General features: G+C 38.0%; 53 protein-coding genes and 1 riboswitch (1 of these 54 running past the window's edge). Of the genes, 41 read left to right on the top strand and 12 right to left on the bottom strand.

Features of this window, described 5'->3' with window-relative positions:
* Positions 1–76 carry the 5' portion of a manganese-dependent inorganic pyrophosphatase gene (locus ASU02_RS20190; protein ID WP_057767007.1) on the bottom strand. 857 nt of this gene lie to the left of the window's left edge, so the window shows 76 of its 933 coding nt (coding positions 1–76); the start codon lies at positions 74–76; its stop codon lies beyond the left edge, outside the window.
* Between the two features lie 175 nt (positions 77–251).
* Here ASU02_RS20190 and ASU02_RS20185 point away from each other — a divergent pair, with 175 nt between their 5' ends.
* Together ASU02_RS20185 and ASU02_RS20175 are read left to right on the top strand one after the other, a co-directional pair.
* Entirely contained in the window at positions 252–782 is a 531-nt protein-coding gene (locus ASU02_RS20185) for a DUF402 domain-containing protein (RefSeq protein WP_082631874.1), read from the top strand.
* A gap of 472 nt (positions 783–1,254) precedes the next feature.
* A complete protein-coding gene (locus tag ASU02_RS20175; protein WP_057767001.1) occupies positions 1,255–2,010 on the top strand; it encodes a metallophosphoesterase family protein in 756 nt (251 codons plus the stop codon).
* Positions 2,011–2,054: 44 nt separating this feature from the next.
* Here the strand turns inward: ASU02_RS20175 and plsY are convergent, their stop codons facing one another.
* Complete coding sequence (gene plsY, locus ASU02_RS20170) at positions 2,055–2,675, bottom strand: glycerol-3-phosphate 1-O-acyltransferase PlsY (RefSeq protein WP_057766998.1); 621 nt, start codon at positions 2,673–2,675, stop codon at positions 2,055–2,057.
* A gap of 127 nt (positions 2,676–2,802) precedes the next feature.
* Here plsY and ASU02_RS20165 point away from each other — a divergent pair, with 127 nt between their 5' ends.
* The 7 genes from ASU02_RS20165 to rlmD all read left to right on the top strand — a co-directional run bounded on the left by ASU02_RS20165 (position 2,803) and on the right by rlmD (position 9,276).
* Positions 2,803–2,994, top strand: coding sequence for a hypothetical protein (locus tag ASU02_RS20165; protein ID WP_057766996.1), 192 nt, complete (start codon positions 2,803–2,805; stop codon positions 2,992–2,994).
* A 155-nt stretch (positions 2,995–3,149) separates the two neighbouring features.
* Positions 3,150–3,725, top strand: coding sequence for an RNA polymerase sigma factor (locus ASU02_RS20160; protein WP_057766994.1), 576 nt, complete (start codon positions 3,150–3,152; stop codon positions 3,723–3,725).
* Complete coding sequence (locus tag ASU02_RS20155; RefSeq protein ID WP_057766990.1) at positions 3,722–4,192, top strand: anti-sigma factor; 471 nt, start codon at positions 3,722–3,724, stop codon at positions 4,190–4,192. The genes ASU02_RS20160 and ASU02_RS20155 overlap by 4 nt, the downstream gene beginning before the upstream one ends.
* Positions 4,189–5,271, top strand: a complete 1,083-nt coding sequence (locus ASU02_RS20150) for a hypothetical protein (RefSeq protein WP_057766988.1) — start codon at positions 4,189–4,191, stop codon at positions 5,269–5,271. Before ASU02_RS20155 ends, ASU02_RS20150 begins: the two co-directional genes overlap by 4 nt.
* A 48-nt stretch (positions 5,272–5,319) precedes the next feature.
* The gene (locus ASU02_RS20145; protein ID WP_057766986.1) at positions 5,320–6,252 is read left to right on the top strand and encodes a hypothetical protein; all 933 of its coding nucleotides are present in this window, start codon (positions 5,320–5,322) and stop codon (positions 6,250–6,252) included.
* A gap of 406 nt (positions 6,253–6,658) precedes the next feature.
* On the top strand, positions 6,659–7,603 hold the full coding sequence (locus ASU02_RS20140) for a diacylglycerol kinase (protein WP_057766984.1): 945 nt from the start codon (positions 6,659–6,661) through the stop codon (positions 7,601–7,603).
* A gap of 293 nt (positions 7,604–7,896) precedes the next feature.
* On the top strand, positions 7,897–9,276 hold the full coding sequence (gene rlmD / locus ASU02_RS20135) for a 23S rRNA (uracil(1939)-C(5))-methyltransferase RlmD (RefSeq protein ID WP_057766981.1): 1,380 nt from the start codon (positions 7,897–7,899) through the stop codon (positions 9,274–9,276).
* 406 nt (positions 9,277–9,682) lie between these two features.
* Here the strand turns inward: rlmD and ASU02_RS20130 are convergent, their stop codons facing one another.
* Positions 9,683–10,351, bottom strand: coding sequence for a hypothetical protein (locus ASU02_RS20130; protein ID WP_057766980.1), 669 nt, complete (start codon positions 10,349–10,351; stop codon positions 9,683–9,685).
* 729 nt (positions 10,352–11,080) lie between these two features.
* On the opposite strand from ASU02_RS20130, the gene ASU02_RS20125 reads away from it, so the two are divergent.
* Complete coding sequence (locus ASU02_RS20125; RefSeq protein ID WP_456297729.1) at positions 11,081–15,028, top strand: S8 family serine peptidase; 3,948 nt, start codon at positions 11,081–11,083, stop codon at positions 15,026–15,028.
* Between the two features lie 562 nt (positions 15,029–15,590).
* On the top strand, positions 15,591–16,112 hold the full coding sequence (locus ASU02_RS20120) for an ECF transporter S component (RefSeq protein WP_057766976.1): 522 nt from the start codon (positions 15,591–15,593) through the stop codon (positions 16,110–16,112).
* Positions 16,113–16,179: 67 nt separating this feature from the next.
* Here the strand turns inward: ASU02_RS20120 and phnE (ASU02_RS20115) are convergent, their stop codons facing one another.
* The 4 genes from phnE (ASU02_RS20115) to ASU02_RS20100 all read right to left on the bottom strand — a co-directional run bounded on the left by phnE (ASU02_RS20115) (position 16,180) and on the right by ASU02_RS20100 (position 19,691).
* Positions 16,180–16,989: a phosphonate ABC transporter, permease protein PhnE gene (gene phnE / locus ASU02_RS20115; RefSeq protein WP_057766974.1), complete on the bottom strand. Its 810-nt coding sequence runs from the start codon at positions 16,987–16,989 to the stop codon at positions 16,180–16,182.
* Between the two features lie 12 nt (positions 16,990–17,001).
* Positions 17,002–17,811 carry a phosphonate ABC transporter, permease protein PhnE gene (phnE, locus tag ASU02_RS20110; RefSeq protein WP_057766972.1) on the bottom strand — a complete coding sequence of 270 codons (810 nt, stop codon included), beginning with the start codon at positions 17,809–17,811 and terminating at the stop codon, positions 17,002–17,004.
* Positions 17,808–18,569 (bottom strand): phosphonate ABC transporter ATP-binding protein, encoded by a 762-nt coding sequence (phnC, locus tag ASU02_RS20105; protein ID WP_057766970.1) that lies wholly within the window; start codon positions 18,567–18,569, stop codon positions 17,808–17,810. The genes phnE (ASU02_RS20110) and phnC overlap by 4 nt, the downstream gene beginning before the upstream one ends.
* Positions 18,570–18,635: 66 nt before the next feature.
* Positions 18,636–19,691 carry a PhnD/SsuA/transferrin family substrate-binding protein gene (locus ASU02_RS20100; RefSeq protein WP_057766967.1) on the bottom strand — a complete coding sequence of 352 codons (1,056 nt, stop codon included), beginning with the start codon at positions 19,689–19,691 and terminating at the stop codon, positions 18,636–18,638.
* A gap of 130 nt (positions 19,692–19,821) precedes the next feature.
* Between ASU02_RS20100 and ASU02_RS20095 the strand changes: the two genes are divergently transcribed.
* The 9 genes from ASU02_RS20095 to ASU02_RS20055 all read left to right on the top strand — a co-directional run bounded on the left by ASU02_RS20095 (position 19,822) and on the right by ASU02_RS20055 (position 30,467).
* Entirely contained in the window at positions 19,822–21,360 is a 1,539-nt protein-coding gene (locus ASU02_RS20095; protein ID WP_057766966.1) for a bifunctional metallophosphatase/5'-nucleotidase, read from the top strand.
* A 228-nt stretch (positions 21,361–21,588) separates the two neighbouring features.
* Positions 21,589–22,959: an MATE family efflux transporter gene (locus ASU02_RS20090; RefSeq protein ID WP_057766965.1), complete on the top strand. Its 1,371-nt coding sequence runs from the start codon at positions 21,589–21,591 to the stop codon at positions 22,957–22,959.
* Positions 22,960–23,329: 370 nt separating this feature from the next.
* Entirely contained in the window at positions 23,330–23,764 is a 435-nt protein-coding gene (locus ASU02_RS20085; RefSeq protein ID WP_057766963.1) for an SRPBCC family protein, read from the top strand.
* Between the two features lie 310 nt (positions 23,765–24,074).
* Positions 24,075–24,263: riboswitch (cobalamin riboswitch) on the top strand.
* 468 nt (positions 24,264–24,731) lie between these two features.
* On the top strand, positions 24,732–25,736 hold the full coding sequence (locus tag ASU02_RS20080) for an ABC transporter substrate-binding protein (protein ID WP_057766961.1): 1,005 nt from the start codon (positions 24,732–24,734) through the stop codon (positions 25,734–25,736).
* The gene (locus ASU02_RS20075) at positions 25,733–26,773 is read left to right on the top strand and encodes a FecCD family ABC transporter permease (RefSeq protein WP_057766959.1); all 1,041 of its coding nucleotides are present in this window, start codon (positions 25,733–25,735) and stop codon (positions 26,771–26,773) included. The genes ASU02_RS20080 and ASU02_RS20075 overlap by 4 nt, the downstream gene beginning before the upstream one ends.
* 3 nt (positions 26,774–26,776) lie before the next feature.
* Positions 26,777–27,613 (top strand): heme ABC transporter ATP-binding protein, encoded by an 837-nt coding sequence (locus ASU02_RS20070; protein ID WP_057766957.1) that lies wholly within the window; start codon positions 26,777–26,779, stop codon positions 27,611–27,613.
* 58 nt (positions 27,614–27,671) lie between these two features.
* Entirely contained in the window at positions 27,672–28,220 is a 549-nt protein-coding gene (locus ASU02_RS20065) for a cob(I)yrinic acid a,c-diamide adenosyltransferase (protein WP_057766955.1), read from the top strand.
* 52 nt (positions 28,221–28,272) lie between these two features.
* Positions 28,273–29,103 (top strand): cobalamin-binding protein, encoded by an 831-nt coding sequence (locus ASU02_RS20060; RefSeq protein WP_057766953.1) that lies wholly within the window; start codon positions 28,273–28,275, stop codon positions 29,101–29,103.
* Positions 29,082–30,467, top strand: coding sequence for a cobyrinate a,c-diamide synthase (locus tag ASU02_RS20055; protein ID WP_057766951.1), 1,386 nt, complete (start codon positions 29,082–29,084; stop codon positions 30,465–30,467). Before ASU02_RS20060 ends, ASU02_RS20055 begins: the two co-directional genes overlap by 22 nt.
* Before the next feature lie 62 nt (positions 30,468–30,529).
* On the opposite strand, the gene ASU02_RS20050 is transcribed toward ASU02_RS20055, so the two are convergent.
* Positions 30,530–32,080, bottom strand: coding sequence for a histidine kinase N-terminal 7TM domain-containing diguanylate cyclase (locus ASU02_RS20050; RefSeq protein WP_057766949.1), 1,551 nt, complete (start codon positions 32,078–32,080; stop codon positions 30,530–30,532).
* Positions 32,081–32,225: 145 nt separating this feature from the next.
* Here ASU02_RS20050 and ASU02_RS20045 point away from each other — a divergent pair, with 145 nt between their 5' ends.
* The 3 genes from ASU02_RS20045 to ASU02_RS20035 all read left to right on the top strand — a co-directional run bounded on the left by ASU02_RS20045 (position 32,226) and on the right by ASU02_RS20035 (position 34,028).
* On the top strand, positions 32,226–32,483 hold the full coding sequence (locus ASU02_RS20045) for a hypothetical protein (protein ID WP_057766947.1): 258 nt from the start codon (positions 32,226–32,228) through the stop codon (positions 32,481–32,483).
* Positions 32,484–32,792: 309 nt separating this feature from the next.
* Positions 32,793–33,293 (top strand): YehS family protein, encoded by a 501-nt coding sequence (locus ASU02_RS20040; RefSeq protein WP_057766945.1) that lies wholly within the window; start codon positions 32,793–32,795, stop codon positions 33,291–33,293.
* 27 nt (positions 33,294–33,320) lie between these two features.
* Positions 33,321–34,028 (top strand): M48 family metallopeptidase, encoded by a 708-nt coding sequence (locus ASU02_RS20035; RefSeq protein ID WP_057766943.1) that lies wholly within the window; start codon positions 33,321–33,323, stop codon positions 34,026–34,028.
* 230 nt (positions 34,029–34,258) lie between these two features.
* Here the strand turns inward: ASU02_RS20035 and ASU02_RS20030 are convergent, their stop codons facing one another.
* Positions 34,259–34,975, bottom strand: a complete 717-nt coding sequence (locus tag ASU02_RS20030; RefSeq protein ID WP_057766941.1) for a MerR family DNA-binding transcriptional regulator — start codon at positions 34,973–34,975, stop codon at positions 34,259–34,261.
* 151 nt (positions 34,976–35,126) lie between these two features.
* Between ASU02_RS20030 and ASU02_RS20025 the strand changes: the two genes are divergently transcribed.
* Positions 35,127–35,999: an alpha/beta fold hydrolase gene (locus tag ASU02_RS20025; RefSeq protein ID WP_057766939.1), complete on the top strand. Its 873-nt coding sequence runs from the start codon at positions 35,127–35,129 to the stop codon at positions 35,997–35,999.
* A 55-nt stretch (positions 36,000–36,054) separates the two neighbouring features.
* Here the strand turns inward: ASU02_RS20025 and ASU02_RS20020 are convergent, their stop codons facing one another.
* A complete protein-coding gene (locus tag ASU02_RS20020) occupies positions 36,055–36,834 on the bottom strand; it encodes an alpha/beta fold hydrolase (RefSeq protein WP_057766937.1) in 780 nt (259 codons plus the stop codon).
* A gap of 206 nt (positions 36,835–37,040) precedes the next feature.
* On the opposite strand from ASU02_RS20020, the gene ASU02_RS20015 reads away from it, so the two are divergent.
* The 17 genes from ASU02_RS20015 (at position 37,041) to nagB (ending at position 54,694) form a co-directional block, all read left to right on the top strand.
* The gene (locus ASU02_RS20015) at positions 37,041–39,413 is read left to right on the top strand and encodes a polyprenyl synthetase family protein (protein WP_057766934.1); all 2,373 of its coding nucleotides are present in this window, start codon (positions 37,041–37,043) and stop codon (positions 39,411–39,413) included.
* A 128-nt stretch (positions 39,414–39,541) separates the two neighbouring features.
* The gene (locus ASU02_RS20010) at positions 39,542–40,603 is read left to right on the top strand and encodes a hypothetical protein (RefSeq protein ID WP_057766932.1); all 1,062 of its coding nucleotides are present in this window, start codon (positions 39,542–39,544) and stop codon (positions 40,601–40,603) included.
* A gap of 191 nt (positions 40,604–40,794) precedes the next feature.
* Positions 40,795–41,046 (top strand): hypothetical protein, encoded by a 252-nt coding sequence (locus ASU02_RS20005; protein ID WP_057766931.1) that lies wholly within the window; start codon positions 40,795–40,797, stop codon positions 41,044–41,046.
* A gap of 192 nt (positions 41,047–41,238) precedes the next feature.
* Entirely contained in the window at positions 41,239–42,156 is a 918-nt protein-coding gene (locus ASU02_RS26060; protein ID WP_082631873.1) for an AraC family transcriptional regulator, read from the top strand.
* Between the two features lie 34 nt (positions 42,157–42,190).
* Positions 42,191–42,751: a GNAT family N-acetyltransferase gene (locus ASU02_RS19995; protein WP_057766929.1), complete on the top strand. Its 561-nt coding sequence runs from the start codon at positions 42,191–42,193 to the stop codon at positions 42,749–42,751.
* A 254-nt stretch (positions 42,752–43,005) separates the two neighbouring features.
* On the top strand, positions 43,006–43,620 hold the full coding sequence (locus ASU02_RS19990) for a TetR/AcrR family transcriptional regulator (RefSeq protein WP_057766927.1): 615 nt from the start codon (positions 43,006–43,008) through the stop codon (positions 43,618–43,620).
* Positions 43,621–43,714: 94 nt separating this feature from the next.
* Positions 43,715–44,977 carry a GNAT family N-acetyltransferase gene (locus ASU02_RS19985; protein ID WP_057766925.1) on the top strand — a complete coding sequence of 421 codons (1,263 nt, stop codon included), beginning with the start codon at positions 43,715–43,717 and terminating at the stop codon, positions 44,975–44,977.
* Between the two features lie 29 nt (positions 44,978–45,006).
* Positions 45,007–45,894 carry a GNAT family N-acetyltransferase gene (locus tag ASU02_RS19980; RefSeq protein ID WP_057766923.1) on the top strand — a complete coding sequence of 296 codons (888 nt, stop codon included), beginning with the start codon at positions 45,007–45,009 and terminating at the stop codon, positions 45,892–45,894.
* Between the two features lie 213 nt (positions 45,895–46,107).
* The gene (locus ASU02_RS26745) at positions 46,108–46,281 is read left to right on the top strand and encodes a hypothetical protein (protein WP_165571561.1); all 174 of its coding nucleotides are present in this window, start codon (positions 46,108–46,110) and stop codon (positions 46,279–46,281) included.
* Positions 46,282–46,951: 670 nt separating this feature from the next.
* Positions 46,952–47,434, top strand: a complete 483-nt coding sequence (locus tag ASU02_RS19975; RefSeq protein WP_057766921.1) for a PTS sugar transporter subunit IIA — start codon at positions 46,952–46,954, stop codon at positions 47,432–47,434.
* Between the two features lie 38 nt (positions 47,435–47,472).
* On the top strand, positions 47,473–48,291 hold the full coding sequence (locus ASU02_RS19970; protein WP_057766920.1) for a PRD domain-containing protein: 819 nt from the start codon (positions 47,473–47,475) through the stop codon (positions 48,289–48,291).
* Positions 48,292–48,355: 64 nt separating this feature from the next.
* The gene (nagE, locus tag ASU02_RS19965) at positions 48,356–49,807 is read left to right on the top strand and encodes an N-acetylglucosamine-specific PTS transporter subunit IIBC (protein WP_057766918.1); all 1,452 of its coding nucleotides are present in this window, start codon (positions 48,356–48,358) and stop codon (positions 49,805–49,807) included.
* Between the two features lie 127 nt (positions 49,808–49,934).
* A complete protein-coding gene (locus ASU02_RS19960; RefSeq protein WP_057766916.1) occupies positions 49,935–50,204 on the top strand; it encodes a phosphocarrier protein HPr in 270 nt (89 codons plus the stop codon).
* Positions 50,198–51,907, top strand: a complete 1,710-nt coding sequence (ptsP, locus tag ASU02_RS19955) for a phosphoenolpyruvate--protein phosphotransferase (protein WP_057766914.1) — start codon at positions 50,198–50,200, stop codon at positions 51,905–51,907. Before ASU02_RS19960 ends, ptsP begins: the two co-directional genes overlap by 7 nt.
* A gap of 155 nt (positions 51,908–52,062) precedes the next feature.
* Positions 52,063–52,698 carry a copper homeostasis protein CutC gene (locus ASU02_RS19950; RefSeq protein WP_332307653.1) on the top strand — a complete coding sequence of 212 codons (636 nt, stop codon included), beginning with the start codon at positions 52,063–52,065 and terminating at the stop codon, positions 52,696–52,698.
* A gap of 66 nt (positions 52,699–52,764) precedes the next feature.
* Positions 52,765–53,979, top strand: a complete 1,215-nt coding sequence (gene nagA, locus ASU02_RS19945) for an N-acetylglucosamine-6-phosphate deacetylase (RefSeq protein WP_057766910.1) — start codon at positions 52,765–52,767, stop codon at positions 53,977–53,979.
* On the top strand, positions 53,966–54,694 hold the full coding sequence (gene nagB, locus ASU02_RS19940; RefSeq protein WP_057766908.1) for a glucosamine-6-phosphate deaminase: 729 nt from the start codon (positions 53,966–53,968) through the stop codon (positions 54,692–54,694). The genes nagA and nagB overlap by 14 nt, the downstream gene beginning before the upstream one ends.
* Positions 54,695–54,781: 87 nt before the next feature.
* Here the strand turns inward: nagB and ASU02_RS19935 are convergent, their stop codons facing one another.
* Positions 54,782–55,417 carry a DUF4352 domain-containing protein gene (locus tag ASU02_RS19935; RefSeq protein WP_057766907.1) on the bottom strand — a complete coding sequence of 212 codons (636 nt, stop codon included), beginning with the start codon at positions 55,415–55,417 and terminating at the stop codon, positions 54,782–54,784.
* Positions 55,418–55,492: 75 nt separating this feature from the next.
* Positions 55,493–56,878 carry an alkaline phosphatase gene (locus ASU02_RS19930; protein WP_057766905.1) on the bottom strand — a complete coding sequence of 462 codons (1,386 nt, stop codon included), beginning with the start codon at positions 56,876–56,878 and terminating at the stop codon, positions 55,493–55,495.
* Positions 56,879–57,671 lie beyond the last annotated feature (793 nt).

The raw sequence follows: 57,671 nt of genomic DNA, 5'->3' as shown, positions 1-57,671 counted from the left end.
ATTCTGCATAAGCAATAGCTGAACAGATGGAATCTGTGTCAGGGTTTTTATGACCGAATACAAATACTTTTGACATAATCCGTCTCCTTGATTAAATAGAATAGGGCAAAAAAGCCTGTAGTTATTTTACCATATATACAGGATTAGAAAAAATCAACTTTATTTATTTCTTCTTAAAAAAACTTAATGGGCTTGAAAACCTTCACTTAGATTTGTTGTTTAATAAACAAAAGGTCAGTAAAGGAGAGTATATGTTGAAAAGACGTTTTTTGCATAGGGAAGATTGGAGTAGAATTATTAAAAGAACCTACAAAGAAAAAGAAATCAATAATAATAATTTTGTGGGTTATATTTCACTTATTCAAATGCATGAGGTATCTAAGCCACTTATAACTAAACATTTAGAACAAGAGATTTGTATTGTTGACAATAATTATTCCTGGTTACAACAATTGCCGTTGAATGAACATTATGCAATTACAACCATGTTTAATGGGGCTGAAGAAATTATTCAATGGTATATTGATATCACGAATGAAAATGGTGTAGAAAATAATATGCCTTATATGGATGATTTATTTTTAGATCTAATTGTATTTCCTACAGGAGAAGTGATTCAAAAAGATATAGACGAATTAGAAGAGGCACTTAACAATAAATGGATTACACAACAACAATATGATCTTGCTTACAAGGCTGTTAATAAAGTATTAGAAGAAATTCAGGAAGGGAGATTTAAATATTTTTCTATGAGTTCTATACACCGAAAATGCCTTTTATAAGATGCAGATTATTAATTATTTGTTATTCTTTAATGAAACTTTAAAACCACCTAATAGATTAGGTTGTAGGTGGTTTCAGATTTTGAGAACTAGGCTTTTTTCAAAAGGAGTGTTTTTTTATCAACTGTATGATGAAAACTATTTTCAAAAATACTTAGTTGATTGGAGCGTAAGGTGCGAGACTCCTGTGGGAGTAGTGGGACAGGTGAGACCCCGCAGGAGCGCCAGCGACGAGGAGGCTCACCGCCCACCCCACGGAAAGCGAGCACCTGGAGCGAAAATTAACCTCTACGAATAATAGTTTTTAAATATCATCATTGTTTGCAAAAAAGGTAAAATAAAACAAATTTATTAAGCCTGCCTTAAAAAGGCTAGTTCAGTATGCCGACTGATACTACTTTTTATCAATAAAATAAAGGGGAAGCACAAGCGGTTGGAGAAAGAAGAGATAATTAGTTAAGGAGGAGAAGAAATGGGAAGCATCGCTGTTATTTCAGATATTCATGGAAACTTAACTGCATTAGAAGCAGTATTAGAAAATATTAAAAATCGGGGAATACATACTATCTTTTGTTTAGGTGATTTGATTGGAAAGGGTCCGAATTCACAACGGTCAGTAGAGCGGATTCGTGAAGTTTGTGAAGTAGTAATATTGGGGAATTGGGATGACTTTATTCAAAAGCCAGTTGAGTTTGAAGAGGTTAAGTGGCATCAGGATCAGTTAAGTGAGGATTCCCTCGCCTATTTAGGAACACTGCCCTTTCACTATGATTTTTATATGAGCGGCAAATATGTTCGACTCTATCATGCCTCTGCAAAAAGTATTTATCACCGGGTCGTTCCGATGAGGGATTCGTATGAGGAAAAACTAGCTATGTTTGAAAATACAGAGTGGATCGCCGGAAATGAAGAAGGGAAAGTCCCTGATGTCGTTGGGTATGGGGACATTCATGCTGCGTTAATTGAACCTGTTCATCCATATAAAACATTATTCAATTGTGGAAGTGTCGGGAACTCTCTTGATATCCCGCAAGCAACATATGCCATCCTGCATGGGGAATATTTATCAGCCGACCCAGCTCCCTTTTCAATTGAAATTGTTCGTGTCCCTTATGATGTCGAAAAGGAATTAGCGATAGCAGAAGAAATGGGTTTACCGAATTGGGAAGCCTATGCATTTGAGCTGCGCGAAGCCAAATACCGTGGGGCATATAAGTCCAAGAAATAAGAAAACCCGAGTATTGGCTGTCCAATATTCGGGAACATAAGCACCTACACTCGATTAATTTTCGGCGGAATACGGTCATCCTTAAGGCTCTTGTCATTAATTTTCGGCTCCATATGATGGATGAAATTATTAATATTGGAGCGGTGGAGAAAAATTAGCAATAAAAGAAAGATAGAAAATATGAGTTCATATTCGAGACCTGGTGTGAAAAAAGAGTAAAACAGCAGGGTTAGTCCAACAGTAAGAGAACCGTAGAAAACATACTTAGTAACAAATATGACAAAAACAAAAGCAAGATAAGCAGCTAAAAACATCCAGATGTTCGTTACAAGCAAGACACCTGCAGTTGTCGCGATGGCTTTCCCGCCGCGAAAGCCTGCGAAAATCGGAAAGCAATGGCCAATGACAGCGATAAGGCCTGGCAATAGCGGATCAACATCTGCTTCCAGCAATGCAGGCAATGAGGCAGCAAGTGCTCCTTTACTAACGTCAACTAACAGCACGACAATGGCGGCTTTTTTTCCAAGTACCCGTAGCGTGTTAGTTGCCCCCGGATTATTGCTTCCATGCTCTCGGATATCAATATTAAATGCAAACTTGCCTACAAGAAGAGCTGTTGGAATGGAACCGACTAAATAAGCAATTAGAAAAAGTAATAAAGTCATCCTATCATCCTTTTTTTAAATTCAGTAAAAAGATTAGCTTCATTTTACCATGTAATGGGTAGAGTGGGTGCAATTAATAAAATTGGAAGTATAATAGAAAGTAAATATAAGTATTTGAGGTGTACCTATGTTTATAGCTATTATATTAGTTATTATTTTACCGGCTCTTGCAGGTGTATTCACGATTGTTTTCATGAAAAAAGGGGATGAGAACTACGGAAGCTCCTCAAAAAGAAATACAACCAATCTTTCTTTAATATATATTGTCGTCATCATCATATCATTCATTGCGTTAGGTTTTTATATTTGGTTTAATTGAAGTGGATAAAAGGCTTGTGAAATTTATATGCTAGAAACGCTTAGGAACGCTATTCTTCCAAGCGTTTTTTACTGTTTGAAAGAACCATGCAAAAAAAACAATGAAAAAAATTATTTTTAGTGTAGGGGCACAATCTCTTTTCTTCGTCTATTAGGGTGGAAGCTATAAGAAAGGGGGGGAGAGAGATTAGCGACCAAGTTCTTATCCAAAAAGTAAAGAGCGGCAATGACCATGCCTTTCGCTTGCTGGTTGAAAAGTATCGCAATGATTTGTTCCGGACAATTTATGCTGTACTAAGAGACCAGAAAGAAGCGGAAGATGCCGCACAAGAAGTGTTTTTAAAGATCTATACCTCTCTCCCCCAATATGAGGATCAAGGCTTTAAAACATGGATAACAAGAATTGCCGTAAATCACGCAATTGATGTAAAAAGAAAACGTGATCGAAGGCAAGAAGATACGCTGGAAAAAGTAGAATATGATTTTCAGGAAAGCCAAAGTGAAAGTGTGGAAGCTGAAATCATTAACAAAGAAAGGCGGACTCTTGTTCGCAAAAAGCTAAATGAGCTGCCTGCAAATTATCGGAATGTAATCTATGATTTTTATATAGCCGAAAAAAGCTATCAGCAAATGGCTGAGGAACAGAATGTTGGAATCAAGACGATAGAGACGAAGCTTTACCGTGCACGTCTATGGATGAAAAAGCATTGGAAGGAGGACGACTTTTCATGATGCATTATTCAGAGCAAGAATGGATGAAATACGTGAAGAATGAGTTGGATAAAGATGTACGGGAGGAGTATGAGAACCATCTTTATAGCTGTGACCAATGTTTGGAAAGTTATCTAATGGCGGTAGAAGCAGAGGAAGCAGAGTTACCGATGATTTCAAATGAAGCTGATTTTACTACTCTTGTCATGGCTCAAATTGCGGATGTGAAGAGGGAGACAGCACAGAAATCACTAATAGGGAAAAAGAAAAAATCTATTTATCAATCATCATTTTTCCATTATTCAATTGCAGCGGCAGTGACGATTCTATTAATGACAACTGGCGTCTTTCAGTCAATTACTCAATATGCTGAAAACGTGCAGAATCCTAATCTTCAGGAAGAACCATCAATGACACAAGGACTTGTTGATAAAACCTTTGCTTGGATGGATTCTTTAGAAGGAAAAACAAAGGAGGTAGATAAATAATGAAAAATCCAATTATCGCTTTTTTATTAGCGTTTTTCCCAGGCGGAGGGCTGCTTTATTTAGGGAAAATTTTACGTGGAATTGCTTATATGTTTGGGGAATTTCTCCTGATTTCCGTTTTCTTTTTAGCATATGCAAACGGGGAGGGGGAAGTTGGATTTGCAATTTTTGTATTAGGAGTGATTCTTTATATTATTAATTTAGTTGATACAGGCATCACTGCATCTAAGCTTTTTCAAAATAATAAGGTGCAGGCAGAACCTAGTGCATCACCGGCGAATGATTTCGAGTATGAAAGATTTCGCACACTGCTCTTATCATTTATTCCGGGGATTGGTCATTTTCAACTAGGATTAATGAATCGCGGGATGACATTGCTGACAGCATTCCTAGGATTAGGGATTATGGTACTATTTGTAACTGCGCTAACTCATCGTGGTGAATTCCTAGTATTTCTAGCAATTCTTCCAGTTATTTGGGTGTATGGCTTCTTTGATGCCATGCAGCAATTGAATCGCAAGCAGCAAGGAGAAACGCTTGTTGACCGAACAATCCTCGATGATTTCGAAATGAGGAGAGAGGATGGCAAGAAAAGCAAAGCAATTGCGACGTTCTTGTCGATTTTCCCAGGAGCAGGTCATCTATATCTTGGACTGCAGCGCCGTGGCATTCAATTGATGGCAGCTTTTCTATTCTCAATTTATATATTGGATATATTGCGCTTAGGGATTTTCTTGTTCTTAATTCCAATTATTTGGTTCTATAGCTTCTTTGATGGATTGCAAAAGGCTTCTAAATACGGAGATGAACCGGTAGACGATACACCAATTATCTCTTATTTTATCAATCAGCAAAAATGGATCGGAATTGGACTTGTACTTCTTGGACTATATTATTTAACAACAAGTATTTTGCTGCCAGTTATTTCACCAATGGTCTATGACATGATTGATATCGATATAAGATTTTGGTTTGACCGCTACTTCCAAACAGGAGTTGTATGTATCCTCCTAATTGGGGGAGGCTTAAAGCTTCTTTTTGGCAAGCGTGATAAGGAAGTTGAGCTGCTGGATGAATAGACATTTGGACTTTAGCTGGTTATTTATAAATAGAAAGGCGGGATTTTAATGAGGACATGGCGTGTCGGGACGTTTTCGATGGGGGCTTCGCTCCTTTTTCTCGGTATTTTTCTTCTATTATCTCAATTTTTCGGAATGGATCTTATGCACGTAATGATTTCCTGGTGGCCAATTATTTTGGTTGTTCTCGGGATTGAAATACTACTTTTCTTATTTCTATCACGGCAGGAGAAGCCATTTTTAAAGTATGATTTTTTAAGTATTTTCTTTGTTGGTATTCTTGGTACAGTTGGTATTGGCTTTGCATTACTTAGTTCAACAGGGATTATGGACAAGATGGATGATGTACTAAAACGAGAAGAGAGAACGATGGATCTGCCGGCTTTAGAAAAGCAGCTGAGTGAAGGAGTTCAAAGAGTTGTGGTAGATACAGGTGGACGCTATCCATTAACGATTGAAGGTACACCAGCGAAAGAAGTTACGATGTTTGGGACATATAAAGCTTTATTAGGGAAAAAGGAAAAGCTACTATCGAATGCAGAAGAGTATGTAGCGATTCAAGAGAAAGGTGATACCCTTTATGTGAAGGTAAAGGATCTTCCAAGTGAAACGGCTGGACCTTTTGATAGATACGCAGATCTGTCCGCCACACTTCTTATTCCGAATGATGTAAAGCTAGAAGTAAATGGGGATAATAGTTCAATCACGCTCAAGCCGCGAACGCTTATAAGCGACTGGACGATTGATGAAGCCTCTTATCTGTCTGTTCAGCTCCAGAATAGCAGTGATGTGAAAGTAACAGCGACAGAGGTACAAGATTTTCAAGGCAATCGTGAAAAGTGGAAGATGACAGAAGAAAATTCGACCGAGCATCCATATGAAGTACCTGTCATTAAACTTGCGACATACCAAACGGGCAAAGGTGAGCATAGCCTGACAATAACGAATAGCGATCAGTTGATTTTTAGCACAGTTGATTAATAAAAAATAGAGGTGTACCCGGATGGAGATTCGGGTATTTTTCTAGTGAATGAATAGAGTAATTTAGGGTATAATTCTCTTTATCGCAGATAAAAGGGCTGTAAGACCCCCAACTTCAAGAAATTGAAGAGGACAAAAAATACTAAGCAGGGATCAACAGCACGTAAAAGCCCGATGACGCACTGGATGTCCAAGTCAGGCGAAGACCCAAATACGTGGCGGTTCTGAGCGTGATAAGTTCAACTAACAATCAGCTGGGATGAAAGGCCTCCCCAATGATTGAAGTTTTACTTTAAGGTCAAATAGCATAAAAATTGATAAGTTCAACCCATTTAGTTATGATGTTAAATGATGGGAAAATGAAAATGAAGAGTTAAATTAAGATGAGTAATAGGGATGATGGGCGATGAAAAGAGCAAGAATAATTTATAATCCAACTTCAGGCCGAGAGCTGTTTAAGAAACATTTGCCAGAAGTTTTGCAAAGACTAGAGATTGCCGGATATGAAGCTTCCTGTCATGCAACCACTTGTGAAGGCGATGCAACGGAAGCGGCTCGTGTTGCGGTAGAACGCAGGTATGATCTTGTGATTGCAGCAGGTGGAGACGGAACGATCAATGAAGTTGTTAATGGACTTGCTGAACAGGAATACCGTCCAAAACTCGGGATTATTCCAACGGGGACAACAAACGACTTTGCGAGAGCTCTTCATATACCAAGAGATGTTGTAGCAGCAACAGAAATTATTGTTCAGGGAGACACTATTCCTGTAGATATTGGACGCATTAATGATAAATACTTTATTAACATTGCTGGCGGCGGCAGGCTGACAGAATTAACTTACGAAGTGCCTAGCAAGCTGAAAACGATGATCGGCCAGCTGGCCTATTATTTAAAGGGAATTGAAATGCTGCCATCGATCCGTTCGACGGAAGTAAGCATTGAATACGATGGAAAGCTATTTGAAGGGGAGGCCATGCTTTTTCTTGTTGGTTTAACGAATTCAGTTGGCGGCTTTGAAAAGCTAGCACCCGATTCGTCAATCAATGATGGGCTGTTCTCTTTATTAATCTTAAAAAAGACAAACCTAGCTGATTTTATACGTATTGCTACACTAGCGATACGCGGGGAGCATGTGAACGACCCCCATGTTATTTATACTCAGGCAAACCGGATCAAAGTACACTCCAACGAAAAGGTACAGTTGAATTTGGATGGTGAATTTGGCGGATTGCTTCCAGCGGAATTTGTGAATTTGTACAGACACCTAAATGTCTTCGTTCCGATTAACAAAATTCGTGAACAAGATTTACCTGATGAATGGAGAACAGAAGAGGCTCGCTCCGAGTAGGAGCGGGTTTTTATTATTTAATGAGTATAGCGCTATCATTAAGAAGTTTTAAGGTAATATTGCAGGTAATAGACTTTATTTGCGAGAAAAGAAGTTTATTTGCGAAAAAATGAATTTGATTGCAAACAGAAATTATTTTATCGGAAAGTCAATTTTATTTTTCAAAAGCTTAATCCTTTTTTGCAAATGATAAAATGCCTGTAATTACATTGATGGATTCAAATAGCATTTCGTATTCCTGCCCAATTTGTGATACACTTTCTCTAGTCATTCATCAGTAAAGGAAGAAAATAATGAATAAAACCGTACCAGTTCAAAAAAATGATTATATAGATGTTGTGTTTGAAGATTTGACCCATGAAGGAGCAGGCGTAGCAAAGGTTGATGGCTATCCATTATTTGTACCGAATGGCCTGCCAGGAGAGAAAGCAAAGATTAAGGTCATTAAAGCAAATAAAGGCTATGGTTTTGGTCGTCTTATTGAAACGTACGAAGAAAGTCCTGATCGTGTCGAGGCACCTTGTCCCATTTATAAAGAGTGCGGCGGCTGCCAGCTTCAGCATTTAAGCTATGATGGACAGCTGAAAGCAAAGGAAAAGCAAGTGAGAGATGTGTTAACCCGCATTGGCAAGCTTGAGAACGTGAAAGTTCATCCGGTGCTTGGCATGAAGGATCCATGGCGCTATCGCAATAAAGCGCAAGTTCCTGTTGGAGAGCATGAAGGCGGATTAATTGGCGGATTTTATCAGCAGCGCACTCATCAAATTATCGACATGAAGGAATGCATCATCCAGCAGGAGAAAAACGATGAGGTCGTCCAAGCGGTGAAAGAAATTTGCAGCCGATATGGCGTCCGAGCCTACGATGAAGGAAGGAACAAAGGCGATCTGCGCCATATAATGGCACGATATGGACTTGTCACAGGGGAAGTTATGATCGTCCTTGTTACTAGAACAAAGGATTTGCCGAATAAAAATAAGATTGTTGAAGAAATTATTTCCCGGATTCAAGGAGTGAAATCGATTTGCCAAAACGTCAATTCGAAAAAAACGAATGTCATTTTTGGTGATGAAACAAAAGTCCTTTGGGGGGAGGAAGTCATTTACGATTTCATTGGTGACACTAAATTTGCAATTTCTGCGCGTTCTTTCTATCAGGTCAATCCAGAGCAGACAAAAGTATTATACGAAAAGGCATTGGAATACGCTGACCTAAGCGGTGAAGAAAATGTCATCGACGCCTACTGCGGAATCGGCACAATTTCCCTATTCCTTGCCCGAAAAGCAAAAAGGGTATTCGGTGTCGAAATTGTACCAGAAGCCATTGAAGATGCAAAAAGAAATGCAGAACTTAATGGAATCACAAATGCAGAATTTGCCGTTGGAGAAGCGGAAATCGTCATTCCAAAATGGTACAGCGAAGGCAATACTGCAGATGTATTAGTTGTGGACCCACCTCGAAAAGGCTGCGATGAAGCCCTTTTGCAAACGATTATTGATATGAAACCGAAAAAGGTTGTATATGTTAGCTGTAATCCAGGGACATTGGCCAGGGATTTAAGAATTTTAGAAGATGGCGGATATCAAACGGCTGAGGTGCAGCCGGTGGATATGTTCCCGATGACAATGCACGTGGAAGCCGTTACAAAGCTGGAGTTGAAAAGTAATCATTGACCTCTAAAGGAATGTAGATAAGGGAAGGCGAATAAGTTATTTGTTCCAATCGAAAGTGGAGAATTTAATAACTGCTCTAGAGCTGCTTTATGGACCATGTATATCATACTTTATCTAAGAAACAGATCATGTGAAAATTGTATATATATACGGGTTCTAGATTGCCAATTCGGAAAATGCCAACAAGAATCGAGTAGTACCAAGGATTAAACATATTTTGTAATTTTCAATTTCATGAAAGATAAAAGGCGACTTCCTATCGTTAAAATGGGATTCGCCTTTTGCTATGAAAGGGATTAATTGTTTAATTAACCAGCTGCAATAACGATTCATTGTCAGATAATCCTTAGCTTTTCATAAAATCTTGGGGACTAACACAAAGACACTATATATTTCTTAATATAAGTTATTTTCTTTGTTCTCCTAGACTTGAAGGTTTAACTCTTAGTTTCCTTATTTCTAGTGAAGATTCTTCTTTTGTAATTGTACCTTCCTTTAGTTTTTTATAAATTGTTTCGACCTTAGCCGTTGTTTCGGCATCTGAATGATCATGCAGGCTTCGTAGTTCCTCTAGATTTGGAAGGGGGACTCCTAGTTTTTTAAGCTCTGATATGGCCACATCGTTTGTCATGGTTCCGGCCAATACTTTCTCTAAAATTTCCTTCGCCTTTGCCCTTGTTACCGCATCTATATTTATGAACTTGTCGGTCGCATTTTCTTGTTTTGGAAGGTTAATTCTTTGTTTCCTTAATTCCAGAGCTTCCTCTGAAGTTAACCTTTGTGCTTTTAATTTTCCGGCAAGTGCTTCTAATTTTTCTTTTGTGGCTGCATCTAAATTAGCCAGATATTCATTTTTATCCACTTGGTCAGGGACAGTAAGTCCTAGTGCTTTTAGTTCCTCTCTGATTTTTTGAATGTTCTCTTGTGATAGGGTATTCGTTACATATTCTGCAGATTGCTTTGCTTTACTGTTTTCCTGAGTAGTGGTCGCGAATGCAGATACTCCCATTCCTCCAGCAATTCCAAATGATAGTACCCCTGTCAGGATGTAACCAAGTAACTTTTTTTTGTTCATTGTATTATCCCCCTATATTTATAAATAGATTTTTCCACTTACTAAATTCTATGCGGAAACCTAGTCAAAAGCACATCTGTCATAATTGCATTCAAGGCCATTGAAAATGGCTTCCGGTAATCCTTCATCATATTCAGAAGTTATTAAAGCAAGAAAGAACAAATTTTGTTCTCAATAAAGAACCATAATGATAATTCTAATGGTTTTCTTATAAAAACACAACCATTCTCTATCATTAATATGAATAGGATTAAAACATATTATGAACAGTAAATGTGTTATTGAAACCTTAGTTACTTGAGGAGGGGAATTATAATAGAAATAAGTCTTTTCACCTATACACATTTCTTTTGTTCTTAATTAAGAAAAAAACATTCGTTTTATTGTTTTTATTTTCAGAATATTGCTGTATAATTCAATTAAATGAAAGAAGTTACTTTCATTTCATTTTTTTGATCTTAATGTTCTTTATGAAGAACGAAGGAGGGGATTCAAACTTTGAGAAATGAAGAGATTTGAAAGTTTTTCTTCAAATCTCTTCGTCAAAACCTAGAAATAGTATCAAAAAATTACTCATTCTCTTACTAAAGAGGATGAAATAGATTCTATTTTTTAGGTGAGTGAATAGATTAATAGTGTTCGTCAAAACGGACAAAAGAGGAGAAGGAGGAAAGTCAATTGGGGAAAAGAAAGTTTACAAAGCTATTTAGCAGTATCCTAGCTTTTATCATGGTGTTATCACTAGTAATGCCTGTATCAGCGACAGAAACGGGAGCAGGAACAGAAACAACAGAGCAGAAAGCATTTAAGCAGCAGCAACAAAGCGAAAGAAACATGCTGCTAAAGGCAGCAATTGCAGAGCAGCAGGAGGCCTCAGAAGGATTACCAAAGCTGCATAAAGATTTACAGGATAAATCAGGTACGGAAAAGATTCCAGTTATCATTCATCTATCGGAAAAGCCGGTAGCATTAGAAAAAGGGATAGAAGAGCTAAAAGGAAAAGCACTATCAAACTCACAGATTTCACAAATCCGCAGTAAAATAACTAGACAGCAAGCAAATGTAGACAGGGAAATGAAAGTAAAGGGCATCACATTTGAAAAAGGTTTTGCCTATGATACTGTTCTTAATGGATTTGCTGCTAAAGTAAAAGCAGATGACCTCAAAAAACTTCTGGAAGTTACAGGTATCACTTTAGTAGAACCAGATGCAATTGTTCATGCATCAGATGATAAAAAGCCAGTAGATTCATCATCTGCCCTTGAAAAAATTGTAGATTACGAGGCAAAGATGAACACAAGCATCTCATTTTTAGGAATAGAGAAGCTATGGGATAAGGGGTACAAAGGAAAGGGAATCAAAGTTGCTGTACTTGATACAGGAATAGATCCGGATCATCCTGAATTCCAAGGAATCTACAAAGGCGGAAAAAACTTCATTCCAAATAGCTCAACCTATACACGCGAACGTGCAGATAATGATGCACGTGAAACATCACCGAAAGAGCGCCCGGCTAACCAGCCAGAATTCAATGCACAGGGCCGAGCCTTCTATACGGATCACGGTACACACGTTGCAGGAACAATAGCTGCTATTGGTGCCAACGAATATGGAATTAAAGGAATTGCCCCAGAAATAGATCTATATGCTTACCGTGTACTTGGAGCATATGGAAGCGGATCGTCGTCAGGAATAATTGCAGCCATCGAACATGCAGTTAATGAAAAAATGAATGTCATAAACCTTTCACTTGGTGGAGGCCCTAACTCTGAAACGGACGGAGGATCATTTGCGATTAACAATGCCATGATGGCTGGAGTGATCTCTGTCATCGCAACGGGTAACGATGGACCAAACCGTGGGACAATGGGAACTCCATCAACAGCACGTCTTGGAATTGCAGTTGGAAACTCAACAAATCCAGAAACCCAATACAATGGGGAAGTAACGGTTAAAGTTGGTAACGACTATAGCTTTGCTAAACAATTGAAGTTTATGGGTACAACATTTGGACAAGAGTTACAGAATCAACTAGCTGGTGAGTTCGAGCTTGTTGCTATCCCAGGAGTAGGTAATAAAGCTGACTTTAACGGCATTGATGTAGAAGGAAAGGTTGCTCTCATCGCCCGTGGGGATATTGCATTCGTTGATAAAATTGCCAATGCAAAGGAAAACGGTGCAGTCGCAACAATTATTCATAACTCCTCAGGTGGAACAAATGCACCAGGCGTTTCAGATGTATTTTTAGGTGATTCATTTGCATTCCTTCCGTCAATCGATATGTCTACAACAGATGGAACGGCTATTCGTGAGGCACTTAAGGCAGGAAATGGTACTGTCACATTTGGTAACTTCGACCAGGAGCGCTCTGAAGGTGATGAAGTCAGTGATTCTAGTTCTCGTGGTCCGTCTACACCGAACTTTGATATTAAACCAGATGTAACAGCACCTGGAACGAATATCATGTCTTCAGTACCAGCTTATAAATGGGATTTCCCTGAAGCAAGCTATGAAGAATCTTATGATCGTTCTTCTGGAACGTCAATGGCAACACCACATATTGCTGGAATTGCCGCACTGATCAAACAAGCTAACCCAACTTGGGACGCGTTTGATGTGAAAGTTGCCCTTTCTAATACAGCAAAAATCCATAACACAAATAAGTATGATGTCTTCACTCAAGGGGCAGGACGTGTTGATGCCTATGCTGCAGCATTCCCAAGCGTACTTGCTTATGCCGAAGATGAAGCTGTACTTGATGCGAGCGGTGAAATTGTACCAAACCTAAAAGGCACTGTGACATTTGGTCCGCAAAAACTGGACAATGACATTACAGTCACGAAGCAAATTCGTGTGAAAGACCTTAAAGGAGCAGGTGGAAACTTCAGTGTGGAAGTGGACGTAACTAAGTCATTTGCTGATGCAACATTAACAATTGATCAATCTTCATTTACATTAGCACCAAATGGTGAACAGTTATTAAACGTAACATTAACTGCTTCGCAAAACGCTGCAGCCAAAGCTGGAGACGAATATTTGGGCTATATCCATATTAATGGCGGCGAAAATCATGTTTCCTTGCCGTTTGCTGCTGACTTCGGTGGTGTAGCACCGACAGAAATAAAGGATATGCGAATTACTGAAACAGATCTATCCTTTAATGGGGATGGAATTAAAGATTCTGCTATGCTTTACTTCACAATTACAGGGGATGTCCTAACCAACTATATTGAAATTTGGGACATTCAAAACCCTGAAGGCGGACAATATGGCGATGGCTATATTGGTTACTTACATGCAGCTAACTCATTAGGCGCAGGATCTTACCAATTGGGCATCACTGGACAATACAGACCTTGGGGAGGAACTGGGGCAGAAAAGATTCCTGATGGACTTTATACAATTGACTATAATGCACAGGCAGCATCAGGAGAAGTACTCGGTGACTATGTTGGCCCAGTGGTTGTAAAAACAACAAAGCCTGAAATTGAGGGAAAAGTAACAGAAAATAAATTGACAGGCAGCGTAAAAGATAAGTACATTGACTACAATGATGTCCTAAAACCGTATGGGCTTCATTACGAACTCAATACAAAACTTAAGGCTTCTTACGTCATCACAAACGATGGGAAAGCAGGTACTGCAGTACCATTCACACTAAATCAAGACGGTACATTTGAAATCGAACTAACTGAAGAAGCAGATACAGTTACAGTACATGTAGATGATGCTGCTGGAAATAAGGGGAAAGCAGACATCGCTGCAGAAGGAGCAGCTGAAATCAGCCTATCAGTAGATAAATCAGATGTGAAAATTGAAAAAGGTAAAACCGCAACAGTAAAAGTAACACAAACAACGAAAGATGGCGACCAATCAACGGATGAAGATGTGACAGCTAAAGCTACTTACACAGTGGCAGATGAAGCAATTGCAACAGCAGAAGCAGGTGTCATTACTGCAAAAGCTGCTGGCAAAACAACTGTTACCATCTCATATGGCAAAAACGAAGTAAAAGTAGCTGTTACTGTAGTGGATGGAGAGCCAGGTTCAGAGCCGGAAATTAGCCTATCTGTTGATCAATCTGCAGTAACGATTAAAGAAGGCCAAACAGCGGCAATTAAAGTAACACAAACAACGAAAGATGGGGACGAAGCGACAGAAGAAGATGTAACAGCTAAAGCCACTTACACAGTAGCAGATGAAAAGGTTGCAACAGCAAATGCAGGAGTCATCACCGCAAAAGCTGCTGGTGAAACAACACTTACCATTACTTACGGCGATAACTCCGTAACGGTAGCTGTGACAGTGGTTAAAGGAGAGCCTGACCCAGATAAGGAAACTAGCTTGAAACTAGAAAATGTAGCTTCAAGTGAGAAAGGCCCTTATGTATATATTGAAAAGGGAAAAACATATAATTTAAAGGTAACGGAAGTAACAACAATCGGTGATAATACAACAGAAGAAGATGTAACAGCTAAAGCTGCGTACAAAGTGGCAAACGAAAGCACTGCAACGGTTCAGAATGGTGTAATCACTGCCAAGAAAGCAGGAGTCACAGAAATGACCGTCACCTATGGTGAGAACACAGTGAAGGTAACAGTTATCGTTGGTGACCCTGGCGGCGGGGAAAGACCGCCAACATTACCAAGAACAAGTAGCGCCATGCTCTTGTTGTAATCACGTTGTTGTAAAATAATTTGAAAATAGAAGAAGAGTCAGCGTTTCATCGCTGGCTCTTCTTCTATTTAATTTGAAAACTGTTATTCGTTAAGAATCTCTTAGAAGGGCAATGAACTAACGCAAATAAGCTAGAGCAGTTATGCAAAATGATGAGTTAGTATGAAAGGAGCTGCTATATAGAGTTTTTAATTTCCTGTTTTATTAGAATTTGAGAAGCTCACTATTCGCTAGCTTCATAAATTAAGTACAACCGTTTCCAAGATTTTTTAAAATCGCCAAGGTAACAGTGTTCACAACTCCAATCATCGTAATAATCAATGTATTCACCATTGCACCAAGCCACATGTCTCCTGTCAATTTGTATAGGCTTCGACTAATAATTGCCGCTGCAAATAATAAGAAAATAGAGGGAAGTAAAAAATAGTTAGTAGAGTCTAGTCTAATAGAATTCGGCAGCAATTATGATTTATTACTACAAATAAGATAATTAACAACATTTCCTATTTATTAAATGTCTAAATGTATGATATTATTTTTAAAAAAAGAAGAGGTTTATCATATGAATTCAACATCCTTAACGACGGAAACAACTAAAACAAAAACACTAGTTATTAATGCACTTTTCATTGCATTAACGCTAGTAGCTACGATGTTCATCAACTTAAAGCTCCCAATCATGGGGAACGGTGGTTTGATCCACTTAGGCAACGTGCCTCTATTTATTGCGGCATTGGTTTACGGCAAAAAAACAGGAGCCATAGCAGGTGCCTTCGGAATGGCCTTCTTTGATCTTATATCTGGCTGGGCAGTATGGGCACCATTTACATTTATCATTGTTGGTTTAATGGGATATTTAGCTGGCTTAATCGCTGAAAAAACACCTGGCAAAAGAGTTCTAGTTAACTCTCTAGCAGTTGCAGCTGCACTTATAATTAAAGTTGTTGGCTATTATTTTACTGAAGTAATTATTTACGGAAACTGGGTTCTGCCATTCGGCTCTATTCCAGGAAATATAATGCAGGTTGTCATTGCAGGTATTATAGTAGTTCCACTTGTGGGACGCTTGAAGAAAATTTCATGACATTCTAGCAACAAAATGAAAAGAGAGAGGTTATTCCTCTCTCTTTTCATTTACAGTTGTTGATAAACTAGTAACCTCTTACAAGTTTATTACGAATTTTATTTGATATTAGTTCTACGATTAAGATTAATACCATTAGTCCAATTAAAATAGAACCAACTTCTGACCATTTATAGCCATTCATGGCAAAAATCAGTGGAGCCCCGATACCGCCTGCGCCAACTAAACCAAGGATTGCAGCATCACGCAGATTCATATCATAACGGTAAATAACAATTGACATAAACATAGCAGATAATTGCGGGATTATTCCGTATCGGATTTTTTCAAAAGGTGTACAGCCAATTGATTCAAGTGATTCTAAAATATTCACTTCTAAATCTTCGATAACATCTACAAAAAGCTTGGAAAGCATTCCAATTGATGTCAATGCCATTGTTAAAACCCCGGCAAATGGCCCCGGGCCAGTTACACGTATAAACATTAAACCGTATACAATTGCAGGAATCGTCCGCACAAGAATTAAAAATAAACGAACTAGAAAAGCAATTGGTTTTGGAACAATGTTAGATGCAGATAAAAAGGCAAGAGGGACAGCTAATATGGCCCCTACAATCGTTCCTAAAAAGGCGATTGCCATTGTTTCTACTAATAAATATGGAACACCATTTGTGTTGAATGTGAATAGCAGATCTGTATTTGGTGTGACAATTCCTAGTAAAATATTTTTGGCAATGGCTAGACCATTACTAGTAAAATTGGATAAATCAACAGCGGTTAAAGACCACATGATAAAGATGAGTAGAATAACAGCGGTGATCACATTTTGCACAATGCGCTTAGGTTCATTTAATAATTGCTTCTCGATTGAATTCATCGTGATCACCCCCTACATTAATTTCTTTCTGAAATATTCGCTAATGGATTCGATAATGAATACCGTCACAACAAGTAAAAGCAATATCATACCAACATTGGCATAATTACGCCATCCAAGGCTTTCGTTAAGCATTAGACCGATACCGCCCGCCCCAACGTATCCTAAAATGGCAGCATACCGGACATTTCCCTCGAAGCAAAAGATCGCATTAGAGAGATAGTTTGGCATTATTTGCGGCATAATTGCACAGCGAAATGCTGAAATGGTTGTGTGGCCCATTGAATGCATCGCTTCAAATGCCTTTAAATCCGCATTTTCAATTTGCTCATACAGCAGCTTCCCGACATAGGCAACGGTGAAAATAAAAATAGCAACGGTACCCGCCATTGTTCCGATACCAAATATAAAAGTTGCGATTAATGCCGCAACTAGGGTAGGCAATGTACGTAATAAGCTCAAAATAAATTTGAATGCTGCTACAACAGACTTATTTTTAATCATATTAGATGATGCAAAATAGGCAAGTGGCAAGGCAAAAACGGCTCCTAAAATCGAACCTAATAAAGACATTTTAATCGTGTCAAAAAGTGGTTGCCATAGTTTGTTAAGATATTTCCAGTTTGGCGGAATCATATCACCGATAATTACCCAAAACTGCCCGATTCTTTTGGCTAAAACCTGCATGTCAAAACCTGTAATTTGAACAGAATAATAAAAGCAAATGAGCAGGACTAAAATAATCCATGGGGCTTTTGAACGTTTAAAAGTAATGGTTTTTCCGTTGGGTAACTCAACTGATTTAGCTTTTAAAATGCTCAATTACCACTCAGCTCCTCTTCAAGCTTCCCATTGTAAATGTGCTCTAGGATCTGTTCGGTTACTTCACTTGCTGGTCCATCATAAACAATTTCACCACTTCGAATACCAACCACACGTGTTGCATACTCCAGTGCTAAATCAACGTGATGAATATTGATAATAATTGTCATGTTCAATTCTTCATTAATTCTTTGAAAGTCTGTCATTACTTGTTTTGCTGTTATTGGGTCAAGTGAAGCAACAGGCTCATCGGCTAATATGATACTTGGCTTTTGGGCAAGAGTCCGAGCTAACGCGACACGCTGCTGCTGACCGCCAGAAAGCTGGTCGACACGGATAAAAGCTTTATCTAAAATATTCATTCGATCAAGCGCTTCCAATGCCTCAATTTTTTGCTGCTTTGTATATAAACCGAGAATCTTTCGCCACATGGACATATCAGGAACAAAGGAGACAAGAACATTTTTTAATGAGGAAATACGATTAACGAGGTTAAATGACTGGAAAATCATCCCGATTCCTCGGCGAAGCTTTCGAACTTCTTTTCCCTTTAATGTAGAAACCTCAACATCATTAACCATTAGAGAACCAGATGAAATGTCATGCATCCGATTGATACAGCGGATAAGAGTTGATTTTCCTGCCCCAGAAAGACCAATGACTGCCACGTATTCCCCTTGTTCAATGGTTAAATTAATATCCTTTAACGCTTCGTAGCCATTGTCATATTTTTTGTTTACATTTTGAAATTTTATCATGCAGAAATCCTACCTTTACTTAAAAAAAGGGAACACGCTACATGTTCCCTCTTTATTTCATTGTATTTAGTTAGAACTTAGTTCTTGTACTAGCTTTTGTGCTTTACGCTCATTATCGTAGTCAGAGTCTTTCGCGTTTTGATAGCCATCGTGACTATAAATAGCAATTACCTCTTTACCTTCATCAGAATTACCAATATTGATAAATGCTTTCTGTAATGCAGCTTTCAGATCATCATCCATGATATCAGAGTTTTTGCTTACACTGATTGTATCATTGTAAATAGCTGGCATTACACCGATAACATCTGTTTCATCCCAGATTGTTGCAGAACGGCCAAATTCAGAAGCCCATTGTTCAGCAAAGTCAATACGTGCATCTGCATAAGTAACGAGCACATCAGTTTGACCTGAAGCTAGGCGTGCAAATGCACTTCCGTATGAATCAGCTTGAACAACTTTAGATAGATCAGTAATTGTTTTTCCGAAGTTTTCATCTAACCATAATGCTGGATAAATATAACCAGCTGGAGATGAAGAAGACATTACATTCCAGTTAACACTGTCTAAGTCTTTGAAAGAAAGTTTTTCACCGTTATTTACTTTTTCAGCTAGCGCTCTTCCTTTTTCAGATGGGCCAGCAATTAGTAGTGCACGATAAGAACTTGTTTGTTTATCAGACTTTTCTGTAGGCTTGTTCTTATTCCAATCAGAGGGATTGTCAGAATCATTGCTTAGTCCAGCACGAGTTGCAGTTAAAAGTACCTCTGCACCATCATCGTAAAGCACATATGTACCGCCAGGGATTAAACCAATATCTGTTGTTCCAGCTGATAATGCTTCACCAACAGCTTCGTAGTTTGTTCCAACTGTAATTTCTACTTCACCAACATCATAGCCTAAACCTTTTAATTCTGTTTTTAACAGATCTTTAAGTGGTTCAGTTGCTGTAATAATTTCGTCTGGGTCACGAGATGGCACGAATGCGATTGAAAGTTTATCTAGTTTCTTTCCGCTTCCATCGTCGCTGGCATTGTTTTCAGACTTGCTATCTTTTGAGCCGCATGCCGCAAGTGATATGCTCAATAAAAGTACAAGCATTAAAGTAAATATCTTTTTCATGACTTTCCTCCTAAATTTCGAATACTAGACTAGTATAATTTATTTCTGTTAAAATTGGGTAAAATATTATGTAATTTTTATATTTTTTTAATGTAAAGATTGTTAAAAGCATAAAAATTTGAGGTGTACGATGAAAAAAATTTCAATTTTAGTCACTAGTGATGTTCATGGATATGTAAGGCCGACTGATTTTTCTGGGGATGTGGACCTGCCATTAGGATTAGGGAAGCTTGCCACGGCAATAGAAGAAGAGAGAAAACAAGGAAATGTTATACTAATAGAAAATGGCGACTTTATACAAGGAAGTCCATTAACTTACTATGAACAAAGTTTTAGAAGTGGAACGAATAATTCCATGATACGTTTAGCCAATGACATGAAGTATGATGTGGCTGTATTCGGAAACCACGAATTCAACTTTGGACTGCCTGTGTTAAATAAAGTAGTTGAGGAATCCAACTATCCTTGGCTTGCCGCTAATATAAAATGGCAGGATGGCACATATTTCACTCAACCATACATCCTGAAAGAAATAGATGGAGTAAACATTGCAATTGTAGGTGTTACCACACAATTCGTCCCTGTTTGGGAAGAGGCAGATAGAATACAGGGGCTTATTTTTGAAGATGCTTTTGAGGCGGCAAAAAGAGAAGTAGAATGGTTACATGCCAATCATCACATAGATGTTATGATTATTGCTTATCATGGCGGATTCGAGTCAGATTTAGAAACTGGAGAATTACTTGAAAGTTCACGGGAAAATGTCGGTTATCAAATATGCAGAGAAATTGAAGGTGTGGATGCTGTAATTACTGGCCACCAGCATCGTGAAATTGCCCAGCATCTATTTGGAAAGGCAATTGTGCAGCCTGGTACGAAAGGGGTATGCCTAGGCAAAATTGAACTGACAATAAATGAAAGCGGAAAAGTAGAAAAATCTGAACCATCTCTTATTTATATGGACAATGTGCCTTTAAATGAAACAATAAGCGATTTAATAGCACCGCTTCATAACGAAACGGAGAACTGGCTTGACAAAAGCATTGGGAAAATAGAAGGAGATATGCTCATTGATAGCCCTTTTCAAGCAAGATTAAATGGCCATTCATATGTTGAGTTTATTAACCGCATTCAGAATGAAGTGGCAGACACGTCTATTTCATGTATGGCAATTTTTAGTGACAGCTGCCGCGGGTTTAATCCGAACGTAACGATGCGGGATATCGTAACGAACTATATTTATCCGAACACGTTAAAAGTATTAGAAGTGAAGGGTCAATATATAATTGAAGCACTTGAGCAGTCGGCTACGTATTTTAAATTGGCAGACGGGAAGCCGGTTGTTGCGGAGGCTTTTCAATCGCCAAAAGAACAGCCTTATAACTATGATCTTTGGAACGGCATTGACTACACTATTGATTTACGTAAACCAGAAGGAAATCGTGTAGTCGAGGTGACTTTCAATAGCAATCCATTGCAAGTGGAGGAGACATATAAGGTTGTCATGAATAATTATCGTGCTACAGGAGCGGGGAATTTTGAATATTTTAAGGAATGTCCAGTCATAAAAGATATTCAAACAGATATGACGGAATTGATTGCTGATTATCTCATTAGCCATGGGACAATTCAAGCAAAGCCAATGAATAATATGAAAATTTTATATTAAAATCCATTACGACTTTTTAAAAATATATTTCGCAGTACCACATATAAATTAAGAATGGGTCCCAAATAAGCAAGTTAAGCATTACTTGTATGTTTGGGCCCTTTTCCATTTAGTGCAGACAGCTTTAATTCTTCAATCACGCACCCCCGTAATGAACTTGTCATTTCAATTTAAGCAGATTTTCGGTAAACTAAATTCCATACTCTTTTAGAAAAGAAGGTTTAACAGGTGCCAAGCGAAAATAACAAGTATCAAAATCAATCATTGTTTAGTATTACATGGCCGCTATTTATTGAAATTTCCCTGCATATGAGTGTTGGGATTATTGCGACATTAATTTTAAGTGGCTATTCCGATAAGGCCGTAGCGGGTGTAGGGGTAGCCAATCAGATTATTAATATCTTTATCTTAATTTTTAACGTAACCGTTATAGGGGCAATGATTTTAATTGGCCAAAATTTAGGTGCGAACCAGTTGAAACGGGCACGCCAGCTTGCGCGCTCTGCTTTTGGAATCAATTTATGGGTTGGCATTTTGATGACTGTGGTTGTTGTACTGTTTGGGAAAGTGTTTTTGCGATTCTATGGGCTAAGTGGGGAGATTTATGACTTTGCTCTTACTTTTCTAACTATTACAGGCTGCTCGCTCGTACTTGAAGCCATTTCTCTTGCATTAAGTGCTGTGTTACGCAGCTATGGTCATACAAAAGAAGCAATGGTTATGACGGTTTTGATGAATATTATTAGTGTGACAGGTTACTTTATTGCAATTAAAGGCTGGTTTGGCCTGCCAGTGACAGGGGTTGCGGGTGTCTCGTATTCTATCATTATCGCGAGGATTTTCCTCGTTCTTGCTTTGCTTTACTTTGTTTATAAAATATTAGCTTTAAAGTTTTCTATAAAGGATGCTTTTTCCATTCATAAAACAGATATTAAGGAAATCTTTCACATCGGGATTCCCTCAGCTGGGGAAAACCTTTCTTACCAGCTTTCACAAATTGTGATTACCAGCTTTGTTGCCATGATTGGAGACGATGCGCTGGCGGCCAGAGTGTATATTATTAATCTTTCCATGCTCTGTTATTTGTTCACAATGGCGATTGCGCAAGGGACCCAGCTGCTAATTGCGCGTTATATTGGAGCGAAGGACTATGATAGAACCTTAAAACGTGGACTGAAGACATTGAAAATTTCGATGGTTGTTTCATTGGTCGTTTCGCTTGCAATAGCCATTACTGGCGAGCCAGTATTAGCCGTGTTTACTGACGAGTCCAGCATCATTTCGATCGGACTTCCTGTTCTCTGGGCAATTGTATTTATTGAACCTGGCCGTGCGATGAACATCGTACTTATGGGGTCATTAAAATCTGTCGGAGACGTTCGCTTCCCTGTTGTTATAGGCATGATTTGCATGTGGGGAGTTGCAGTCGTATTTAGCTACTTTTTTGGAATTATCCTTGGATTTGGTTTATTAGGCATTTGGATAGCGCAAGGGTTTGATGAATGGATCCGTGGAGTATTTGCTTTAAGACGCTGGTTATCTAAGCCGTGGTTAAAGAAAAAGGCAGCAAACTATGAAATGGCAGCAAACAGGGGATAATGTGCAATGTGAACAGCGGGTGAATCACGATAAACAATCGACCTGTTTTCCTGTAAGTTTTTTCTTATTACAAAAATCCCTTTAGCACTTCAGCTGAGGGGATTTTTGTTGTAAATAACCAAATTAATTTTAAAGATAATTGAAAGCTCCTTATAAGACAAAGTCGGATGAGTGATAATATAAAGGAAAAGACAAAATAATATCATATAGCAATTTTAAGCAAATCATATGAAGTAAGGACCCCATTAAATATTTATTCTTGTCCTCAAGGGCTTCTAAAAAATGGCACTGCTCAGTTTATTCTCTGAGGGGCCGGGAATACTTACTTGGCACATTACTTGAAAAAACGATATAAAAATAGGAGGCCAAGATGGTTGATGTAATAACGGAAATCACAATAAATCGCCCAATTACAGAAGTATCAGAATATGCAACAAATCCTGATCATGCACCTGAATGGTATGTAAATATCCACTCAGTAGATTGGAGGACACCAAAGCCTCTAAAACTTGGCTCTCAAATTGCTTTTAAAGCGAAATTTCTAGGCAAGGAACTGGCATATGTGTATGAAATTGTGGAATTTATTCCTGAGAAAAAATTTGTGATGAAAACAGTAGATGGTCCATTTCCAATGGAGACCATCTATACATGGCAAGCGATCGACGAAGGTCATACGCAAATGACTTTACAAAATAAAGGAAACCCAAAAGGCTTCAACAAGATACTGTCCATTTTCATGACATTTATGATGAGAAGAGCAAACATGAAAGATTTAATCAAGATTAAAACCATACTTGAACAATAATGGCTGGATAAGCTTTAGTTTAAAAATATATTTCGCATTTTAAACGAATGTAAGCTAAAAGGAAAATTACCAGCCACCCTGACGGCCAATATACTCGAATGCACGGCGAATATATCGATGATGACGGCCAATATACATGAATGCACGGCGAATATAATGATACCGACGGCCAATATACTCGAAAGTACGGCTAATATATTACGTTCTTTATGCCAATTACAATCCAGTTCGATTTGAGTTTCCAAACTGCATATTCAAATAACTCAAAATAATGCTATAATACTAGTTGAGATATTGCTTGACCAATTGAATCTTACATAGCTAGTAGGTGCCTTATCATTGGATAAGGTTAAAAGGGAAGCCGGTGTGAATCCGGCGCGGTCCCGCCACTGTTATTCGGGGATAACCTTGCAGTACCACTGTTCCAGATCAGGAATGGGAAGGAGAGGAAATCACGTTACCCGTAAGCCAGGAAACCTGCCTATTTAGCTTGCCAACGAAATCCTTCGCGGAAAAGGATAGGCTTAATCAGTATAAATTTATTTTATTTGTCTGGTTTTTGCATGCCTTGTTTCCGAATGGAAGCAAGGCTTTTTTCGTTGAAGAATAAGAAAGCATCAATTTGGAGTTAGAGAATTGTTTAGCTCCAATGCCTATCGCCTATCAAACTTCAGGTCCCCTTTCTAAGATAATTTGGCAACAATTTGCTCCGTTCATTGTACCTACTTTTATCTTAGTCATAAAAAAGCGAGGCGGCTGTTTAGCCTGGTAAGCATAAAATGGACTGAGGCGTGGCGCAGTTTGCCACAGAACAGAACAGTACAGTTAGACCAAAGAGGGGCTGAGAGCCACAGCTAAACTGCGTTTGTACGGTGATGACCAAGGCACATGTGCTTTTCTTGTTCAGAACAAGACTTCAAGTTATCAAGCTCTTCTCGAACCATAAACGAAGGGAAGAGGACTGAGTATGAAAAAGTTTTTGGCATTACTATTGACAATGCTGTTAGCGTTGACTATCAGTGCATGTGGGTCAGGTAGTGAAGGTGGGGAAAAAGATAGCTCTTCACAAAAGGCATCTTCAGAAGTTGAAAATAACGGAAGTTCCGAAAATAAAGCAAATGAGAAAGTAACGGTTTATCCGCTAACAGTGAAGGATGCAACTGGTTTAGAAATAACCTTTGAAAAGGCACCAGAGCGTATTGTTTCTACTTCTCCATCAGAGACGGAAATTCTTTTTGCACTAGGCCTGGGCGATAAAATTTATGGTGTTTCAGATTTTGATGATTATCCTAAAGAAGCATTAACGAAGCCGAAAGTAGGCGGCGTAACAAAACCGAATGAGGAAGCAATTATCGCAGCCAATCCAGATTTAGTCATTGGCGGCATTTCAATGAAAGACGATATTGTGGAGAAATTTCGCGGGTTAGACCTTCCTTTATATAAAACGGAGCCAAAAAAGATGGACGATATTTTAAATAATATTATTCAGATTGGCATCATTACAAATACACAGCAAAAGGCAGAAGAGTTAGTGGCACAAATGAAAGAAGATATTAAAACAGTAACAGAAGCGGCTGCAACTCTTAAAGAGGTAGATAAGAAAAAAGTGTATATTGAGTTTTCCCCTGGCTGGACGGTAGGCAAGGGTGAATTTATGGATGAACTGATTACGCTGGCTGGAGGCATTAATATTGCCTCTGATATGGAAGGCTGGAATGCAATTAATGAAGAGAAGATTATTCAGGATAATCCAGATGTGATTCTGTATACCGCTGGTACTGTTGATGATAAGTCAGGCAAACCGCTAGAAGAACTAATTACATCAAGAAATGGATGGGAGAAGATTACAGCCATTAAAGATGGCAGCTTGACTGGAATAGAAGGGAATATTATGTCCAGACCTGGTCCGAGAATAACAGAAGCACTTACACAAATGGCTAAAGCCATTTATCCGGATTTGTTTAAGAAATGAAAAGAAAATTAGCACTATGGGGGGGAGCGAGTTTCGTTCTCCTTCTTCTTTCAGCGGTTGTTAGTTTGTCACTTGGATCAGCCAATCTGCCTCTTTCGCATGTTTGGGGAATTATCCTGCACCAGCTTCCAATTCTAGATGGATTCATTGATACAAACTGGGCGGCATCATCTGAACAAATCATCTTAAAAGTCCGTTTGCCGCGCGTTTTTCTTGCCATTCTTGTCGGAGCATGTTTGTCACTTGCAGGGGCTGGGTTTCAAGGAGTATTGCGCAACCCGTTAGCAGATCCGTATACGCTAGGGGTAGCATCTGGTTCAGCAGTAGGTGCTGCTTTCCTAATTTTATTCGGGTTTCATACGATCTTATTTGGCACTTGGACGATTCCCTTGGTTGCATTTGTGACAGGGCTGCTCAGTTTGCTTGTTGTGCTCCGATTAGCCAATGTACAGGGGAAGTATAAATTAGAAACCATCATTTTATCTGGTGTTGTTGTGTCTGCTTTTCTAGGGGCCATTGTTTCCTTTATGGTGTCCATGTCCGATCAGGTGGTGAATGAAATCGTCTTCTGGCTAATGGGGAGTTTAGCCCTTAGAGGATGGTCATTTACCTTTGTGCTCATGCCTTATTTAGCTATTGGGGTTGTCGTGTTGCTGTCATATGGACGAACATTAAATTTATTTGCACTTGGGGAAAGGCAGGCAGCGCATTTAGGTGTCAATATTAAGCGTACACGGCTAGTTGTATTGATCGTATCCACCCTAATTACTGCTGCTGCAGTATCGATCGTTGGAACAATTGGTTTTGTCGGACTTGTTGTCCCGCATTTAGTGAGATTAATAGTCGGACCAGATTACCGACTATTACTGCCCTTGACAGTGATCTTCGGTGCAATATACGTGCTTTGGGCGGATACTATTGCTCGTACATTGCTTAGCCCAACAGAGATTCCGCTCGGGGTTGTGACGGCTGTTCTTGGTGCACCATTCTTCGCATACCTGCTTCGCCGAAACAAGCAAATGTCAGGAGGAAATTGATGGATGTTCATTGAAGTCGATAGGCTGAGTAAACGGTTTGATAACCAATCAGTGCTTGAGGAGATTAGCTTTTCAGTCAAACGTGGAGAATGCCTCGGGATTATTGGGCCGAATGGAAGCGGCAAGTCTACATTGCTAAAGCTGTTGTCGGGTGTGGAAAGTACGACGGCTGGGAGAATTGAACTAAAAGGGAAACAAATTGAACAATATAATCGAAAAGAACTGGCCAAATGGCTTGCTGTTTTGCAGCAGGAATCTTTGCCTCCGATTGGATTTACAGTAAGAGAGGTAATAGAGATGGGCCGTTTTCCTTTTCAAAATTGGCTTGGAGAAGAAACAACAGACTTTGAGCGGCTTATCGATGTAATTCTTAATAAAATGGGGCTGGATGATTTAAGTGATCGCCATCTTGAATACTTAAGTGGAGGAGAGAGGCAGCGAGTAGCTCTTGGTAAGACAATGGCGCAGCAACCAGAGCTCCTCATGCTTGATGAACCAACCACCTATCTTGATATTGGCCATCAAGTTCTACTAATGGATCGGATTCGAGAATGGCAGCTAGAAGAGGATCTGACAGTTATATCAGTTCTGCATGATTTAAATTTAGCTGCACTCTATTGTGATCGGTTGTTACTCTTGCATAATGGAAGAGTTGTAGCAACTGGTTCCCCAGAGGATATCATTCGAACCGATTTAATTGAGGAAGTATACGGGACTGTGCCCATAGTGATGAAGCATCCTGTTTATGGATTGCCGCAAATTATCCTTCAGGGAGAAAGTTTCGCTCAGCGGAAAGGTCTTGCAAAGAAGAGGCAAGGGAAGATGGAGATTCTTCAATAAATGTCAGGTGTAAGGGTGGCAGCGAATTTTTTTCAATAGATAAAGAGGAGGGATACATATGAGTAAGCCAAGTAAGGAACGAGGATTAACACTTGTTTACACAGGAGATGGAAAAGGAAAAACAACGGCAGCGATAGGGCTTGCCGTAAGGGCATATGGACGGGGAAAACGTGTGCTAATGATTCAATTCATAAAATCTCCCCAGCGTAAGTATGGGGAAAAACTTGTTTTTGACAAGCTAGGAATTGAAATGGTCCAAAAAGGGATTGGATTCACTTGGACAAAAACCCCTGAAGAGCATCGTTCTGCACTTAAAGAAGCATGGACATATACGAAGAAGCGAGTAATGGCAGGTGAACATGATCTTGTCATCTTAGATGAAATCAATAACGCACTGGCAATCAATCGTTTTCCAATTGATGATGTGCTGCCGATTCAAGAAGTACTGGATCTCATATCCCATCGCCCTCAAGGGATGCATCTTGTTCTAACAGGAAGAAATGCAAATTCAAAGATTGTTGAAGCGGCAGATCTTGTTTCAGATGTAAATGTGTCTAAACATTATTATGATGAGGGGATACCAGCTGTTATGGGTATTGAACTTTAAGAAAAGTGTTAAAGTCATGCAAAATGATGTAAGAAAAGAGAGGGGATATCTGATGAGAATTGTATCGTTATGTCCAAGTAATACCGAGCTTCTCGGATTTATGGGGTTGACTTCAAATATTATAGGTGTTGATAACTACTCAGACTGGCCAGTACAGATTAATGATTTGCCTAGACTAGGTTCCGATTTGGATATCGATATGGCTGCTGTTGAAGCTCTTCAGCCAGATTTAGTTCTTGCATCATTATCGGTGCCTGGGATGGAGAAGAACATTGCAGGTTTACGGGAGAGGGGATTGCCTTTTATCACACTTAATCCAAAGAGCTTATCTGATGTAGGAGATAATATGCTTGAGGTGGGAAAAGCAACAGGACAAGAAGCGATTGGGGAGGAGGCATACCAAAAATATCATAGATTGTTGGAGACGTATAGGGAGTTTGGACGGAAGGTTGAGGATCGCCCACGGTTATATTGGGAATGGTGGCCAAAGCCGGTATTTACTCCAGGCGGGACAAATTGGTTAACGGAAATCAGTCATATAGCTGGTGGTTATAACGTATTTGCAGATGATGAGCGAGCAAGTGTGAAGACGGATTGGGAGGATGTGTACAAGCGTAATCCCGATTATATATTGATGGCATGGGTTGGTGTAAAGGAAAAACAAATGAAACCGCAATTGCTTAAGCAACGGCCAGATTGGCCAGAAATGAAGGCAATTAAGGATAATCGAATAATTGTAATGGAGGAATCCCTTTATTGCAGACCGTCTCCACGATTATTACTCGGTATACAAAAACTAGGTGTTTTGCTTCATCCGAACCTTTTTCCTGCATATGATGAGCAGAAAGCAGAGGAATGGTTATGTCCATCCATCGAATTGTAGTTGCAGGTACAGGAAGTGGTGTTGGAAAGACAACAGTAGCCATAGGCTTAATGGCAGCTTATAAAAAGCTAGGATATTCGGTGCAAGGGTTTAAATGCGGCCCCGATTATATTGATCCTACTTATCAGACCGCTGTGACCGGAAGAAAATCTCGAAATTTAGACAGCTGGATGTGCAGTTCCTTAGCAGTAAAGGAGATTTTTGTACGCGGTTATCAAGGAGCAGATGTAGCTATTATCGAAGGAGTAATGGGGTTATTTGATGGAAAAGACCCACTTTCTGATACAGGCAGTGCGGCTGACATTGCCATGATTACAAATAGTCCTGTCCTGCTTGTTGTTGATTGCGGCGGAATGGCACGAAGTGCAGCTGCAATAGTAAAAGGGTTTCAAACATTATCTCCTGGGGTTCATCTTTGTGGAGTTGTAGCGAACCGTGTGGGAAGTGCGGGGCATTACGAGTTAATCCGAAAAGCGGTAGAAAAAGAATGTGGAATTCCTGTAATTGGCTACTTAGCAAAGGATGATCGGCTTCGCATGCCAGAGCGTCATCTTGGGCTAGTTCCGTCTATTGAGCGTGGAGAACTAACACCTTTTTTTGACTTACTATCAGAAACGATTCAAAAGAACTTCGACTTAGATCGTTTATATCAAATAATGGGCACGGAAACAATTGAATCCCCGCATATTTTATTTGGAATTAAAAAGCAAGAGAGTAAAGTAAGAATGGCAGTTGCATTTGACGAAGCTTTCCATTTCTACTATCCAGAAAATTTAGAGCTGTTAGAGCATTATGGAGCAGAGCTAACCTTTTTCTCCCCCCTTAAAGGGGAACAGGTCCCCTTGGGTGTACACGGCCTATATATTGGTGGTGGATTTCCGGAAGAGTTTGCAGCTGAATTATCTGCGAAAAACGATGTCCTCTTATCTGTTCGGGAGGCTATCCAAAGCGGGATGCCTACGGTGGCAGAATGCGGCGGATTTATGTTCTTATCCGAATCGATTGAATCAGTTGACGGAAAGGAATATCCGATGGCTGGCTTGATTCCTGGCAAGGTGAAGATGCATAGGAAGCTTGCCGCACTTGGCTATCGTGAAGTAACGGGAACGGAGAAGAATTTCTTAATTGGACCGAATGATCGGGCTAGAGGACATGAGTTTCATTATTCAACATTCGATCCATCTCAGGAGTATACTTCCGCATATATTACAACTGGAAGAAGAGGGACAAAGCAAGAAGGCATCTTATTGAATAATCTTGTTGCTGGTTATACACATATCCACTTTAGTTCCGCGCCAGAACTCGTACAGCGCTGGGTGGAACAGTGTATGGGGTTTAAAAACAGGGCTTTTCAGGGCATATGATATGAAAAAGCTTTGATATTTTAAATAGAAGAAGCAGGTTCCCAATAAGGAATAACCTGCTTCTAGACTTTTGTGTGGACATGCACTTGATTGCGTCCATTTCTTTTAGCTAAATACAAAGCCTGATCTGCTTTATTCAAAAGCTGATAGAGTGTCTCCTCTGCATCTATCGCAGCCTCTGCAACCCCTAAACTTAAAGTAACTGAAATATCGCCCTGTTCAGTAAGTAGAGGCTGTGCCTCTACAGACTTGCGCAGCTGATTAGCTAAATCTTCACCTTTTATTTCTGGTCCTTCCTTTAGTGCAAGTACAAACTCTTCTCCGCCATATCGGGCAAACAGCATGTCTTCCTTTAATATTGCTTGGCAAACCTGCACTACGTGAATAAGCATTTGATCACCAACAGAATGGCCATAGGTATCATTCACTCTTTTAAAATAATCAATATCTATCAAAATAATCGTAAATGGAGAAGAAGTCTTTGTTGCTGCAGCAAACGCTAGCTCACATTTCTGGAAAAAAGCCCGGCGATTATAAATTTGTGTTAGGTCATCATAGTATGCTTGATGCTCTAATTCCATCTGCAGTCTTTTTACCTCCGTGATATCAGTAAAAATTAGTAATTGCCCCTTATTATTATTAGCATGCTCCAATGAAGAAGTGCGAACTTGATAGATTCGTTTCATATGGTCATAACCAAAATGTATTACCTGTGTGGCTGTCTCCAGCTTAGAAGGGAAAGAGCTTCCAGATAGTTCAAACCAAACCTTTTTAAAGTTCATTCCAATCAAAGTTTTGTTTAACTTTGGAAACATCTTCTTGCTTGCCTGGTTATACTCAATTAAACGGTAAGCTTCATCAAGCACAATCACACCATCATTTATACTATTGAATATCGCGTCTTTAGCAATTGGCATAATGGTAAACATCCGAGATGAGTTAATAGCCCATAAATATAATAGCGAAGACAGCCATAGAATCATAGGTACTGGATCAATACCTGATGGGGTGAGACCGACTAAATATATAAAAGCTGTTATTATAGGAACGAACTGGCCGAACATTAGTGTGATTAATTGAGGACGATAAACTTTTGCAGTTTCTTTCCAATGATAAAATACTAATAATAAAGCAACAAACATACAGCCGAATGTAAAAATTCCATGAACGATATACCATATACCGATTTCCTGGTATATGAAGGGAGCTCCCAAACTTAGATCAATTTCAAAAACTTTATAATGTAAATGATGCCAATCATTCGTAGCAACCATAACCAAACTAATAAAAGGGATCAAAAGGAGCGCCATACACCTTTTCTTAGTGATTTTGACTCCTAGATATCGCATGATAAATAGTAACCCAAATGGGGAAGAAACGGGCATTCCGACATATTGAATGATCGTCCAAAACTTGATTTGCTCAAGTGTCACGGCTACTAGACCGAAAGCAGAAGAAAAACAATAGATGGCGATTGCGGCAGTATAAAGGATAAAGAAATTAGCGATATTGGTATATTTGTGACGCTTTAAAAATACGTAGAAGCATAAATACAAATTAAGAACACCTGATGTAGAAACAAGGGTGATATAAGCTGTTAACTGCGAATGCACGATGGATACCTCTTTTTTGCTAACGATTTATACTTTAATGTAGCATATTTAAAAATAAATGTGGATGCAAGAAATGGAACTTAATATGCTGTAAACCGTATACATTTCTAAAGAGGAAATTGATGGGTTTACTGGGGGAAAATAAATGATGCCTATTATTTTATCAATGATACTAATACTATCTCTTATTTTTTCCATACTAGTTGTAATTCAAAAGAGAAAAAATGCTGGTATCACGGGTTTCAAAAGTGCACTAACGTCTATTTGTTTTTTTCTGGTTCCTGTCACCACTCTCTTAGCCTATTGGTTTAATTTTATGGGGCTATTGAATTGGTCTATTACAGTTATTTTATTGATTGTAGGTGGGTATTGCACAAAATACATTCCAGTATCAAAAAAATAAATCTATAAATGGACAGTAAAACCGATACTGAAAATAGTTTCGGTTTTTATTGTAAGTGCAAGACAATTGGGGAGTTGTTAGCACTCCTGCCGTTTGTCCAATATATGGTATAGAGTAATTTACCATTTCAATTGGTAAATAAATAAAAAAACATCATTTTAAACGTAAAGCCGATTCTAATAGTATTATTAGGTAGCAAGGTTTTCATCACTTATGTGATGTTGAAGCAGCAGCAAGAAATAGGATAGACTAATCTATAGCTGATTGCCTTAGCTGACAGCACAATTTATAAAAAAAGGAGGTCAAATGATGGATAATAATGATATATTAATTCGATTGAGATATGCGTTAGAAATAAAAAATAAAGAAATGACAGAAATATTTAAACTTGGTGAGATGGAGGTAACAGTACCAGAGGTAGTAAAAATTCTCACTAAGGTCGATGATGAATTTGAGGATGATAACGACAGCCAAATAAAATGCAGCAACAGTATGCTGGATGCATTTTTAAATGGGCTCATTATTTATAAGAGAGGGAAACAAGATCCGAAACCAGGCCAGCCTGATAAACCGGAACCGTCTTTTACGCGAAGTCCTAATATGAACAATATCTTATTAAAAAAAGTCAAAATAGCGCTGGCATTAACGACTGAGGATATGCTGGATATCTTTGCTATAGCAGGATTAAGAGTAACAAAAGGAGAGCTTGGAGCATTATTAAGAAAAGAAGGACATAAAAATTATAAAGAGTGCCTAGATAATTTTGCTAGAAACTTCTTAAAAGGTCTAGCTATTCAATACAGGGGTTAATGTATTAACGGATCTAAAGGTGATAAGATGACACATACTTACTTAGGCAAAACTGTGCATTATGAGATAAAGTACAAAAATCGAACCTCCATAGGAATAATGATAGATGGGTATGGGAATATTGAAGTCCAGGCTCCAAAGGGAACACCTGATGAAAAAGTAATCAAGGTATTAGAGGCAAATTGGGATCTTATTAGGCAAAAAGTAAAAGAAAAGAAGGAAATGCTGAATGGGCCTCAGGAAAAGGTCTATAAGGATAACGAAAGCTTTCTTTTTTTAGGAAACACATACTCGATAAAGATCTTCCAAGATATAAATATTTCGAATGACCATATTGTGTTTGAAGAAGATAAGCTAAAAATATATGTTAAGCAGCTAGATGAAGATAAAATCAGACAAACGTTGAAACGATTTTATTATCAGAAGTGTAAAGCATTAGTAGAAAAGAGCATCTCATCTTATCAAAAAAACTTCAAAACAAAACCAAGATCTATCCGTATTTCTGATAGTAAAACTACATGGGGAACCTGTGACTCTGAACTCCGATTAACATTTAACTGGAGGCTAGCAATGGCGCCGCCTGAGGTCATTGACTATGTCGTTGTTCATGAAATGTGTCACATGGTTCATCTAAATCATGACCGTTCCTTCTGGCGTCTTGTCGGGAAAATAATGCCCGACTATAAGGAAAAAGAAAACTGGTTGTCATTATCCAACTGGAAAATGACTGTGTAGCAGGACAAGCTGTAAGAGAAATCATGTATAATAGTGACAATGATGAGCTTAGTTTATTACTAAGTTCATTTTTTGTGTTTGTCCGATATAAAAGGTTAACGGCGAATAAACCTTGATGGACGGCGAATATATTAGTGATAACGGCTAATATATCGCAGTTGACGTCCAATATATCGAAAGTTTGGCGAATATATCGTTTTTTGCAAAAATAATGCGTGCAATCTGACTAATCACTCTCTCTTTGCCTGCTCCATTCTTGCTAATTTCACATATTTCATTAATTCAGCTATCCCTTCAAACTGAATCATTAGCTGAGTGTGCAATTTTTCTTTTGCAAGCTGAAAGGATTGTTCGATTTGTGTATAATTTTTTGTGTCCAGGTTATCTAAAAGTTTTTTCATATGTTCAATATAATAGATAGTTTTTCTTAAGCTGCTTATGACTAATATCTTTCTTAATTCATGAATGGTGAACACTCGATAGCCATTTTCATTATTTCTTTCTGAGTGGATTAATCCTTCCTTTTCCCAATGTCTGATAGAAGATGTATTAACCCCGGCTATTTCTGCAACTTCTCCAATGCTCATTTTATCCGTCATTGTCACATTTTTATATTTAGGAAAATCCGTGCTTTGTATCATCAAAAGTATTTCGTCCACACGCATTTTTTCTGCTTCAATCTTGTATTGCTGATTATTTATTAACCAGAAAGCTTGCTTAATATCACCAGTTTTGATTTTTCTCATTGCCTCATAAACAACGGGAATCTCATATCCTTTTAATAATATACGTATTGTAATGAAAGCTTGGATATGGATAGGCAGGTAGTATCTATGATTGCTAGGTGTCCTTGGTACATCCGGAATCAGATTTTGTTCTTCATACCGCCTTAGAGTGGTCGTACTGACATTGAGCTGATTAGCAATTTGCGCCGGTGTATATTTCATTTTTCCCTCCGTAAGATTAAAGTAAAACCTTCAAGTGCTACGATAACTAAAAAACTGTAAAACACGAAGATAACAATAGAAAAAACGGCAAAACTGAAAGATTGCATAAAGGTTATATGATATTAGTATAAACACTTGAGGAGTGATTGTATTGAATAAAATAGTTAAATTAAACGATGGTTCAGAAATAGAAGTTGGCTTAACGGGGAACTCCAACAATAAATCAATCATGCTGCCGATAGCAAAAAAATCCGTTTATGGTCAAGCTGCTAAAACGTTGAAGTTATGGGGGATGGACCCTGAACTTGGGAATAAATTTGTTGAAGGTTTATCAGACACGTTCCAAGTAGTATTCTTTGATTATGAAGGGCTTCGGCTGGAGCACCCAAATGAAGATAATCTTACACCTGAGACTATTGTAAAAGACTTTTTGTTAATCGCTGATGAATTGAAAGTTGAAAAGTTTGGGTACTATGGGTATTCATGGCTGGCATTGGCCGGATTACAATTGGCTATTAGAACGAATAGACTAGAATGTTTAATTATGGGTGGCTTTCCGCCAATTGAAGGACCGTATAAAGAAATGATGACAGTCACAAATAAAACCTTTGAACAGGCATTAAATAATCAAGATCTTTCTGAAGCTGATCATTCTGAACAGATTCTTCCTGAAGAAATAGATTGGGACAATATTCAGGTACAGATGAACCCAGATCAGACGAAACAATTTGTGACGATGTATAAAAATTTATTGCCGTTTCAGGATAAAAAAGTTCAAGATCGTTTGCATATTCCTAGACTCACATTTGCAGGAGAAGAGGATACCATTATTTATGGTGAAAACTTTGGAAATGTATCTGTTGATGTAGTCGGTTTAATAAAAAAAAATAAACGAGAATTGGAACAACTGGGATGGGATGTCGAAATAGTAGAAGGCGTCGGCATGGACCATACAAAAGCAATGCAGCCCGCTGCGGTTTTGCCTCTGATTAAACCGTGGCTAATTAAAAATCTTTTATCGTAGTTTATAGGAACTGAACGAAGGAGAGGATCATAAAGATCTTCTCCATGATTTTTAACTATATAAATTGGGTTAGTAGTTGGTTTACCTTGTCACGTTCTTCCCAAAAAGGACCATGACCGCTGTATTGGAAAGGAACAAGCTGAGAATTCCTAATTTTTTGGTCGAGCTCCTGTGCTTGTGCAAACGGAATCACTTTGTCATGAATCCCGTGTATAATTAGAGTAGGCTTATCTATTTTTGGAAGATCCGCATCCAGCTTTTCATCTCTTAATAGTTTAATAATAGCCGCAGTCGACCAGCCCGCAGCCTCTAACCCCATCTGGAAAAACCAGTCTGAAAATGAATTTGTTATATATTGAAAGAAAAAGGTGTCTATTATTCCTTGCATCATTTTAGGACGGTCATTTAATGTTTCCTTTAATAGGTCTTTTGCTGTTTCTTTTGTAAAACCAGTCGGAGCTGCAGCGTCTATAAGGATAAGCTTGGAAACTCCGTACCCGTTGTAACGGGACATATAACGAATAGCAATTGCTCCCCCAGTAGAATGGCCAACGAGTGCAAAATTGTCAAGCTGCAGCGTACTAACAACCATTCGGATATCATCTGCCAATCTATTATAAGTGTATCCGTTTATCGGTTTATCCGATTTTCCAAAGCCCCTCCAATCGATGCCAATGCAGCGGTAACCCAATGCAGGAAGGATGTTAAACTGATATTCAAATTGTTTATGGCTCAGTGGCCAGCCATGTATGAACACGATTGTCTTGGCGGCTTCTTGATTAATATCTTCAACAAATAAATTTACACCTGGTTCTACAGGAATAAAGTATCCCATCACAATTCCCCTCCATTCATTCGTTTTAGGTTAAGATATTCATGGCAGGTAACATAGGTGAGTACCTATCTTTGTTGTAGTTTTAGTAAAAACATATATAATTTGGCTATCCCATTAGAAAGATGTTATTTTTGGAGTATTACTAGTTATTTGAACGGATTAATATACATATATATAGAAATCATTAAATAGAGGGAATGGATTGAATGAATGAGGAGATACAAATAAATGCAAATGCTAGCTACCGAAGAGCGGAGCAGAAAGCGAATCATTATTTTAAGAAACTGCATGAGCAGGTTAAGAAAAAGACATATGTTCCAATCCTGACAAAGGATATACAATCCTGGAAGCACAACCACATTCATTATCATTCGTTGCTTTCCTTATTTTCTCGGAAAAAGGGGAATGCTAATTCTCTTGAATATAAAAGTTATATTCAATGGCTTGAGCATACAGGTAAATTAAATAATTATTTGGATCGAAGCATCTCATATATATTTATGAGGGATTTGGGAAAATCGCTTCATTCATCTAATACACAGACCAGAATAAAGACGATTGTTAACAGTTTAAAAAGGCAGCTGACTGATTCTGCAGGAACAACAAATGAGCTTTATAGCCTGACGTGGTTGTATAGAAGAGGCCAAAAGGAAGGCATTGAATCCACTATCATCTGGCTAATTAATAAGCTCAAAGAGATTTCCTCAAATATTCCTAAAGGAATGGATGCAACGCACGCTAAGCGGAAAATTATTAAAATTATCGCCGGAGTGGTGATGAACGAGATTGAAGAGATGAATGGTCAAGTTTCGCCTAAAGCGCGTGCACAGAAACTTGATCGGGCGATTAGATTAGGATATTCCTATGGACTGACCTATCCCTTTATTGATGATCTTCTGGATGCGAAGATTTTATCTGAGAAAGAGGAGAAAGCATTTACTGAATGGATCCGTACCTCTCTAGTCACAGGGAAAGTACCTAAATTGGGTGAGTGGGCTGGTAAGAATAGAGAGCTAATCAGATATATTCATAGGGAGCTTAAGGATGCCTTTGAATATATGAAGAGCCAGCAGAAAGAGGAGACAAGACAATATTTTTTTGAGCAAGCCTTTGTTTTTTATCACTCTCAGGAAGTGGATCGTGCAAGGGACTTGTCTTATGGGCATTATACAAATGAAGAGCTGTATATTCCGGTTATTTTAAAGTCCTCGTCTTCACGATTGATTGTTCGTTCATTAATTAATGCTGATGAGAATAAGGAAATTGATAATCGAACATTTTATTATGGGATCTACAACCAGCTGGCAGATGATTTTGCGGATATGTTTGAAGATTTGAAGGATGAGGCGGTAACACCATATACCTATTATATGAAATATCATGATAAGCGCACAGATCTGATCAATCCTTTCGAACTATACTGGACGGTTATCTCTAATTTGATTCATCATGTTTATCATTCAGATAAAAAGTCCCGAGAGGTCATACTGGACCGGGCAATCAATGGATTGAAGAGATTTAAAGAACGGATGGGTGCGAGAAAATACGATGAAGTAATGGGCTTATTTGCTTCGGGAAATCCGGAATTTAATCGGTTGATTCAAAAAATGGTCCGAAAAGCAGATGATGTAGATTTCTTTGATAAACTGCTTCGAGATCATATGATAACCAATCTGAATAATGACGGAATCGAAAAGGAAGATTTTTTAAATACGATTGAAATCGTACGTGATCAAATTAATCGTATTTTATTTATTCCTAAAAACGAGAAGAATCCGTTAATGAAGGATACCATAATTGAAGCTGCTAATTATAGCTTAGAAGGGGATGGAAAACGGCTGCGGCCAATCATGACCTGGGTGATGGGGGTGAATGAATATGGAATAGATCAATCGGCAATGGAGCCGCTCCTAAAATCTTTGGAGTATATGCATACAGCTTCGTTAATATTCGATGATCTGCCCTCTCAGGACAATGCATCCATCCGCAGAGGACGTCCAACCCTTCATGAAGTATATAATATTGCCATTGCGGAATTAACAGGACTCTTTTTAACACAAAGGGCAACAAGGGAACAAGCATCGCTTGAACAATTTGATTCAAAAGCAGTGCTGAATATGATTCGTTATTCGTCCAAAATAACAGAGGATATGTGTAAGGGACAGGCGATGGATCTGAACTCTAAAGGAAAGCAATTAACTTTAGAACAATTAAATACCATGTGCTTTTATAAAACAGGGATTGGATTTGAGGCTGCTCTCATTATGCCAGCAATTCTCGCCAATGCAGGTAAACTAGAGATGGATGCACTGAGGAAATATGCTTACCATGCCGGGATTGCGTTCCAAATTAAGGATGATCTCCTGGATGTTGAAGGTGACCTGAATTTACTTGGAAAGCAAACGGGGAAAGATGCTGAAAACAACAATTCAACCTTTGTTACAGTTCTGGGTTTTGAAGGAGCCGAGAAAGCGATGTGGGAACATTACTGTCAAGCAATGGAAGCGTTGCAAGGTGGACCACGCAAGGTCGTTTTCTTAAAGCATTTAATGGATTATATTGTACACCGGGATCGCTAAGTGAGAACCTTCAAAGACTATAATTGCTGATTTTTAAACTTATTTAGACTAATTTAATATAAAGTTCAACTTATTTACTAGATAATATAGTACTATGGATTTACAACAAATAGTTGGGGTGGAAATAATTGACTCCATTTAAAGAACAATTATTAAACATAGAAGTTATCAGCGAAGATGGAATTAAAGAGATAAAGGAACAGCTAAACATCCAATATGAAACGTTAAGCTCCAAAGAAAAAGCGAGTATACTAGCAAAAACAATTCATCAAATAATAGACCAGTCCTTGCCAAACTTTTCGAAGGAAACGAAAAGAAGTATTCGTATGGAACTGATGAATAAGAAACTGTCTGCCAATTCACTGTCTATCTCGGCTAATGATATCATTGAATCTAGCATAGGGCTGGCTACACGGGAGGAAATAGAACAAGAACTGCCGCAATGGGTATATAAGAAAGCAGATACAGATATAAAAGTATCAGAATTTAACATAGCATCTCTTCTTAATAGCTACTCAAAAAGTGAAATTACATATCCTATTGCTAGTGATGAATACGAGCCGATATCCATCACTAGTACAAATAAAAGAGGAATGTGGCAAAAATATAGGTCACTTTTCCTTGGTGCAGCTGCAATCATATCCATAACGTTTGTCATGATCATTTTTCTGGAGCGTCCGGTCCAAGAGCCTGGTGATTATGCAAAAGGGCAAACAGCAGAGAATAAAGAAGCAGTAGCTAATCAAAGAATACATAATAACTTGCCTTCCTATCTGCAATATGAACAGGTTGATGATAAGGATTTAAGAGAATGGCTGAATGGAAGGAAATCAATTTTAGCAGAAGAACCCTACTATTCTTCCATTATAAATGCTGCGAGTGAATTTAATATTGACCCGCTATTATTATTTGCTATTACGGGTCAGGAACAAGGATTTGTATCAAAAGAACATGTGAATGCTGAAAAAATCGCAAATAATCCTTTTAATGTATTTCATAGTTGGGAGGATTTTAATACGAACATTTCGGAATCAAGTCGAATTGCTGCACGTACAATTGTAAATCTAAGCAAAGATCGTCCAAAGGAAGCAGACCCTTTTCAATGGATTAACCGAAAATATGCAGAGGATCCAAACTGGTGGATAGGTGTATCAACTATTTATAAGCAGCTTGAAGGGGTCGCTCAATAAGCTAAAGTCAGAAAGTAAAGAATCCTTTACTTTCTGACTTTAGCTTTTTTGCTTCTATTTCTGAGTGCCCTTTGTTTTTTAATAAACGATATAACTTAGAACATAAACAATTCATTTATTAGGCGTTTGTCTCAAACCTAATTCATCCAGTAAGCATAATTTGGTATATAAATAGAAAAGGAGGGGCTTTTATGCATGTTGAAGATGGAATGAATGATTTAAGAAGACCATTTGGATTCCGTCCAGGTTTTGGTTTTGGCAGACCTGGATTCGGCAGGCCTTTTGGTTTTGGATTCGGAAGACCTTTTGGTTTTGGATTTGGGAATCCTTTTTTGGGCGGGTTTGTAGGAGGACTTGCGGCAGGTGCATTGCTTAGTCCGTTTGGTTATCCTTACTATCCGCCATATTATCCATATTACCCTTATTATCCCTATTACTATTGATTGTTAACAGTATTTTTGAGTTCAGATATTTTTTTTGCGTTGTTTTTATCGACTTGAAATGTTAGAGGCTCTTATGCGTTTGCATAGAGCTTCTTTGTTTTTATTGTAAAAATTGAGGCTATTAAATGAATTGATCAACCATGTATAATTTGTATATGGAACATTTAGGGAAATATGAAAGGATAAGGTTAGATGGAGAATGAAGATTATATAAAAAGAATAGGAAAAGTTATTCAGTTTATTGAAGAAAATTGTTTTCGACCTATTAGCCTTGAAGAATTAGCCAGTATCTCTAGCTTTTCAAAATATCATTTCTCTCGAATATTTACTTCCATCGTGGGTCTTACTCCCATCGCATTTGTAAACCAAAAACGTCTACATAAGGCGGCGGTTTATTTGATAGAAACAAAAAAGACGATTCTCGAAATTGCTAGTCTTTGCGGTTTTGAATCTGTATCTAACTTTAACGCGATATTCAAAAGACATTTTAACAAAACGCCAAGCGAAGTAAGGAAGGAATTTAAAGAAAATAGCAATTTTCCGTTACAACTCAGCAAAATTCAGGAAGAGTTATCCAATCCTCTTATTTACTATAGAAGTAACAAAAATGATTTTCTAAGGAGGGTTTGGAAAATGAATATTTCTATTAAGGAGCTTCCTGAATACAAAGTTGCCTATATCAGACATATTGGAAGTTATTTGGACACGCATCATGCCTGGAGTAAATTAGGAAAGTGGGCAGAACAAAACAAGCTTTTTTCAACTGATCAGTATTTTATTGGTATTTCTTTAGATGACCCGACTATGACAGATGAATTTGCATGCCGCTATGATGCATGTGTAACGATTCCAATTGATTTCAATAAAAATGATCAGAGTGAGGTACTGTTTAAACAGCTGCCTGGCGGGCTTTATGCATTATATCCGTTCTACGATACGATAGATAAGTTTGCGATTACCTATCAAAGTTTATATGGACAATGGCTTCCGAATAGTGAATATGATGCGGATGATCGTCCTTGTTTAGAGTTTTGTATGAATAACCCAATGAATGACCCGGAAGGCAGATGCAAGGTAGACTTATACATTCCGATCAAAAAGAGAATTTGAATACTAAGAGGGATGAAAGTGGTGAGCAGCGTTGATGAGTATAGAAGCTATTTTCAATGAATTTCCTATATTGAAATCTGATCGTCTTATTATGAAAAAAATTGAAGAAAATGACCTCGAAGGTGTATTTGCTATTTACAATAATGAACGTGTATTCGAATATTGCGGGATTATTCCTAAGCATAATAAAGATACAGTGAGAAAAATGATAAGTCATTTTGAACGTGATTACATAAAGAGAACAAGAATTAAGTGGGGTATTTTTATAAATGATGAGCTGGCTGGAATTATCGAGGCTTTTGATTTTAATCAAAAAGTAAATATGTGTACAATCGGCTACTTTTTAGAAGAATCTTATTGGGGAAAGGGGATCGCAACGGAAGCCGTTAAAATTTTGTTAGCCTTTCTGTATAACGAGGGAAATGTGAATAGAGTACAGGCGGAGGTCATGCCGCAAAATGAGAGTTCAAAAAAGGTTTTGCTGAAAAATGGTTTCATGTACGAGGGTACTTTACGGCAAGCAACATTGTGGTCAGGGAAAGGAATCGTCGATTTAGAAATATACAGTATTCTAAGAGAACAATATATAAAGTAAGCACTTGACCATACAGAGAAGGAAGATAATAAAAAAATTCAAGATGCTGATACTTTCTCTGCAGGAATTGGCAGTAGCAAGATTCAAAAAACGGATGCCCCTATCCCTATAGATGATGGGTAGGGGCAAATAGTAAAACATTTAGCTAGTTAATAATTTCAGAAAAATTAAAAAATAACTTGAAATAAACTGGCTAGTCGGTTTATTATATTGATAATCAATTTATTCCAGTTTTTGTTTTTGGAGGGAATCGTTTGACGCCAATTGTATCTGAAGAATATAAGCAAAAGAAGAAAAGAGAAATTTTAGACAGTGCATTAGATTGTTTTGCACAAAAGGGATTTCAAGTGGCAACGATTGATGACATTGTTAAACGTTCAGGAATTAGTAAAGGAGCCATCTATAATTATTTTAAGAGTAAAGATGAAATTTATTTAGAATTAATGCGTGAGCAGACTGAAACGAGCAATGCGAAATTACTAGAAAAGCTAAGCAATCTTAGAACCGCCAGAGAAAAACTAATCTATCTTTTTGGGGTTTATATAGGAATGGATCCCTATAAAGAAGATAAAAGAAAAATTATTATCGTACATTTGGAATTTACATTAAATTCGTCTAGAAGTGAAGAAATTAATAAGATTCTCAAAGAGAGAGGGCGTAAATTCTTTATTCAAATGATTATAGAAATAATAGAAGAAGGTCAAAAGTTAGGCGAGTTTCGAAGAGATCTTGAACGTCAAGTGATCGCTAATATGTTTTGGACGTTAATGGACGGAGCTATGCTGCATACGATCATCAATAATGAATACCCTTATACTGAAGTGCTGGATAACTATCAAAAGATGATTCTTAACTATTTAGAATGCTGATCAATTACATAAAGCTAAATGTAAAACAGTTTATGTTCATTCGATTTACAACTGTTTACACTTTTCATATGACAAGATTTTGGGGTGAAATGTGATGGAAGGTAACATTAGAAAACTTGAAAAAGAGGAATTTCCAAGCTTTGTTGAAATTGTCGTAAATGCCTATCCAGGAACAACGAAAAATACTGCTGAATTTAAGCAAAAATATGTTGATAGTTTAGTATCCATACAAGAGAAAGTTGATACGGTTCATTTTTATGGATTGTTTCGCAAAGATCAACTAATTGGAGGCATGAGAATTCATCATTTTACGATGAATGTGTATGGCAAACTAATTGAAGCGGGCGGAGTAGGTCTTGTCGCGGTTGATTTGCTTCACAAAAAGGAAAAGGCTGCGAAAGATCTTATCGATTATTTCATTTCTTACTTTAAAGAAAAAGGAAATTCAATCGTCATGCTGTATCCTTTCAGACCTGATTTTTATAAGAATATGGGCTTTGGCTATGGGACAAAGATGAATCAATACCAAATTGAACCGGTTAGTTTTCCAAAGGCAGCAACAAAAGAAGGATTAATGTACTTAGACTCATCTCATCAAGAACTGATAAAAAGCTGTGCAAATCGATTTGCCCGTTCGACTCACGGCATGATTCTGAAGACGGATCATGACCTGGATATTTTGTTCAAAAACCCTGATCACAAACTAGTTGGATTTATGGAAAATGGAGAACTGCAAGGCTATATCGTCTTTACTTTTAAAAATGCAGATAACGAAAACTTTTTAATGAATAATTTGATTGTTAAAGAGTTCATTTATGAAACACCAAAGGCACTTACCCAGTTATGTCATTGTTTACACACACAGGCTGACCAAGTGAACCGAATCATTCTGAACACGCCAGATGATGATATTGAGTTTTTAATAAGTGAATCGAGAAATGGGAGCAATCACTTAATTCCTAGTGTTTATCATGAAACGAAGACATCAGGAATCGGTCTAATGTATAAAATAATTGACGTTCCTAAGTTTCTATTACATCTACCTGCTGAGCATTTCCCTGAAAAGGCTTATAAGCTTGGGTTAATTGTAAGAGATACATTCCATTCGGATGAATCGCAAAAGTGGATGCTTTCTTTTGAGAAAGGGAAGCTAACAGTAGATGAACATGTACTAAATAGTACAGATGTTGAACTAGAGCTTGATATTTCGGATTTATCTTCTATGGCTATGGGAGCAGTAAGTGCAGATAAATTGTATCAGTATGGGCGATTAAACATAAATAAACCGGAAGATTTAGCTGTAATCAAGCGATTATTCTCGTATTTACAAAAACCAACTTGTACGAAAGCATTTTAAGTTAATGACTATGACAGGGAGGATAAGCAATGATCGAAATAAAGAGATTAAAAGATTGTACGATTGAAGAAGGCGTAGAGGCATGGAATACAGGATTTGAGGGGTATTATTTCGATGCAACTACAACAGCAGATAAATTCATAACTAGATTAGTACAGGAGGGTTTATCACCCAATCTTTCCATTGTAGCATTCTTGGACAAAAAACCAATTGGTATTATAAAAAATGGAATTCGTGAGTTTAATGGACAGAAATTAGCTTGGAATGGAGGCACTGGCGTTGCCTTAGAACTAAGGAAAAAAGGGATAGGGAAGATGTTAATGGAAGAAACCTTGTCCATCCTTAATAAGGAACAGGTAGATTATGCTTCATTAGAGGCAATAAGTGATAATTCCAAAGCCATTTCATTATATGAAAAGATGGGGTATGAAATAGTTGATCACTTAGAATATTTGGGATTAAATGGGCAATTGGATCGTAGTTATTCTGCGATTCCATTAGTTAAATACAGAGTAGATAGAGCCGTTCCGCAGCAAATAGGATTGATTCCATTCTATAAAGGGATGAATCCTTGGCAGACACAGTGGCAAAGTGCAAAGGATGGAGAGGCAATAATTGTAAAAGACTTGGATGGAAATCAAAAAGGGTATGCTTATTTTCGAAGATCATTTAATAATGAGGGAAAGCATCTAAATACAGTTTTATATCAATGTGAAGTGGAACCAGAACTAGAACGAAAGGATGCTGAGCAATTAACGAGATACTTAATTAATGAGGTGTTTCGATCGTTTACTGACGATATTAATCGTGTCATCCCAAATTTACCGATTGCTCAAAGTGCATTAACCCATTCTGTTTTAAAAGAAATTGGATTTAAATCAATGACTGAGCAAGTTTATATGATAAGAAAAATGTAAAGGATTAAAACCTTATTCATTACAAGGGCAGTTGTGTAAGAGGGGGAAAGAATCCGATTCGTCTTATAGAATTAGAATGCTGGCTGATAAATAAATTTATGCGTAAAATAACTGAACCGATTTTCATAGGATATTCTTTTAAATGCGAATAGGAATGAATCTAACTACTTGTGCAGATACTATTGTTGATTCGTAATAAAAGGAGAGATACATATGCCAAAAGCAAAGCAGTATGTAGACCAAGGAATATCAACGGTTCAAGAAACGGTTCAGACATTGGAGCAAGCACTTAGTAATGCAGAAAAGCAAGAAAACAAAAGCAAGATTCAAGAAGCAATTAATTCCCTAAATTCTGCACAGCAGCAATTATCTGGTTATCAAGATTAACTCTAAATAGCCATACTATGTGTTTTTTAGAAATGAATATTGTTACCACTAATTGTTCAATATTATCCAGCATTTAGACCGCTAAGCTGAATTCAAATAATTCACTCATTATATTGTTGCGTTAGTATTCATTTAGTGGTACTATTTAATTTGTAATTTGATATTGGTCACATGTTACTGATACGATCAGGCATGGTGGTAAATTTGGAGGAGCTATATGCTTTTTCATTTACCTCCATGCCTTTTTTTGTTATGTCAGCTCAATTAACCTGAATACTAAACTTTTTTTAACGATAAGAATGTTATAACTTTGGAGTTAGAGAATTGTCTAGCGCAAGCGTCCTATCGCCTATCAAACTTGAGGCCCCCTCCGCAACGATTGCGTCAACATCGGTTTGCTCTCGCTCACCGTGTTTCCTATAGCTCAGGCGGAGACCTTCTGCGTTTGTACGGCGATGACCAAGGCGCTTCCGCTTTTCGATATGTCTAGCTCCAGCGCCTATCGCCTATCAAACTTCAGGTCCGCTCCCTACGATAAGTCAACATCGAATCGCTCTCGCTCTTCGTGTTTCCTTTATCGAAAGAACCGGTCCTTCCAGTTTGTACGGCGATGACCAAGGCGCTTCCGCTTTTCTTACTATTAGTTAGATATATAAAGGAGATAATAAATATGCTATCAAGATTATTCAATAAACGTAAATTACAAATACTCGCACCTGTTAAAGGGGACATGCTTTCACTAGAACAGGTTCCAGATCCAGTGTTTAGTGAAAAAATGATGGGTGATGGGGTTGCAATCATGCCAGAAGATGGAGGGATCCATTCTCCAATCGAAGGAAAGGTCATCCTTATAGCGGATACAAAGCATGCAATCGGTATCCGGGCAAATGATGGGACAGAGATTCTTATTCACGTTGGTTTGGAAACGGTATCATTACAGGGGAAAGGTTTTGAAACGCTAGTTAAAATGGGAGACTCCGTTTCAATTGGCCAGCCTCTAATTGAAGTTGATTGGAACTTTATTAAAGAAAATGCCGCCAGCATTATAACACCCATCATCATTACAAATAGTGCAGAGAAACAAATTGAGCATCAGCCTATTCAAACATGCATCCCTGGTAAGACTGTTTTAATGACAGTTACTCCTAAGTAATAGGTTTTCCATTTTAAGTTTAGAGGGGGGGATTCAAGATTAAAATTAAAAAGGTTCTTAATAATAATGCGGTTCTCGTACTTGATGACGGGAAGGAAAAAGTAGCAGTTGGAGCTGGGATTGCTTTTAATAAGAAACGAAATGATATTGTTAATGTAAATAAAATAGAAAAGTTATTTGTCATGCGAGAAAATGACAAGCTCGAACAATTGTTAATCCGAATTCCTGAAGAACATTTTACGATATCAGAAGAAATTATTACGTATGCTGAAAGACATATGGGTACCAAATTAAATGAGCATATTCATATAGTTCTAACAGATCATCTTTCATTTGCTATTGAAAGGGCACTAGATGGCATTGAAATAAATAACAAGCTATTGCATGAAATAAAGATACTATATCAAAAAGAATTCGAAATTGGTCTTTGGGCATTAAAACATATAAAGGAAGTTTGTCAGGTAGACATGCCTATTGATGAGGCTGCTTTCATCGCTCTTCATTTGCATACGATGAAACCGCATGGAGGTGATCTGCATCAGACGGTTCGGCAAACTGCAATTATAAGAGACATGGTTCAATCGATAAAGAATCATTTATCCATCGCTGTAGAGGAAGACGATATTTCTTATCACCGCCTTATTACACATCTACGGTTTACATTAACCAGGCTGAGTCAATATGCACCTCATTCGATGGATGAAGAAATGATTGTCATGATTCAAAAGAAGTTTCCAGTTTCATATAATTGCGCAAAGGAAATTGCAAAAGATTTACTAAAGTTACATGGCATTAACCTTCCTGAACAAGAGCTAGGATATATCACACTTCATATTGAACGGTTGAGGAAGCGATAAAGTCAGCATAGAAAGCAATTATATATTTTTCATTAAACTAAAAAAGAATAGGAGTTGATTCTATATGAAGAAATATCTGCAAAGGCTTGGCGGTTCATTAATGCTTCCAGTTGCAGTTTTGCCAGCAGCTGCCATCTTGATGGGAATAGGCTATTATATTGACCCAACTGGCTGGGGTTCAGGAAATGTATTGGCAGCTTTTTTAATAAAAGCAGGCGGTGCCATTCTTGATAATATTCCGATTTTATTTGCAGTTGGTGCAGCCTTAGGATTGGCTAAGGAAAAGGATGGATCTGCTGGATTAAGCGGTTTGGTCGCCTTTTTAGTTGTGACGACGATGCTATCAACGAATACAGTTGCCTTATTAACAGGTTCAGAAGTTGAGAGTGTAGATCCGGCTTTTGGAAAAATAAATAATGCGTTTATTGGGATTTTGTCAGGTATGATTGCAGCAGCGATGTATAATCGTTTTAGTCATGTGAAGCTGCCAGACTTTTTAGCTTTCTTTAGTGGAAAACGTCTCGTGCCAATTATGTCCTCCGTGTCAATGTTAGTCATTTCTGCATTATTATTTTTTATTTGGCCGATTGTTTACGGCGGATTAGTTTCATTTGGTGAAGGGATCAGCGGCTTAGGTGCTGCAGGTGCTGGGCTTTATGGATTCTTTAATCGTTTATTAATCCCAACAGGCTTGCACCATGCTTTAAATGCAGTATTTTGGTTCGATACTGTTGGAATTAATGATATTGGAAACTTCTGGAGCAGTTCTGGTGAAAAAGGGATTACGGGCATGTATCAGGCTGGATTCTTCCCAATTATGATGTTCGGATTACCAGCTGCGGCATTAGCGATGTACCATACGGCTAAAACAAAGAGGAAAAAACAGGCTGCTTCTTTAATGCTTGCAGCGGGATTTGCTGCCTTTTTTACAGGGGTAACAGAGCCTCTTGAATTTTCATTCATGTTCCTAGCACCTGCCCTTTATGTTGTCCATGCATTGTTAACAGGACTTTCATTGTTTATTGCTGCTTTATTCCATTGGACAGCAGGATTTGGATTTAGTGCGGGACTTCTTGATTTCTTGTTAAGTTTGCGTATTCCAATTGCAAATATGCCTTTAATGCTGCTCCTTCAAGGGTTGGTATTTGCTGTTATTTACTATGTGTTATTCCGTTTCTTAATTACAAAATTCAATCTGAAAACTCCAGGCAGAGAAGATGAAACAGAAGAGGAAACAAAAGAAGAAATTGAGAATCCTTCGGAGAATAAATTCAGTGCAATGGCAACAAAAATATATGATGGCTTAGGTGGAGACGATAACGTCGTTTCAGTCGATAATTGTGCAACACGCTTACGCGTAGAGGTGAAAAATATGGACAAAGTGGACCAAAATAAAATTAAATCCACAGGTGTCCATGGGATTAAAGTGATAGGATCAGAAAGCATTCAAGTCATCGTAGGTACAAATGTTCAATTTGTTGCTGACGAAGTAAATAAAATCCGTAAAAATAGATAAACAACCATACAAGGATAAAAGTCTATAACCTATAAAAACTGTTTAATTAGGATGAAATCTATATTAAACAGTTTTTATATGGACTTTGTTATCCTCACGATAGATAAAATATTTGGGGGCTATATCAATGGAAAGATCATTTAAAATTACTGCATCTGAGGGAATTCATGCTAGACCTGCTACATTATTAGTATCCTCGGCAACACCTTATAAAGCTGATGTTCAATTAACCTATAACAACAAGTCGGTTAATTTGAAATCTATTATGGGCGTGATGGCTCAAGGGATACCAGCTGGAGCAATTGTTACGATTTCTGCAGAAGGTCCAGATGAAGCTGAATTACTTAATAAAGTGGAAGAAGTCATGGTAACGCAAGGGCTTGGCGAAAAATGTTAGAGATTAACGGAGTAGCTGCCTCAAATGGGATTGCCCTGGCAAATGCATATTGTCTAGTAGAACCCGAGTTGTCCTTTGAAAAATATGAAATAACAAATATAGAAGCTGAATTGGACCGATTAAAATCAGCAATTAGTAGAACTAAGCTTGAACTAGAGGAAATTCGTGATTCTGCCATGCTTAAGTTTGGAGAAGAAAGAGCAGCTATTTTTTCTGCTCATTTATTAATACTTGAGGATCCAGAAATTATTTCAGCGCTGGAAGCAAAAATAAATGAAAAGGTTAACGCGGAATTTGCGCTTGATGAGATAGCTAGCATGTATGCCCAATTGTTTGAATCGATGGAAAATGAGTATATGAAGGAGCGGGCTGCTGATATTCGAGATGTGTCCAAGCGGTTATTAGCACATTTATTACAAATAGAGTTACCAGATTATAGCCGTATATCTTCGGAAGTCATTATTGTTGCTGAGGATTTAACTCCCTCTATTACCGCGCAGTTAGATAAACAATATGTGAAGGGTTTTGTTACTGATATTGGTGGGAAAACCTCACACTCAGCCATTCTTGCAAGAGCAATGGAAATTCCTGCAATTGTTGGTACAAAGACAGCAACGAAGACCATAAGTCATGGTTCTCCAATGATAATTGATGGATTGAATGGAAAAGTGGTCGTACATCCAACAGAAGAAATACACGAATCTTATCGTTTATTAGAAAGAAAGCAAAGAGAAGAAAATGAGTTACTAAAAAAATACATAGAACTTCCAAGTATGAGTGCTGATGGTCATTCTGTTGAAATTGCTGGTAATATTGGGAAACCAGAAGATGTCGATGCTGTTTTGAAAAATGGCGGAGAGGGTATTGGGCTGTTCCGTACTGAGTTTTTGTATATGGATCGCGATGAATTACCGTCAGAAGAGGAGCAATTTAATGCCTATAAAACAGTATTAACAAAGATGGCGGGAAGACCAACAGTTGTTCGTACATTAGATATTGGCGGTGACAAGGAGCTTCCATATTTAAAGCTTCCTGCTGAAATGAATCCTTTTCTAGGCTATCGCGCTATTCGATTATGTTTAGAACAAACAGAAATTTTCCGCACTCAATTGCGTGCACTTTTACGAGCAAGTGTGTATGGAAACTTAAAAATTATGTTTCCGATGATTGCAACTTTAGATGAATTTAGAGCAGCAAAGGCTTTATTGCTGGAAGAAAAGCACAAGCTAGCGGATGAAGAGATAGCAGTTTCTGAACAAATTGAAATAGGGATGATGGTTGAAATCCCATCAGCAGCAGTGATTGCTGATTTATTTGCGCAAGAAGCAGATTTCCTATCTATTGGGACGAATGATTTAATTCAATATACATTAGCAGCAGACCGAATGAATGAAAGAGTTTCTTATTTGTATCAACCATATCATCCTGCGGTGTTAAGACTGATAAAAATGGTCATCGATGCTGCCCATAATAATGGCAAATGGGTAGGAATGTGCGGAGAAATGGCTGGGGATGAAATAGCTGTTCCCATTCTATTAGGACTAGGATTAGATGAATTTTCAATGAGCAGTTCATCAATTTTAAAAACACGAGGCTTACTATCCAAACTATCAAAGGAAAAACTAGCTGAACAAGTGAAACAGATATTACTGTTAAAAACTTCTTCAGAAGTAGAGCAATATGTAAAAGAGGTTCTTAATTAAAAGACTAGATAGTGCTTTTTATAAATAGTTCGAAATTTTCCCATCTTAAGAGAGGCTATCGTGGTTGATGATCCATCACGGTAGCTTCTTTAATAAAGGAGAATTGTTCGTTTGATAATACTAAATGTGCTCGTCTTAAGAATATGAGGTGATTAATAATGATTCTAGAAGCCTGTGTGGAGAACTTTAATAATGTTCCTGAAGTAATAAAAAGGGGGGCCCATCGAATTGAACTCTGTGACAACCTTTCAGTTGGGGGTACTACTGTCAGTCATGGAGTAGCTGTCAGAACTATTCAATACTGCAAAAGCAATCATGTTAAGGTTATGGCGATGATTAGACCGAGAGGCGGAGACTTTATATACTCTTCAGAAGAAATCGCGATTATGCAAAATGATATTGATCATTTAAAAGGACTAGGTGTCGATGGTGTCGTGTTCGGATGTTTGACTGACACAGACTGGATTGATGAGCTTGCAATATCCACACTATTAGACTGTTCGAAGGGGTTGGAAGTAGCCTTTCACATGGCTTTTGATCAAATTAACACCAACTACCAATTGAAAGCGATTGACTGGTTAGCAAGCCAAGGGGTAAATCGAATCTTAACTCATGGAGGACCAAGCTCTACACCAATCAATAATAACTTTAATCGGTTAAAAGAGTATTTGGACTATGCCTCAGATAGAATAACGATCATGCCTGGCGGGGGAATAACGAACCAAAACCTGGATTATATTAAAAGTAACTTAAAGATAAATGAAGTGCACGGAACAAGAATTGTTGGATAAGTATCACAGACCATTTAATTAAGAAAAACATTCTGTGTTCATTACTTATAGTAAGGATGAGAAAATATGGACAGCCATGAACGGAATAGACTTATTCTGAAAAATATTGAGATTTATACAGAAGCAGGAGTCATCAATAATGGATTTATTAAAATAGATACTGGGAAGATCACAGAAATAGGCTGCATGTCGGAATTGACTGAGATAGAAGACTATCATGAAATTGCGATGCTTGATCCTTATACTGTTATTCCAGGTCTAATTGATGTTCATATCCATGGTGTAGACGGTTCGGATGTTATGGATGGTACAAAAGAAGCTCTAGATAGAATGGCAGCTGCACTTCCAAAAGAAGGAACAACAAGCTTCCTTGCAACAACGATGACGCAATCAGAGGAAGCCATTCAACATGCACTAATCAATGTGGCGGAATACATGGATACCGAGTTATTTGCTAATAAGGCAGAAATTTTGGGTATTCATCTAGAGGGTCCATTTGTAAATAAAAAGATGGCAGGGGCGCAGCCGATTCAATATATTATCAAGCCAAATGTAGATTTATTCAAAAAATGGCAGGAGCTATCCAAGGGGAACATAAAGCTTGTTACACTTGCTCCTGAAGTCGATGGCTGTCTTGAACTTATTCATTATTTAAGAGATACAGAGGTAATCGCCTCGATTGGTCATTCACTTTCGACTTATGAAGAAACAATGGAGGCGATTAATGCTGGAGTCACGCATGCTACCCATCTGTTCAATCAAATGAGTGGCCTTCATCATCGAGAGCCGGGCGTAGTAGGAGCTGTTTTTCTTCAGGATGAATTAAAAGCAGAGCTTATAGCAGATGGCATACATAGTAAACCTGAAATAATAAAATTGGCATATAAAATAATTGGTCATGATCGGCTGATTTTAATTACTGACTCAATGAGAGCAAAATGCTTGAAAAACGGCACGTATGATTTAGGTGGACAAGATGTAACTGTTCAAAATGGGAAGGCAGTTTTAAGTGATGGGACGTTAGCAGGCAGTATTTTGAAAATGAGTGGAGCATTGAAAAATATGATTTCTTATACAGGGTGCACACTTTCAGATGTTATTCAAATGGGATCGGCAAATCCAGCCAAGCAACTAAATATTTATGATAGAAAAGGCAGTATTGCTGTTGGAAAGGATGCAGATTTAGTCATTTTGGATAAAAATTACGAAGTGAAGATGACATTGTGCAAGGGTTTAATTGCCTATGATAAGGAAGGATTACATACGAATGAAAATCATTAAAGTGAAAGATTACGAAGAATTAAGCAAACACGCTGCTTCCTATTTAATTGAAAAGGTCCGAAAAACACCGAATATGGTACTTGGCCTTGCAACTGGAGGGACATCTGAAGGAATGTACCAAAATATGATAAACGATTACAAGGAGAATCAGACTTCTTACAAAGGGATAACTACCTTCAATTTAGATGAGTACATTGGACTTGACGGCGATAATGAAAATAGTTATCGATTCTTTATGGATACTCATTTATTTAATTATCTTGATATCGATAAATCAAAAACCCATGTTCCTCGTGGCGATGGGAAGGATACTTTGAAAGAATGTGATACATATGAATTATTAATAAAAGAGCACGGAGGAATTGATCTTCAGTTACTTGGCATAGGCGGGAATGGTCATATTGGCTTTAATGAACCAGGCTCGTCATTTCAATCAAGAACCCGAATTATTGAACTGGCTGATTCGACACGGCAAGCCAATGCTCGCTTTTTTGAACGGCTTGAGGATGTACCTGCACTTGCCATTACGATGGGAATTGCGACAATTATGGAAAGTAAAGAAATAGTGCTGCTTGCATCAGGAGAAGGGAAAAGAGAGGCGATAAAAAGGTTACTGCATGGAGAGGTAAGTGAAGATTTTCCTGCTTCGATATTAAACAAGCATTCACATGTGACTATTATTGCTGATGAAGCAGCGCTAACTGGCTTAAACTAGGAAGTATATTATCTGGAATAGAATAAAGAAATAACAAAACGTCCCTATTCTTATATAAAAAGAGGAATAGGGACGTTTATTTGTAAGTTAAAATTCAACTCGTATAGTTTCACCGTCATTAATCTTTTCATCCTTTTCGCTGAAAACATCACTTGTCATTATCTCAATGGAATTAACAGTTGATTCTTCAATAATGAAGCCAAGATTGCCCTTCTTCATTCCGTTTGGCGCAATTTCCCCATTTAGATCTTCTAAGTAAATATCATCTTCAAATGTTACCTTTTCGCCAGGGCTTGTATTTACTATGGCAATTGGTGCAAATTTAAGCGGCTGATTAGATGTGTTTTTTATTTCTACAAAGAACTTTACAAAGTCAAATTCTTGATCATGTGTATAGGAATGATAGAAATCAATTAAGCTATAATCAGGTTTAAAGTGGAGAATCTTTGCCTCTTTGATTGCTAATTCAATTGAACCGATTTTAAATGTACGACTGTCATGCTCTGCTGCCTTAACCTTCAGCTCGCCGCGATTATCGCGGGAAAATTGCCCGACCTCTTGAAGCAGCCTGTCATCTGATACTTGTGGGTTAAGAACGTAATCAGAATAGTAACTTGGAATTGTATTGTTTGCACTCGTTTTTGCTGCAACAGACTTTTCATCGTTAATGGAACAGCCGGTTAATGTCATTAATAGTAGAGACAGATATATGATTTGTTTCATGGCAGTACCTCCTTCCATTTTTACAAAGAGTTCCCGTTGGTATAAGCATTCAACGGGAACTTGTTCTGACCAAACTTATTTATCATTTATTTCAACTTTTGCTTGAAGTAAATCAAAGATAATTTTTGCATGATCCGTATTGTCTAGCTGACCTGCAAACTTATTACTTGCTGGTCCAAATGCATAAACGGGTACATCTTCACCTGTATGTCCGCCAGTTGTCCAACCAGTATAGGAACGCTTATTAAAGATGTTTTCAATTGCATTATCGATTTCCGTGAAATCATTCTTTTTAGCAGCATCTTTAACAGATTGAATTTCTTCAGCTTTTAATTTTAAATCGATATACTTATTTAATGTTTCCTCAACATTCGCACCTTTGGCAATCAGTTCTGCCATATAATCAGGTGTACGTTTTGCTGCTTTAATTGGCTCAGGGAACCAGTTATAGATTCCATCTGCCCCAATTGAAAATCCGCCAGTTGAATGATCAGCCGTTGCAACAACTAGTGTATTTTTGTCCTTTTTGGCAAATTCAATAGCAGCCTGGAATGCTTTTTCGAAGTCCTCCATTTCGCTCATCGCACCTACGATATCATTGTCATGGCCAGCCCAATCAATTTGGCTTCCTTCAATCATAAGGAAAAATCCATCTTTATCTTGCTTTAATCGGTCGATCGCTGATTTTGTCATTTCCTCTAATGAGGGTACATCTTTATCACGGTCAATCATCTTTGGCATGCCTGCAGGGGCGAATAAACCAATAACCTGTTCGTCCTTGGACTTCAATAATTCATCGCGATTCGTTACATAGCGAAAGTCATCCTTTTGAAATTCTTTTACAAGATTGCGATCTTTTCGCACAAAAAGATCTGTCCCTCCTCCTAAAAGAACGTCAATTTTATGTTTCCCGTTAATAAGCTCGTCATAATAATCATCAGCAATAGCATTCATATTTTTACGGCTGACATCATGTGAACCGAATGATGCAGGGGTAGCATGGGTGATTTCTGAAGTTGCAACAAGTCCTGTTGCTTTTCCTTTTTCTTTCGCTGCCTCTAAAACTGTTTTCACTTCTGTTCCATCATTATCCACTGCAATCCCATTATTATATGTTTTAATTCCAGCTGCCATAGCGGTTGCAGCCGAAGCGGAATCTGTAATGTTTTGAGCTGGATCCTCCGGATAAGTCATTTGCTGGCCGACTAGATAAGGGTCAAATGCTGTTTCCTCAGCAAATTTTGTTTTAGGATCATTTATTAAGGAGCGGTAAGCAGAAGTATAGGATACGCCCATTCCATCTCCAATTAGGAAAATAACATTTTTGGCTTTCCCGTTGCTTTGGTTATTTTCCTTAGCTTCGACGGTAGAATATGAACCAGAAAAATTTAAGCCTGCAAGTGCAACAGAAGATACAACTGCAAAAGGTACTAGTTTTCTAGTGAATTTTTTAATAGACATTTTTTCCCCTCCCGATTTTGATTACGAGATTAGTATATATTTGAAATATTAAGGAGAAGTGAAGGGAAGGTATGAGTATTGTAAAGATTAGTTGTGGGAAGGGTGAATCTTAAGAAACTATTGATTTGGTATTCCTTTATTAAGAAATGCAAGCGTTTTAGTTTGGTAACAGTGGAACAGTTATCTAATAAAAATTCGATGGAAACATACTTAGATACAAAGAAAAGGGTCCTTCATCGGTGTTATGAAGGACCCGATAAGCTCAGAAAATGGGGAAATGGTCGTTCATCCGGGTTATAAGGCCCCAACAAGCCCAGAAAATGAGGAAACGGTCACTCATCGGGGTTATGAAGGCCCTGATAAGCTCAGAAAATGAGAAAACGGTCGTTCATCGGCGTTATGAAGACCCCAACAAGCTCAGAAAATAAGAAAACGGTCGTTCATCGGGGGAATGAAGACCCCAACAAGCTCAGAAGATAAGAAGAACGGTCGTTCATAGGTGAAATGAAGGCCTCAACAAGCCCAGAAAATGAGGAAACGGTCGTTCATCAGGGGGATGAAGACCCTGACAAGCTCTGAAAATGAGGAAACGGTCGTTCATAAGGGAGATGAAGACCCCGATATGCTCGAAAAATGAGAAAACGGTCGTTCATCGGGGGAATGAAAGCCCAAATAAGCCCAGAAAATGAGGAAACGGTCGTTCATCGGGGGATGAAGAGATAAAGTCCATATAATTGTGTAAAAAGAAAGAGTCATTTTATTCACTCTTGGCAACACTGTTTTCAGCGACGAT

It is taken from the genome of Cytobacillus praedii (assembly GCF_001439605.1).
Classification (GTDB): Bacteria; Bacillota; Bacilli; order Bacillales; family Cytobacillaceae; genus Cytobacillus; species Cytobacillus praedii.
The sequence above is the reverse complement of the archived record's forward strand: the minus strand, read 5'-3'. Positions and strand labels throughout refer to the sequence as shown.

Excerpts from the sequence above, each read along its gene's own strand:
- ASU02_RS20185 (WP_082631874.1), top strand. The coding sequence starts at position 252 with ATGTTGAAAAGACGTTTTTTGCATAGGGAAGATTGGAGTAGAATTATT.
- ASU02_RS20175 (WP_057767001.1), top strand. The coding sequence starts at position 1,255 with ATGGGAAGCATCGCTGTTATTTCAGATATTCATGGAAACTTAACTGCA.
- plsY (WP_057766998.1), bottom strand. The coding sequence starts at position 2,675 with ATGACTTTATTACTTTTTCTAATTGCTTATTTAGTCGGTTCCATTCCA.
- ASU02_RS20165 (WP_057766996.1), top strand. The coding sequence starts at position 2,803 with ATGTTTATAGCTATTATATTAGTTATTATTTTACCGGCTCTTGCAGGT.
- ASU02_RS20155 (WP_057766990.1), top strand. The coding sequence starts at position 3,722 with ATGATGCATTATTCAGAGCAAGAATGGATGAAATACGTGAAGAATGAG.
- ASU02_RS20145 (WP_057766986.1), top strand. The coding sequence starts at position 5,320 with ATGAGGACATGGCGTGTCGGGACGTTTTCGATGGGGGCTTCGCTCCTT.
- ASU02_RS20140 (WP_057766984.1), top strand. The coding sequence starts at position 6,659 with ATGAAAAGAGCAAGAATAATTTATAATCCAACTTCAGGCCGAGAGCTG.
- rlmD (WP_057766981.1), top strand. The coding sequence starts at position 7,897 with ATGAATAAAACCGTACCAGTTCAAAAAAATGATTATATAGATGTTGTG.
- ASU02_RS20130 (WP_057766980.1), bottom strand. The coding sequence starts at position 10,351 with ATGAACAAAAAAAAGTTACTTGGTTACATCCTGACAGGGGTACTATCA.
- ASU02_RS20125 (WP_456297729.1), top strand. The coding sequence starts at position 11,081 with ATGGTGTTATCACTAGTAATGCCTGTATCAGCGACAGAAACGGGAGCA.
- ASU02_RS20120 (WP_057766976.1), top strand. The coding sequence starts at position 15,591 with ATGAATTCAACATCCTTAACGACGGAAACAACTAAAACAAAAACACTA.
- phnE (WP_057766974.1), bottom strand. The coding sequence starts at position 16,989 with ATGAATTCAATCGAGAAGCAATTATTAAATGAACCTAAGCGCATTGTG.
- phnC (WP_057766970.1), bottom strand. The coding sequence starts at position 18,569 with ATGATAAAATTTCAAAATGTAAACAAAAAATATGACAATGGCTACGAA.
- ASU02_RS20100 (WP_057766967.1), bottom strand. The coding sequence starts at position 19,691 with ATGAAAAAGATATTTACTTTAATGCTTGTACTTTTATTGAGCATATCA.
- ASU02_RS20095 (WP_057766966.1), top strand. The coding sequence starts at position 19,822 with ATGAAAAAAATTTCAATTTTAGTCACTAGTGATGTTCATGGATATGTA.
- ASU02_RS20085 (WP_057766963.1), top strand. The coding sequence starts at position 23,330 with ATGGTTGATGTAATAACGGAAATCACAATAAATCGCCCAATTACAGAA.
- ASU02_RS20080 (WP_057766961.1), top strand. The coding sequence starts at position 24,732 with ATGAAAAAGTTTTTGGCATTACTATTGACAATGCTGTTAGCGTTGACT.
- ASU02_RS20075 (WP_057766959.1), top strand. The coding sequence starts at position 25,733 with ATGAAAAGAAAATTAGCACTATGGGGGGGAGCGAGTTTCGTTCTCCTT.
- ASU02_RS20070 (WP_057766957.1), top strand. The coding sequence starts at position 26,777 with ATGTTCATTGAAGTCGATAGGCTGAGTAAACGGTTTGATAACCAATCA.
- ASU02_RS20065 (WP_057766955.1), top strand. The coding sequence starts at position 27,672 with ATGAGTAAGCCAAGTAAGGAACGAGGATTAACACTTGTTTACACAGGA.
- ASU02_RS20060 (WP_057766953.1), top strand. The coding sequence starts at position 28,273 with ATGAGAATTGTATCGTTATGTCCAAGTAATACCGAGCTTCTCGGATTT.
- ASU02_RS20055 (WP_057766951.1), top strand. The coding sequence starts at position 29,082 with ATGTCCATCCATCGAATTGTAGTTGCAGGTACAGGAAGTGGTGTTGGA.
- ASU02_RS20045 (WP_057766947.1), top strand. The coding sequence starts at position 32,226 with ATGATGCCTATTATTTTATCAATGATACTAATACTATCTCTTATTTTT.
- ASU02_RS20040 (WP_057766945.1), top strand. The coding sequence starts at position 32,793 with ATGGATAATAATGATATATTAATTCGATTGAGATATGCGTTAGAAATA.
- ASU02_RS20035 (WP_057766943.1), top strand. The coding sequence starts at position 33,321 with ATGACACATACTTACTTAGGCAAAACTGTGCATTATGAGATAAAGTAC.
- ASU02_RS20030 (WP_057766941.1), bottom strand. The coding sequence starts at position 34,975 with ATGAAATATACACCGGCGCAAATTGCTAATCAGCTCAATGTCAGTACG.
- ASU02_RS20020 (WP_057766937.1), bottom strand. The coding sequence starts at position 36,834 with ATGGGATACTTTATTCCTGTAGAACCAGGTGTAAATTTATTTGTTGAA.
- ASU02_RS20015 (WP_057766934.1), top strand. The coding sequence starts at position 37,041 with ATGAATGAGGAGATACAAATAAATGCAAATGCTAGCTACCGAAGAGCG.
- ASU02_RS20005 (WP_057766931.1), top strand. The coding sequence starts at position 40,795 with ATGCATGTTGAAGATGGAATGAATGATTTAAGAAGACCATTTGGATTC.
- ASU02_RS26060 (WP_082631873.1), top strand. The coding sequence starts at position 41,239 with ATGGAGAATGAAGATTATATAAAAAGAATAGGAAAAGTTATTCAGTTT.
- ASU02_RS19995 (WP_057766929.1), top strand. The coding sequence starts at position 42,191 with ATGAGTATAGAAGCTATTTTCAATGAATTTCCTATATTGAAATCTGAT.
- ASU02_RS19985 (WP_057766925.1), top strand. The coding sequence starts at position 43,715 with ATGGAAGGTAACATTAGAAAACTTGAAAAAGAGGAATTTCCAAGCTTT.
- ASU02_RS19980 (WP_057766923.1), top strand. The coding sequence starts at position 45,007 with ATGATCGAAATAAAGAGATTAAAAGATTGTACGATTGAAGAAGGCGTA.
- ASU02_RS26745 (WP_165571561.1), top strand. The coding sequence starts at position 46,108 with ATGCCAAAAGCAAAGCAGTATGTAGACCAAGGAATATCAACGGTTCAA.
- ASU02_RS19975 (WP_057766921.1), top strand. The coding sequence starts at position 46,952 with ATGCTATCAAGATTATTCAATAAACGTAAATTACAAATACTCGCACCT.
- nagE (WP_057766918.1), top strand. The coding sequence starts at position 48,356 with ATGAAGAAATATCTGCAAAGGCTTGGCGGTTCATTAATGCTTCCAGTT.
- ASU02_RS19960 (WP_057766916.1), top strand. The coding sequence starts at position 49,935 with ATGGAAAGATCATTTAAAATTACTGCATCTGAGGGAATTCATGCTAGA.
- ptsP (WP_057766914.1), top strand. The coding sequence starts at position 50,198 with ATGTTAGAGATTAACGGAGTAGCTGCCTCAAATGGGATTGCCCTGGCA.
- nagA (WP_057766910.1), top strand. The coding sequence starts at position 52,765 with ATGGACAGCCATGAACGGAATAGACTTATTCTGAAAAATATTGAGATT.
- nagB (WP_057766908.1), top strand. The coding sequence starts at position 53,966 with ATGAAAATCATTAAAGTGAAAGATTACGAAGAATTAAGCAAACACGCT.
- ASU02_RS19935 (WP_057766907.1), bottom strand. The coding sequence starts at position 55,417 with ATGAAACAAATCATATATCTGTCTCTACTATTAATGACATTAACCGGC.
- ASU02_RS19930 (WP_057766905.1), bottom strand. The coding sequence starts at position 56,878 with ATGTCTATTAAAAAATTCACTAGAAAACTAGTACCTTTTGCAGTTGTA.